This window comes from Streptomyces sp. NPDC017979 (assembly GCF_044328175.1).
Classification (GTDB): domain Bacteria; phylum Actinomycetota; class Actinomycetes; order Streptomycetales; family Streptomycetaceae; genus Streptomyces.
On record NZ_JBIRGU010000007.1, the window covers coordinates 1 to 56,802 of the forward strand.

51 protein-coding genes and 10 pseudogenes are annotated in these 56,802 nt (G+C 68.6%); 24 read left to right on the plus strand and 37 right to left on the minus strand.

Translation table 11 applies throughout. The annotated features are described in order from the left end of the window. Window positions 1-658: 658 nt before the first annotated feature. The 5 genes and pseudogenes from ACH4E8_RS19480 to ACH4E8_RS19500 form a co-directional block, all read right to left on the minus strand. On the minus strand, window positions 659-1,243 hold the full coding sequence (locus tag ACH4E8_RS19480) for a hypothetical protein (RefSeq protein WP_398449772.1): 585 nt from the start codon (window positions 1,241-1,243) through the stop codon (window positions 659-661). Further along, entirely contained in the window at window positions 1,240-2,613 is a 1,374-nt protein-coding gene (locus ACH4E8_RS19485; protein WP_398449774.1) for an acyltransferase, read from the minus strand. Before ACH4E8_RS19485 ends, ACH4E8_RS19480 begins: the two co-directional genes overlap by 4 nt. Before the next feature lie 1,127 nt (window positions 2,614-3,740). Continuing rightward, a complete protein-coding gene (locus ACH4E8_RS19490; protein ID WP_398449776.1) occupies window positions 3,741-4,016 on the minus strand; it encodes a hypothetical protein in 276 nt (91 codons plus the stop codon). 55 nt (window positions 4,017-4,071) lie between these two features. After that, window positions 4,072-4,281, minus strand: a pseudogene (locus tag ACH4E8_RS19495) (phenazine-specific anthranilate synthase component I); the annotation flags it as partial. Window positions 4,282-4,501: 220 nt separating this feature from the next. Beyond that, on the minus strand, window positions 4,502-5,653 hold the full coding sequence (locus ACH4E8_RS19500; RefSeq protein WP_398449778.1) for a ScyD/ScyE family protein: 1,152 nt from the start codon (window positions 5,651-5,653) through the stop codon (window positions 4,502-4,504). An 84-nt stretch (window positions 5,654-5,737) separates the two neighbouring features. Between ACH4E8_RS19500 and ACH4E8_RS19505 the strand changes: the two genes are divergently transcribed. Together ACH4E8_RS19505 and ACH4E8_RS19510 are read left to right on the plus strand one after the other, a co-directional pair. Then, window positions 5,738-5,923 carry a hypothetical protein gene (locus tag ACH4E8_RS19505; RefSeq protein ID WP_398449780.1) on the plus strand — a complete coding sequence of 62 codons (186 nt, stop codon included), beginning with the start codon at window positions 5,738-5,740 and terminating at the stop codon, window positions 5,921-5,923. A 61-nt stretch (window positions 5,924-5,984) separates the two neighbouring features. Then, a complete protein-coding gene (locus ACH4E8_RS19510; protein WP_398449782.1) occupies window positions 5,985-6,617 on the plus strand; it encodes a transposase in 633 nt (210 codons plus the stop codon). A 168-nt stretch (window positions 6,618-6,785) separates the two neighbouring features. Here ACH4E8_RS19510 and ACH4E8_RS19515 read toward each other — a convergent pair whose 3' ends face one another. From ACH4E8_RS19515 to ACH4E8_RS19570, 12 genes and pseudogenes are all read right to left on the minus strand, one after another. Continuing rightward, a complete protein-coding gene (locus ACH4E8_RS19515) occupies window positions 6,786-7,118 on the minus strand; it encodes an AMP-binding protein (protein WP_398449784.1) in 333 nt (110 codons plus the stop codon). A gap of 99 nt (window positions 7,119-7,217) precedes the next feature. Continuing rightward, entirely contained in the window at window positions 7,218-7,592 is a 375-nt protein-coding gene (locus ACH4E8_RS19520; protein WP_398449786.1) for a DoxX family protein, read from the minus strand. A gap of 61 nt (window positions 7,593-7,653) precedes the next feature. Beyond that, window positions 7,654-8,265: an NAD(P)H:quinone oxidoreductase gene (gene wrbA, locus ACH4E8_RS19525; RefSeq protein ID WP_398449788.1), complete on the minus strand. Its 612-nt coding sequence runs from the start codon at window positions 8,263-8,265 to the stop codon at window positions 7,654-7,656. A gap of 38 nt (window positions 8,266-8,303) precedes the next feature. After that, complete coding sequence (locus tag ACH4E8_RS19530; RefSeq protein ID WP_398449790.1) at window positions 8,304-9,206, minus strand: aromatic prenyltransferase; 903 nt, start codon at window positions 9,204-9,206, stop codon at window positions 8,304-8,306. Between the two features lie 51 nt (window positions 9,207-9,257). Beyond that, complete coding sequence (locus ACH4E8_RS19535; protein ID WP_398449792.1) at window positions 9,258-10,733, minus strand: FAD-dependent monooxygenase; 1,476 nt, start codon at window positions 10,731-10,733, stop codon at window positions 9,258-9,260. Between the two features lie 106 nt (window positions 10,734-10,839). Further along, window positions 10,840-12,045, minus strand: coding sequence for an acyltransferase family protein (locus tag ACH4E8_RS19540; RefSeq protein ID WP_398449794.1), 1,206 nt, complete (start codon window positions 12,043-12,045; stop codon window positions 10,840-10,842). 187 nt (window positions 12,046-12,232) lie between these two features. Continuing rightward, window positions 12,233-12,712 carry a hypothetical protein gene (locus ACH4E8_RS19545; protein ID WP_398449796.1) on the minus strand — a complete coding sequence of 160 codons (480 nt, stop codon included), beginning with the start codon at window positions 12,710-12,712 and terminating at the stop codon, window positions 12,233-12,235. 132 nt (window positions 12,713-12,844) lie between these two features. Then, the gene (locus tag ACH4E8_RS19550; RefSeq protein ID WP_398449798.1) at window positions 12,845-13,759 is read right to left on the minus strand and encodes an aromatic prenyltransferase; all 915 of its coding nucleotides are present in this window, start codon (window positions 13,757-13,759) and stop codon (window positions 12,845-12,847) included. A gap of 53 nt (window positions 13,760-13,812) precedes the next feature. Then, a complete protein-coding gene (locus ACH4E8_RS19555) occupies window positions 13,813-14,661 on the minus strand; it encodes a DegT/DnrJ/EryC1/StrS family aminotransferase (protein ID WP_398449800.1) in 849 nt (282 codons plus the stop codon). 17 nt (window positions 14,662-14,678) lie between these two features. Further along, window positions 14,679-14,928 (minus strand): annotated as a pseudogene (locus tag ACH4E8_RS19560) (transposase); the annotation flags it as partial. A 765-nt stretch (window positions 14,929-15,693) separates the two neighbouring features. Beyond that, a pseudogene (locus ACH4E8_RS19565) lies at window positions 15,694-16,360 on the minus strand (lyase family protein); the annotation flags it as partial. Window positions 16,361-16,383: 23 nt separating this feature from the next. Next, window positions 16,384-16,892: pseudogene (locus ACH4E8_RS19570) on the minus strand (FAD/NAD(P)-binding protein); the annotation flags it as partial. Between the two features lie 478 nt (window positions 16,893-17,370). Here ACH4E8_RS19570 and ACH4E8_RS19575 point away from each other — a divergent pair. The 4 genes from ACH4E8_RS19575 (at window position 17,371) to ACH4E8_RS19590 (ending at window position 20,618) form a co-directional block, all read left to right on the plus strand. Further along, the gene (locus tag ACH4E8_RS19575; protein ID WP_398449802.1) at window positions 17,371-17,766 is read left to right on the plus strand and encodes a hypothetical protein; all 396 of its coding nucleotides are present in this window, start codon (window positions 17,371-17,373) and stop codon (window positions 17,764-17,766) included. Window positions 17,767-18,103: 337 nt separating this feature from the next. After that, a complete protein-coding gene (gene mvk, locus ACH4E8_RS19580; protein ID WP_398449804.1) occupies window positions 18,104-19,105 on the plus strand; it encodes a mevalonate kinase in 1,002 nt (333 codons plus the stop codon). Continuing rightward, window positions 19,095-19,508 (plus strand): hypothetical protein, encoded by a 414-nt coding sequence (locus tag ACH4E8_RS19585; RefSeq protein ID WP_398449806.1) that lies wholly within the window; start codon window positions 19,095-19,097, stop codon window positions 19,506-19,508. Before mvk ends, ACH4E8_RS19585 begins: the two co-directional genes overlap by 11 nt. 132 nt (window positions 19,509-19,640) lie before the next feature. Further along, window positions 19,641-20,618, plus strand: a complete 978-nt coding sequence (locus ACH4E8_RS19590) for a 3-oxoacyl-ACP synthase III family protein (protein ID WP_398449808.1) — start codon at window positions 19,641-19,643, stop codon at window positions 20,616-20,618. Window positions 20,619-20,636: 18 nt separating this feature from the next. Here the strand turns inward: ACH4E8_RS19590 and ACH4E8_RS19595 are convergent, their stop codons facing one another. From ACH4E8_RS19595 to ACH4E8_RS19610, 4 genes are all read right to left on the minus strand, one after another. Next, entirely contained in the window at window positions 20,637-20,978 is a 342-nt protein-coding gene (locus ACH4E8_RS19595; RefSeq protein ID WP_398449810.1) for a DUF6059 family protein, read from the minus strand. Between the two features lie 423 nt (window positions 20,979-21,401). Next, window positions 21,402-21,596 (minus strand): ferredoxin, encoded by a 195-nt coding sequence (locus ACH4E8_RS19600; RefSeq protein ID WP_398449812.1) that lies wholly within the window; start codon window positions 21,594-21,596, stop codon window positions 21,402-21,404. A gap of 9 nt (window positions 21,597-21,605) precedes the next feature. Beyond that, window positions 21,606-22,796, minus strand: coding sequence for a cytochrome P450 (locus ACH4E8_RS19605; RefSeq protein ID WP_398449814.1), 1,191 nt, complete (start codon window positions 22,794-22,796; stop codon window positions 21,606-21,608). Window positions 22,797-23,068: 272 nt separating this feature from the next. Beyond that, a complete protein-coding gene (locus ACH4E8_RS19610) occupies window positions 23,069-23,545 on the minus strand; it encodes a carboxymuconolactone decarboxylase family protein (protein WP_398449816.1) in 477 nt (158 codons plus the stop codon). Window positions 23,546-23,829: 284 nt separating this feature from the next. Between ACH4E8_RS19610 and ACH4E8_RS19615 the strand changes: the two genes are divergently transcribed. The 6 genes and pseudogenes from ACH4E8_RS19615 to ACH4E8_RS19640 form a co-directional block, all read left to right on the plus strand. Beyond that, complete coding sequence (locus ACH4E8_RS19615; RefSeq protein ID WP_398449818.1) at window positions 23,830-24,804, plus strand: ParB/RepB/Spo0J family partition protein; 975 nt, start codon at window positions 23,830-23,832, stop codon at window positions 24,802-24,804. 51 nt (window positions 24,805-24,855) lie between these two features. Beyond that, window positions 24,856-26,016: an inositol-3-phosphate synthase gene (locus tag ACH4E8_RS19620; RefSeq protein WP_398449820.1), complete on the plus strand. Its 1,161-nt coding sequence runs from the start codon at window positions 24,856-24,858 to the stop codon at window positions 26,014-26,016. Next, complete coding sequence (locus tag ACH4E8_RS19625) at window positions 26,013-26,909, plus strand: SCO3242 family prenyltransferase (RefSeq protein WP_398449822.1); 897 nt, start codon at window positions 26,013-26,015, stop codon at window positions 26,907-26,909. Before ACH4E8_RS19620 ends, ACH4E8_RS19625 begins: the two co-directional genes overlap by 4 nt. Further along, window positions 26,906-27,793, plus strand: a complete 888-nt coding sequence (locus ACH4E8_RS19630; RefSeq protein WP_398449824.1) for a sugar phosphate isomerase/epimerase family protein — start codon at window positions 26,906-26,908, stop codon at window positions 27,791-27,793. Before ACH4E8_RS19625 ends, ACH4E8_RS19630 begins: the two co-directional genes overlap by 4 nt. Window positions 27,794-28,141: 348 nt before the next feature. Beyond that, a pseudogene (locus ACH4E8_RS19635) lies at window positions 28,142-28,368 on the plus strand (hydrolase TatD); the annotation flags it as partial. A gap of 139 nt (window positions 28,369-28,507) precedes the next feature. Then, window positions 28,508-28,657, plus strand: a pseudogene (locus ACH4E8_RS19640) (alkaline phosphatase family protein); the annotation flags it as partial. A gap of 56 nt (window positions 28,658-28,713) precedes the next feature. Here ACH4E8_RS19640 and ACH4E8_RS19645 read toward each other — a convergent pair. Next, window positions 28,714-29,232: a TnsA-like heteromeric transposase endonuclease subunit gene (locus ACH4E8_RS19645; protein WP_398449826.1), complete on the minus strand. Its 519-nt coding sequence runs from the start codon at window positions 29,230-29,232 to the stop codon at window positions 28,714-28,716. Between the two features lie 383 nt (window positions 29,233-29,615). Between ACH4E8_RS19645 and ACH4E8_RS19650 the strand changes: the two are divergent. Beyond that, window positions 29,616-29,873, plus strand: a pseudogene (locus ACH4E8_RS19650) (alkaline phosphatase family protein); the annotation flags it as partial. Here ACH4E8_RS19650 and ACH4E8_RS19655 read toward each other — a convergent pair. The 7 genes and pseudogenes from ACH4E8_RS19655 to ACH4E8_RS19685 form a co-directional block, all read right to left on the minus strand. Continuing rightward, window positions 29,866-30,372, minus strand: a complete 507-nt coding sequence (locus ACH4E8_RS19655; RefSeq protein WP_398449828.1) for a nuclear transport factor 2 family protein — start codon at window positions 30,370-30,372, stop codon at window positions 29,866-29,868. The pseudogene ACH4E8_RS19650 and the gene ACH4E8_RS19655 overlap by 8 nt on opposite strands. A gap of 67 nt (window positions 30,373-30,439) precedes the next feature. Then, entirely contained in the window at window positions 30,440-31,306 is an 867-nt protein-coding gene (locus tag ACH4E8_RS19660) for an RNA polymerase sigma-70 factor (RefSeq protein ID WP_398450293.1), read from the minus strand. A gap of 28 nt (window positions 31,307-31,334) precedes the next feature. Next, complete coding sequence (locus ACH4E8_RS19665) at window positions 31,335-31,904, minus strand: carboxymuconolactone decarboxylase family protein (protein ID WP_398449830.1); 570 nt, start codon at window positions 31,902-31,904, stop codon at window positions 31,335-31,337. A 101-nt stretch (window positions 31,905-32,005) separates the two neighbouring features. Further along, window positions 32,006-33,187, minus strand: coding sequence for a ScyD/ScyE family protein (locus ACH4E8_RS19670; RefSeq protein WP_398449832.1), 1,182 nt, complete (start codon window positions 33,185-33,187; stop codon window positions 32,006-32,008). A gap of 332 nt (window positions 33,188-33,519) precedes the next feature. Further along, window positions 33,520-34,344: pseudogene (locus ACH4E8_RS19675) on the minus strand (transposase); the annotation flags it as partial. A gap of 365 nt (window positions 34,345-34,709) precedes the next feature. Then, window positions 34,710-35,159, minus strand: a complete 450-nt coding sequence (locus ACH4E8_RS19680; RefSeq protein WP_398449834.1) for an SRPBCC family protein — start codon at window positions 35,157-35,159, stop codon at window positions 34,710-34,712. A 538-nt stretch (window positions 35,160-35,697) separates the two neighbouring features. After that, on the minus strand, window positions 35,698-36,732 hold the full coding sequence (locus ACH4E8_RS19685) for an alpha/beta fold hydrolase (protein ID WP_398449836.1): 1,035 nt from the start codon (window positions 36,730-36,732) through the stop codon (window positions 35,698-35,700). Window positions 36,733-36,902: 170 nt separating this feature from the next. On the opposite strand from ACH4E8_RS19685, the gene ACH4E8_RS19690 reads away from it, so the two are divergent. Both ACH4E8_RS19690 and ACH4E8_RS19695 read left to right on the plus strand, forming a co-directional pair. Beyond that, on the plus strand, window positions 36,903-37,538 hold the full coding sequence (locus ACH4E8_RS19690; protein ID WP_398449838.1) for a helix-turn-helix domain-containing protein: 636 nt from the start codon (window positions 36,903-36,905) through the stop codon (window positions 37,536-37,538). 226 nt (window positions 37,539-37,764) lie between these two features. Beyond that, a complete protein-coding gene (locus ACH4E8_RS19695) occupies window positions 37,765-38,964 on the plus strand; it encodes a carbon-nitrogen hydrolase family protein (RefSeq protein ID WP_398449840.1) in 1,200 nt (399 codons plus the stop codon). A 543-nt stretch (window positions 38,965-39,507) separates the two neighbouring features. Here the strand turns inward: ACH4E8_RS19695 and ACH4E8_RS19700 are convergent. Beyond that, complete coding sequence (locus tag ACH4E8_RS19700) at window positions 39,508-41,622, minus strand: MMPL family transporter (protein WP_398449842.1); 2,115 nt, start codon at window positions 41,620-41,622, stop codon at window positions 39,508-39,510. Between the two features lie 116 nt (window positions 41,623-41,738). After that, window positions 41,739-42,233 (minus strand): MarR family winged helix-turn-helix transcriptional regulator, encoded by a 495-nt coding sequence (locus ACH4E8_RS19705; RefSeq protein WP_398450295.1) that lies wholly within the window; start codon window positions 42,231-42,233, stop codon window positions 41,739-41,741. A gap of 922 nt (window positions 42,234-43,155) precedes the next feature. Between ACH4E8_RS19705 and ACH4E8_RS19710 the strand changes: the two genes are divergently transcribed. Beyond that, window positions 43,156-43,998 (plus strand): S1 RNA-binding domain-containing protein, encoded by an 843-nt coding sequence (locus tag ACH4E8_RS19710; RefSeq protein WP_398449844.1) that lies wholly within the window; start codon window positions 43,156-43,158, stop codon window positions 43,996-43,998. A gap of 122 nt (window positions 43,999-44,120) precedes the next feature. On the opposite strand, the gene ACH4E8_RS19715 is transcribed toward ACH4E8_RS19710, so the two are convergent. Both ACH4E8_RS19715 and ACH4E8_RS19720 read right to left on the minus strand, forming a co-directional pair. Next, the gene (locus ACH4E8_RS19715) at window positions 44,121-44,426 is read right to left on the minus strand and encodes a hypothetical protein (protein WP_398449846.1); all 306 of its coding nucleotides are present in this window, start codon (window positions 44,424-44,426) and stop codon (window positions 44,121-44,123) included. A 654-nt stretch (window positions 44,427-45,080) separates the two neighbouring features. After that, on the minus strand, window positions 45,081-45,407 hold the full coding sequence (locus tag ACH4E8_RS19720) for a hypothetical protein (protein ID WP_398449848.1): 327 nt from the start codon (window positions 45,405-45,407) through the stop codon (window positions 45,081-45,083). A 158-nt stretch (window positions 45,408-45,565) separates the two neighbouring features. Between ACH4E8_RS19720 and ACH4E8_RS19725 the strand changes: the two genes are divergently transcribed. Continuing rightward, window positions 45,566-45,802 carry a hypothetical protein gene (locus ACH4E8_RS19725; RefSeq protein WP_398449849.1) on the plus strand — a complete coding sequence of 79 codons (237 nt, stop codon included), beginning with the start codon at window positions 45,566-45,568 and terminating at the stop codon, window positions 45,800-45,802. Between the two features lie 369 nt (window positions 45,803-46,171). Here ACH4E8_RS19725 and ACH4E8_RS19730 read toward each other — a convergent pair. Beyond that, window positions 46,172-46,357, minus strand: a pseudogene (locus tag ACH4E8_RS19730) (ATP-binding protein); the annotation flags it as partial. A 203-nt stretch (window positions 46,358-46,560) separates the two neighbouring features. On the opposite strand from ACH4E8_RS19730, the gene ACH4E8_RS19735 reads away from it, so the two are divergent. Together ACH4E8_RS19735 and ACH4E8_RS19740 are read left to right on the plus strand one after the other, a co-directional pair. Then, a complete protein-coding gene (locus tag ACH4E8_RS19735) occupies window positions 46,561-47,856 on the plus strand; it encodes a DUF4241 domain-containing protein (RefSeq protein ID WP_398449851.1) in 1,296 nt (431 codons plus the stop codon). A gap of 270 nt (window positions 47,857-48,126) precedes the next feature. Next, on the plus strand, window positions 48,127-48,366 hold the full coding sequence (locus ACH4E8_RS19740) for a hypothetical protein (protein ID WP_398449853.1): 240 nt from the start codon (window positions 48,127-48,129) through the stop codon (window positions 48,364-48,366). Window positions 48,367-48,820: 454 nt separating this feature from the next. Here ACH4E8_RS19740 and ACH4E8_RS19745 read toward each other — a convergent pair whose 3' ends face one another. Continuing rightward, window positions 48,821-49,309 (minus strand): DUF6882 domain-containing protein, encoded by a 489-nt coding sequence (locus ACH4E8_RS19745; protein ID WP_398449855.1) that lies wholly within the window; start codon window positions 49,307-49,309, stop codon window positions 48,821-48,823. Window positions 49,310-49,364: 55 nt separating this feature from the next. Here ACH4E8_RS19745 and ACH4E8_RS19750 point away from each other — a divergent pair. The 5 genes and pseudogenes from ACH4E8_RS19750 to ACH4E8_RS19770 form a co-directional block, all read left to right on the plus strand. Further along, a pseudogene (locus tag ACH4E8_RS19750) lies at window positions 49,365-49,508 on the plus strand (transposase); the annotation flags it as partial. Window positions 49,509-49,574: 66 nt separating this feature from the next. After that, window positions 49,575-50,657, plus strand: coding sequence for a protein kinase family protein (locus ACH4E8_RS19755; RefSeq protein WP_398449857.1), 1,083 nt, complete (start codon window positions 49,575-49,577; stop codon window positions 50,655-50,657). A gap of 264 nt (window positions 50,658-50,921) precedes the next feature. After that, a complete protein-coding gene (locus tag ACH4E8_RS19760) occupies window positions 50,922-51,227 on the plus strand; it encodes a hypothetical protein (RefSeq protein WP_398449859.1) in 306 nt (101 codons plus the stop codon). After that, window positions 51,224-51,697 carry a GNAT family N-acetyltransferase gene (locus ACH4E8_RS19765; RefSeq protein ID WP_398449861.1) on the plus strand — a complete coding sequence of 158 codons (474 nt, stop codon included), beginning with the start codon at window positions 51,224-51,226 and terminating at the stop codon, window positions 51,695-51,697. Before ACH4E8_RS19760 ends, ACH4E8_RS19765 begins: the two co-directional genes overlap by 4 nt. Window positions 51,698-51,879: 182 nt before the next feature. After that, window positions 51,880-52,536 carry a class I SAM-dependent methyltransferase gene (locus ACH4E8_RS19770; protein ID WP_398449863.1) on the plus strand — a complete coding sequence of 219 codons (657 nt, stop codon included), beginning with the start codon at window positions 51,880-51,882 and terminating at the stop codon, window positions 52,534-52,536. A 178-nt stretch (window positions 52,537-52,714) separates the two neighbouring features. On the opposite strand, the gene ACH4E8_RS19775 is transcribed toward ACH4E8_RS19770, so the two are convergent. Together ACH4E8_RS19775 and ACH4E8_RS19780 are read right to left on the minus strand one after the other, a co-directional pair. Continuing rightward, window positions 52,715-53,137, minus strand: coding sequence for a hypothetical protein (locus ACH4E8_RS19775; RefSeq protein ID WP_398449865.1), 423 nt, complete (start codon window positions 53,135-53,137; stop codon window positions 52,715-52,717). A gap of 321 nt (window positions 53,138-53,458) precedes the next feature. After that, window positions 53,459-56,761, minus strand: a complete 3,303-nt coding sequence (locus tag ACH4E8_RS19780) for a right-handed parallel beta-helix repeat-containing protein (protein ID WP_398449867.1) — start codon at window positions 56,759-56,761, stop codon at window positions 53,459-53,461. Window positions 56,762-56,802: the final 41 nt, after the last annotated feature.

Below are 56,802 nucleotides of genomic sequence, written 5' to 3' on the forward strand. Positions count from 1 at the left end.
CGCGCGGTCTCCTCCGGAGACACGACGCGCGTTCCTACGGAACGCCAAATGCTCCGGGCCGTCGGCCCGGTCGAGTCGGGCTCCGCCCGACTCGGTCACCTTCGGTGACTGGGGAGCCTTCGGCTCCCCGAGCCCGGCCTTCGGCCGGTCTTGGCTGGCTACGGGGGTGGCGTGGTCGGCGTTGGTAGTGTTACCGCAGGTCAGACGCGGTATAGTGGCCACGTGCCTCACCTCCTGGCCCAAGCCCATCCGGGGCGCGCCCCTCGGATCCGAGGGCCGCTCCTCCGGCCTCACCGGCAGGTGAGGCATAACACGTAGTTATGCACGACCACCACCCGTGCAACCCAGACTGACGACCCATCAGTGATTTTACCGACACTACGTCGGAAAGAGGTCTACACCACCTGTCCGGCTGAGGCCGGCTCCAGCCCCTATTCATAAGCCGAACGACGACCCCGAACACCCTGAACGGCACCCCTTCCTGGCGCCCCCTCAATTACCCACCCACGGGCCACCCCTGACGCCAACCTCGGACACCCAAACAAGAGGACCAGAAAACCCGAATGCGGAAAGCGAATAGGCCAAACGGAATGGCCCCCATCGCAGGGGGCCATTCCGTTTGAGACTCAGCTTGAGCCCGGGGGATATTATAGAGTGTTCAGGCTCCGATGGTGACGGCTCCTACGTAGGCGTAGGCGCCGTAGTCGGAGTCCAACTCCGCGATGACGTCGTCCCAGATGTCTTCCATGGTTTCGGCGTCGCCTTCGACCCACGCTTTTACCAAGTCGTCCCAGATGTAGCGGCCCTGGATTGACCTATCAGAGAGGTCGCGCCGGTATTCCTGGGCAACGTGGGTTTGGTCCACGGGGTAGATTTCGATGCGTCGCCCCCGTCCCTCGTTATTCAGGATCCGGAGAAGCGCCCCGGATTTGATGACGTTTTCACGGCGCCGGTTCCAGTACGCGGTGTCGACGGCCGCCAACTTGGCGGCGCTGGGGGTGCCTCCCCGCCCCCAGGCGCGCAGGAGTCGAGGGGTGACGCCTTGGCGCTTCAACTCGGCTTTGCCGGCCGGGCTGTCCAGGTAGCGGAGGCGGGCTGAGAGGCCGCGGGTGGTGGTGACTGGGGAGGCGATGCCGCCGGCGCGCACGATGCGGTCCAGCTCGCGGCGCAGCCCTTCTGCCCCGGACATTCCGCGTGCGTTGTGCTTTTGCCATTGGCCCCATTCGTCGGTGGCGCGGGTCACGATGCCCCCAGTGTGTAGGTGTGCTTGGGCTTGACTTGGGAGAGGTCACGACCTTCGGTAAAGACTGACTGCCAGTCACCAGCAATATGCAGTTCGTCGGTTCCCGACATTTCCACGACCGTGAGCCCGGACGTGTGTGCCTTTTCGGCTTTCATCCAGAGGTTCGCGAATGCTTGCGAACGGATGATGTGCATCCAGTCGGGGCGTCGAATTTCCCGGTTCGCGGCGCTCTCTCCGATGGTGGACACGAACTTAGAATACATCGACTTTACGTATTCCAGGGTCACTTCGTCGTTATTGGCGATGGCCTCTTGTCGCACCTCGGTGAGCGCCCGGCGCATCTTTTCGAGAAGTCCTTCTGATGCGCCGGATGTCCAGGACTCGTGAATGACGGGCGCCTCGCACAACCCCTGCTGAGCGCACCGGAGCAGCAGGCGGAGAGTGGGTTCCGTGATCCAGAGCCGGCCGGGTTCCTGGCGCGCGCCGAGGGGCGAGGGCAGGTCGGATGCCGTCCATTCGGGTGGAGTGACGAGGTGGACTCCGGAGCGCTTGCGGTCGTGGACGCCGTCGGTGGAGTGCACCAGCTTGCCGATGGGAAGCCACGTCTTGAGCGCGGCGAGGTAGGCGCCGTTGATGTCGAGGGCGGTCACGTCCAGGGTGATGAGGCCGGTGCGGGCGGCGCGGTGCAGTTCGGTCGCCCGCCACTTGGGGCGCCCCTCCCAGATCTGGTCGGCGCCCTTCTGGCTGGTCTTCTTCAGGATGTCCTGGGTGGGCGGGTGGTCGGTGTGCTCGTAGCGGCCGCCGACCCTGGACGCGTGGAACAGGGCCATGACGTCGGGGACGGCGCTCTTGATGAGCGCGGCTTTGGCGGCGTCGACGTCGCCGTCGTGTTCGGCGATCTGGCGCGCGACGGCGGTATGGATCTGGTCGGTGAGCGGGCCGGCGGGGGCAGGGCGGTGGGGCACCACCGTGCGTCGGGCGGCCGGCGGGGCGGACTCCTCCTCCGGTGGGGCTGCGGGCGGCGGGGTTGCCCGGCGAGGTGGTCGGGCGGGCGCTCCTGCCGGGGGCATCTCCTGGTCCTGGCTGACGGGGATGAGGGTCTGTGCTCCCCGTCTTCCTGCAACGATCCGGTTGGGGGGCAGTTTGGTGACGGCGTGGGTGGGGCCGGCGAGGAGGTCGAGGACGGGCATGCCCCAGTGCGCGGCGAGGGCGTCGCAGTCGTCGAGGGTCCAGCGGGCTACGGCGGCCTGACGTCGGCTCACCTGGATCTGTGACAGGCCGCAGCCCTGTCCGACGTCGGCCTGCCGCTCCCCCGTGTGCTGCATGAGGGCGGCCACGGTGAGTCTGAGGGTTTCCTCTGTGCTCAGCATGGGCCCCACCCTACGCTGGCAATGTCGTTTTTCGCATGAGGATTGCGATTAAGGAATTAGGTACGCGTGTGCGAGCTGCCCTTCATCGCCCGCCTCGCGCCCGCGGCGGGGGCGGGGGCGCTCCCCTTGGCTGGCCGAACGCGCCGTTCAGCGTCCTGAACGCTCGGGCGTTCAGGGGCGGGGAGATGATGCCGGGCATGGACACGCCGGACACGGGGGTGGACATGTCCCGGGACGCCCCGGACGCGCGGGCGGCGCAGGTCGAGGTCGCGGCGCGGGTCCAGGAGCTGGAGAACGCGCTCCGCGAAGAGCGGCACCAGCGGGAGATTGTGCAGGTCAAGGCGGAGTTGTTGCAGGCTCACGTCGAGAGCTTGACGCGGGCGTTGGCGGCGTTGGCGCCGGCGCCGGAAACCCTGTCCATCCCCGGGCCGGTCCGCCGCCGTCCCTGGACACCCGACCCGACCTACGGCCGGGCCCCGCCCTGGACGTCGTCGTCAACGTCCAGGGCTACCACGACGGCGGCGCGGGCGGGATGGTTGGGCGTCGTCGTCGGCGGTGGCGGGGCGACCGGCACTGGCCCGCCCCGGCCCGCGGCCACATGGTCGCGCCTCTGGTCGTACTCCTGGTCGCGGCGAGGCCGTCACGGGATACGGCGAAGCCGCAGGCCGCAGGGTCCACCGGGAGGCGTCGACTACTTCCCCTGGGAGGCCCTTCGGCGAAGCAGGGGCCGTCGTTGAGAGGAGCACGGGCGCTGGTGGTGAGGGCGGCCTGGTCACTGGGCGGCCGCAGCGGCGGCGTGAGCAGCGCTGGCTTTAATCACGAGTCGTGACGTCAGTTGTTCACGAGTTTGGGTTCTGGCTCAACTTCCGTGAAACGGTCACTCTCCGTGCGGTGCGGGGTGTGGGCACGAACGCGTCCACGACGACGTAGGTATGCATGGGCTCCCTCTCGCTCGGCATGGCTCGCGGGCGGGGTTGTCCCTGCCCGCCGTTGCCGGACACCGGTCGGATGTCCGGCACGGCGGGCAGGGTCGGTGCGCACCGCCGCGGGCACCGGTCGGGTGTCGTCGGCGGCAGCGGCCGGGGCGGCGCGTCTGGATAGGCGCCGGTCCGGCGGCTCATGGAGGCTCAGGCAGCGACCGTGGTTCCCGCTGGAGTGAGCAGGCCGGCCAGTCCCGGGGCCAGGATGCGAAGGCCACCTCGAGTGAGTATGGACTCGGGATGGAACTGCCGGGACGCAAAGCCGGGGCCGCGCAGCGCGTGCACCTCGCCGGTGGTCGCGTCGCGGCTGACCCGGATCGGTCCCGCTCCGGGGGCGACGAACTCGTCGTGCTCGCCGTGCAGCGCGAAGGTGTTGTAGAAGCTGACCTGTTCGGAGGCGCCGAACGGGTCGATCTGCGGCACCCCCTTGGTTGGGCACGGTCCTGCGGCGCAGCGGCAGGCCGAGCCGTAGTCCGAGGATCTGATGGCTCAGACGCACGGCGAGGAGCGGGCACCGTTCGTGCAGCAGGGTGTGCACCGCCGTGTGCAGCTGCCCCATCTTGGGGGGGGTGGACAGCCGGGGGTCGCCGGGCCCGGGCGCGTGACGACCAGGTCGTGGCCGTCGAAGGCGTACGGTTCGTCGAACCGTCACCCGCAGCCCGAGGGAATGTAGCTGCCGGTCGAGCATGTGCGTGAAGCTGTCTGTCCGGGGTTGAGGCGGGGATGGCAGTGCGAGGTGTAGTGCTCGCCGACCGTGCCGAGTCCGTCTGCGGGGGTGGCGCGCTCGGTGACGTCGGGTGTGGTCTTGATGTGCAGTCCTCCGGCGACGCTGCCGGCGCTGCGGACGGCCGCAGCGAAGCCAACTTCGGCCAGTTGTGAGCGGTCGCACCCTTCGGGTTGTGGTGGTGTTACCGGCGGGCGGGGAACTTTAGAAGCTCTCCGTTGGTGCTCAGGGTGTGGTTGGTGACGTAGATGTCGCCGCCTCGGCTGACCGCGAGGCCGGCTGGTTCTTTGAGTACGCCGCCGGTGTCGATGGTGGTGGCAGTGCCCGTTCTGGGATCGATGCGGGTCAGCTGGCCGGGCCCTGAGTCGGCCGGTGGGGATCCGCTCCTGCTGCCGTACGACAGGGCGATTAGATTGCCTCGCGGATCCACGTCGAGGTCGGTGACGCTGGTGAGGCCGGTGGCGATGACGGTCGGCGTGCCGCCTGGCACATAGCGCCAGATACGGCTGAGTCCTTGAATCATGCCGCCCATGTCCGCGAGGTAGAAGGCGCCGTCGCGGCCTCGTACGATCCCGGTCGGCACCGCCTGCACCTGGCCGGCCGGGGTCGCTGACCCGACATCCGGAGCGGCGGCGGGCAGCCGGGTGTTGGGGAAGACGAACTCGGTCGTGGTGGTGCCGTCGGGGTGGATCCGGATCAGGTCGTTGGCGGCGGCGTCGGTGACCAGGAAGTCTCTGCCGTCCCTGACGAAGTGGTGCGGGTTGGAGAACACCTCGTTGTTGCCGTTGGCCGAGTCGGGGTCGTGGTGGCCCTCGTGTGCGGTCAGGTCGCCGATGAGCGTGCCGTCGGTGGTGCTGAGGGTGCCGAACGCCTCGCCGCCTGCGCCGAGTGCGGCCCGGATTTCTGGGGTGCCGTTCATGCCGTAGAGCACCCGGTAGCTGCCGTCGCGCGCCGCCTCGGCCTGGATCGCGCCGTTGACCGCAGTGGTGCCGTCGCCGCGAACACCCAGTTGAGAGGGCAAGCCGGTCACGACGCGGCCTCGCACCTTGCCCTTGACTCGGTAGACGGAGCCGCTGAAGCCGAAGCATCGGGTGCCCGGCGTGGTGCAGGGGGTGTCCGGGCCGCTACCGGCCTCTGCTACCAGGAGCGATCCGTCGGGCTGGAGTTGGACGTCGCGCGGGTTGTGCAGCCCGCGCGCCACGACCACGGCGGCCGGCGTGTGGGTGCTCTCCGTGGCCCGGGGTGCGGCTTGGCCTGGGACCGCGGTCGCCGCGAGGCCGCCGACGACTGCGACGACCGCCGCGGCCCGCGCCCAGGATGTGCTTGTACCAGGCATGACTCTCCCTGTTCGGTGCGGTGAAGTGGCTTCTTCTCAGGCGGGGTTGTTCGTAGGGTTGGTCATCAGCCGGATCCTGAGGGCGTGTCCGTCGGTGATGTCGAGCAGCACGACGGCATCGGGTTTCCTGTCGTTGTGGTCGTGGAAGACAGCCTTGGGACAGCCGTTGGCGTGCTGGTGTTCCAGGGTGATGCCGATGCGGTTCGGCGGTGGGGCGAGCGCGCGGGCGACGTTCTCGGCGTCGATGTAGGCGGTCTGCTCGGGGCGTAGGGGCGTGAGCTTGACGCCGAGCGCGGCGAGGTGGAGGCAGGCGGCCTTCTCGTGCAGGTGATTGGGTCGGCGACTGCAGCAACTTCTGGAACGAGAAGCCGAAGCCCTTCACCTGGACCGCCACCGCCGGCGAGGTCCTCGCCAAGGTCCGACGCGTCCAGACCGGCGTGAAGAAACTCGTCAATATCAAGGTGATCCCAGCCCCCTGCCCCGGACTTGGGATTCTGCTTCCTCGGAGGCCGATCTGGGCAAGACTGCCCGCCGCACCGCCTGCGGGATTCCCGACGGTGTCGGTCACGTGGAGGAGTGGCAGCTGGCCCTGGACATGCTCGATGAGACCCGCTCGTGGGGCATTGAGGTACCGCTGGCCGTCGCGCGGGGACGGCGATGCTGCCGTGTTCTGGTACGGGGTGCGGGCCCGCGGCCTGAACTACGTGGTGGGGACTCCACCACGCTGTCGGCTCAGCCCGGCGAGGGGGTGCCGGTGGCCGAGCCGTACTCCGGGACCGGACGCCCGCCGGTGGAGAAGTACCCGGACAGGCCACAGTCGGTGAAACAGCTGGTCATCGCCGCGGGTCGCAAGGCCGCACGAGGAATGCGGTGGCGGGAAGGCTCCCGGCCTGGCACCAGCCGCAGTGGCTTCAAGGATGTACTCCCGCTTCGTGGCCTTGTGGATCCGGCCCGCCGGACGTGAGGTCCAGCAGGCGACCGGCGGACCGGGGCTGCCCCAATGCTGGCTGTTGGCCGAGTGGCCCGCCGGTGAGAGCGAGCCGGTCCGGTTCTGGCTCTCCGGCCTGTCCGACGACACCCCGCTGACCGCCTTGGTCCGCGTGGCCAAACTCCGCTGGGGCTTCGAACACGACTACCGGGAGATGATGAAGCAGGCCCTGGGCCTGGCCCGCTTCGAAGGCCGCACTGGGAACGGCTGGCACCACCACGTCACCCTCGTCTCCGCCGCACATGCCTCATCAAGGAGAGCAGCCGTCACTGCGGTGATGAGGCGCAAGCCCTGTGTGCGGGGCGTGTGCATGACCGGCTTGGGGATGCCTGTGGTGCCGGAGGTGTGCGTGATCACGGCGGCCTCGTCGATGGGCCTGAGTACCGGCTTGACGCGTGGCGCGCCGGCGAGACCGGCGAGTGGCAGGGCGCCCGGGGCTCGTCGCTCGTCGAGCGTGATCGGCGTCGACGGGTTCACCGTCGCGGCCCATCGTCGGCAGCAGGCCGATGTGCAGACCGTGCCGTTGTGTCGATGCGTAGGCCGTGGAGCCCTTCATCGTGCTGTCTGTCTTGCCGGTCAGAAGGAGTAGGGACCGAAACGGCCCCACACCACGAAGCCAGCCACGGCGACCAGGAACACGTTCACCAGGATCAGCTGGGCCTCGTTGCGACGCAGATGGGTGACGGCCGCGCCGATCATCAGGAGCACCAGACCGAGGGCGGCCAGCGGCACCAGGGCCGGTGCGATGTCGAGCGCACCGGGCAGGATCAGCCCTACCCCGGCCAGCACTTCGAGGGCCCCGATGGCCTTGACGGGACCGGAACCGAAGTCGTCGGCCCAGCCGAAGCCGGCAGCGGCCAGCTTCTCCGGGGACTGTGCGAGCTTCATGGCGCCACCGGCCAGGCACGCTGTGCCCAGCACTGCCGCGACGATCCACAGTGCGATGTTCACGAGAGTTCTCCTCGGGGATTTCGGTGTGTGACGCCGGCCTGCCGGCCGGTGCTGTCGCCGCTCAGGCAGCCGCGCGGCCGGCCTTGAGCGCCGCCGCCGTCTCGACGGCGCGCCGGGCCTGGTGCCGGGCGGACTCCAGGGTGTCCTCACCGGGTGTGCCCAGGGCGGCGACGTGGGACGCTCCGTACGGATTGCCCGTCTTGAACTGGACCGGGTCGGTGTAGCCGGGGGGCACGATGATCCCGCCCCAGTGGTAGAACGTGTTGGACAGTGCCAGGATCGTCGACTCCTGTCCGCCGTGGGCTGTGTTCGAGGCGGTGAAGGCCGAGCACACCTTGCCCGCGAGCTGGCCCTGTGCCCACAGCGGGCCGGTCGTCTCCAGGAACGCCCGCAGTTGGCTGGCCGGGTTGCCGAAGCGCGTCGGCGTGCCGAGCAGTACGGCGTCGGCCCAGGCGAGGTCCTCCAGGGCGGCCTCGGCGACGTCGGCGCTGTCCTGTATGTGCTGGGCCCAGGCCGGGTTGGAGTTGATGGCCTCCGGCTGGGCCAGTTCGCGGACCTTGCGCAGCCTCACGTGGGCGCCGGCCTTCTCCGCCCCCTCGGTGGCGGCCTGCGCCAGGGCGTGGACGCTGCCGGTCGCGCTGTAGTAGATGACCGCGACGTTCACGGGTTCCATATTCCGTTTCCCTCTCTCTGACTGCCCGGCGCTGCCCGTCATCCGTTGTCGGAGACCAGCAGGATGTTCTCCACCCGCGACTGCCACTTGTAGTACGACTGGAGCTTGTGGTACTCGCTCGTGGGCGACGATGTGATCGCGTAGACGAACTGGCGGTCATCGGTGCTGTAGGGCGCCTCGTTCACGAAGTGCTCGATCTTGGGTTCGATGCGCACGGGTAGCGTCATCGGATCCGGCGTCATGGCCGCGATGGTGATCCGCTGGACGTTCGGAGAGTCCCAGGTCAGAGTGGCGTAGATGCCGAACGCCTGCTCGCCGAGGCGCAGCAGCCGCTCGCTCGGCGCGGCCATCCCCGCGTCCCGGAGAATCGAACGGATGCCGTCGGCCTGGAAGGTCTGCCTGGGGGCCGCGCCGAAGTACAGGTTCACCGACCTGTTGGGGTAGTCGATCCCCACCAGGCTGACCCGGTCGGCCAGTTGGTGACGGGTGAAGAAGTCGAGGTTTCCGGTCACGCTGGGCGGCAGCGACTTGAGGCGGACCAGATCGGACAGCGACTGGAGGTCATCGGTCGGGAAGAAGGACCAGGTCTTCTTGAAGCCGCCGACGACCCCGAAGTCGATTCCGCTGCTCTCGATGGGAAACTCCCGGTGCAGTTCCCCGAGCAGCCTTCCGACGGGGTGGTCGGTCTTCGTGCTCAGGCCGCTCTCCAGGGCGACCGCGTACGGATCCATTTCCTTGGGCAGCATGGTGAAGCGGCAGTCGAAGTCACCGGCGTTGCGCTCTCCGGTAGCCACCCGGAAGGCCACCACGGCCTGGGCGAGGGTGTCTCCGTAGGCGAGGAGAATCGGCCAGACCGTCTCCCGCGAGCAGGTCACGTCCACCAGCCGGGCGGATTCCTCGATGACGGTGTAGAGACCGGCCAGCTCACGTTTGTCGGACATACATCCCCGCGTTCGTTTGATGAGCGTGGTTGTGACGGGCCGTGAGGGCGATCACGAGGCGTCCGGCGTGCCGAACCAGCGCTCGAGTGCGGTCGTCAGACCGGTCCGGTCGTCACCGGCCCAGGCGATGTATCCGTCGGGGCGGACCAGCAGCGCGGCGAGCTTGTCGAAGGCCGCGTCGGCGGGCAGCGTACCGGTGGCGGTGGTGACCCTGTCCTTCCATCCAGCCGCGACCGACCGCAGCTCGGCCGAGTCGGACAGGTCGAGGAACACGCCGCGCGCCGGGTGCAGCAGTTCGGGCGTCGCGATCTGGCCGCTCGCGGTTTCGAGCGTGCGCGCGGGCAGCCGGCGGCCGACGAGCGCATGGCCCTCCGGATCGATGTCGTAGCGGATGTCGACGTGACTGACCATGCCGGCCAGGTGGCGCTTCACCTCGTCGAGGGCGATCAGCTCGGCATACAGGTCACGCAGTCCTTGCGATTCGTCGCCGCCGAAGATGGACATGGCCTGCGCCCGGGTGTTGGAGAGGAGTCGGGCGCCGACCGGATGGCGCTCGCTGTGATAGGTGTCGAGGAGGCCCTCGGGGGCCCGGCCGCAGGCGGTGGCGGCGAGCTTCCAGCCCAGGTTGACCGCGTCCTGGACACCGGCGCTCATGCCCTGGCCGCCGACCGGTAGGTGGATGTGGGCGGCGTCGCCGGCGAGCAGCACCCGGCCTGAGCGGTACTCGGCCGCCTGGCGGGTGGCGTCGGTGAAGGAGCTGACCCACAGGGGCTTGCCGGCCGAGATGTCCTCGCCGGTTACGCGCAGCCACGCTTCGGCGACCTCCGCGTACTCCGGGGTCTCGTTGTGGTTGTCCACCGGGGCGTCGTACTCGGTCATGATGACGCGGTCGATGTCGCCGCCGGGGAAGACCTGCACCAGGCCGAGTGGAAGCCGCTCGCCGAAGGGGCGCGGGCGCACGCCGGAGCCGGCCACGTCGGCCAAGTGCATGACCTGGGTGCCGGACGTGCCGGGGAAGTCGATGCCAGCGGCCTTGCGCACCGCGCTGTGCGCGCCGTCGGCGCCGACCACGTACGCGGCGCGCAGTTCTTCGCGCGTCCCGTCAGGGGTGACCACGGTGACCGTGACGCCGTCCTCGTCCTGCTTCAGGGCGATCAGTTCGCGGCCGCGGCGGATGTCGGCGCCGAGTTCGCCGGCCCACGCCTCCAAAACCGCCTCCGACTGGGACTGCGGGATGCCGCGGGCGCCGAAGTTCGCGTCTTCCAGGACGCTGTAGTCGAAGGGGATCCCGCCGAAGTGTCCCATCGGCATGGTCTCGACAGTGCCGAAGCGGTGCAGGAGCCCTCGCTGCTCGAACGACTCCAGGGCACGGGTGGTGAAGCCGAGGGCACGCGACTGGCCGGTCGGCTGTTCAAGAGCTTCAGCGACGATGACGCCCGCACCGCCCAGGCGCAGCTCTCCGGCCAGCATCAGGCCGGTGGGGCCGCCCCCGACGACGATGACGTCAGTGTCCAACTTCCCTGCCATGTCAGTCCTTTCCTCGTGCGCTGCGACGCGTGGTCATGTTGTGGTGTTGGGAGGCGGTAGGGGGGTTATGCCGCTTCGGCGGATGAGCTCGGGGCGTACGGACCGCTCAGACGGCTCCGGCAACCGGGGCGGCTTCGGGGCTGTGGGGCGCGGCTGGTGTGGTCCGCTTCCTGCTGCGGCTGAAGCGGCGCATGATCGGTGTCTCGACGAATCGGTACAGCAGCCAGCCGGCCAGCAGGTTCGCCAGGAAGAGCACCACCAGTTGCCCCAGGGCAGGGATCACGCCGTAGGTGTGATCGCCCCACACCTTGGGACGGCCGTAGAACATGACCACGCCCTGGGTGACGTAGAAGGCGAAGGAGACATTGCCCAGATAGACCATGGGTCGGCTGGCGAGCCAGCCGCCCTCGCCCCGCAGGTCACGCGCGGCCGCGGCACAGACGAGCACGGCGAACGGGATGATCGTGCCTGTGTAGAACTTGTACGGGTAGGGCAGGGCGAACGAGAGCCAGTACCCGCCCGCGACGAGGACGATCGAGACCGACATGCCGAGTTTGCGCGGCCACAGGCCCGCGGCGACGATCCGCGCCAGGACCATGCCGAGCATGAACTCGAACAGGCGGGCGGGCGGGAAACCGTAGCTGAACCAGACCTGGTTCATCGACAGGTCGTACATGGGAACCGGGATTCCGCCGGTGACCAACAGCTGGGTAACCGCCGGTACGCCGACGACGCCGGCCACCATCGCGCCGGCCCACAGCCACAGCTTGTTGTCCTTGATCCGGCGTACCAGGACGAGGAGCAGCGGGAGCAGTGCGTAGGCGAACACCTCGACACACAGCGACCAGGCCGGGAGGTTGACGCTGGAGATCACCTCGGGCTTGTTGCTCCAGGTGTGCAGGAGGAAGAGGTTCGGCAGCCAGGCGCGCACCGGTTCCGAGGAGGCGAACAGCCACATCGCGAAGGCGAAGACCACGATGTGGTTGGGGTAGATCTTCAGGAAACGCCGCCGCCAGATCGCCGTGGCCGGCTCCCCCGGTCTCGCCGACCAGGTCAGGACGAAGCCGCTGAGTAGGAAGAAGAACGACACCATGACGAACCCGGGCTCGAAGAAGTCGGCCAGAGTCTTCGCGAGGTCCTGATCGGCGAAGAAGCTGATCGGCGCGTCCGGCCGGTTGGGGCCGGAAAGCATCGAGGCATGGGCGAGGAACACGAAGAGGGCTGCCAGCCACCGCAGGCCGGTGAGCGAAGGCAGCGCGGCCGGGCGCTGCGGTGGATCACTGGAGGTCAGTGCGGCGGTTCGGTCTGTCATGGGATGTGTACTGCCTCTCTCGTGTTCCGACAATGCGGCGAGGCGCCGTAGCTGTCGACGTGCGCCCGTCAAGGATTACGGGACAGCCTTTGCCCTTAGGGTCCACAGAGGAATAACATGCCGACGCGTAATGCGCTGACCTGCGCTTTCAAGCGCCAGAACGCATAATTCGATTCTCTGCGTTCCTTCAGTCGACCAGATAGCGCTGGATAGTGGGGGCGAGAAGCTCGACGATTTCTTCCGACGATGCCGTGGAAATCGGGTCGAGTCGGAGAATGTAGCGCAGGATTACCATGCCCCAGACCTGCGCCTGTGCCGCATTGATATTCAGCGGCGGCACTTTGAGGATCTCGGCTACTTCATGGATGTCGAGGGACTGCGACAATCCGAGCGCCTTCCCCAACTGGCTGAAGATCTGTGAGGATTGGGCGGACATGAAGGCGCGCATCCTCTCCGCACCCGCCTCGTCGGTGATCGCAGCCGTCAGATCCGCCAGGAGTTGCGGCCGGACCGCGGGGTCCTCCCACTGTTTCAGGGAGGCTTTCAGTAGGCCCGCTGCCAGTTCTTCACGCTGCCCGGAGATCGACTTCGCGCCGGCCTGGGCCAATGCGTCCCCGAGAGCATTGAGAGCGGTCGGGCCTTCATCGACCTCGGTGATTTCGGGCATGAGTTCCTCCGTTGATCAACAGGAGATTTCCGTGAGCGACGAAACCGGGACTACAATCGTCACTCATCCCCCTAGAGGCTCGCTGGAGTTCTACTGCGCCCTCGAATTACCCACGGTCGCCGACGGTAGGGATCACACCTCTTGCCCGGTGAGGTTCCGGAGCAATGTCCGCATGAGGGGTGAGACGCGGATATAGGGGCCAAGGTTCAGATAGGGCCCGTCAGCGGTCCACTTACAGGCGGCGATGACGATGGGATCGCCGCCATAGGTGCGCCGGGCACTCCGTACGAACTTCTCGGTCTCTGGCTCGATTCGCACGGGAAGTGCGGAGGGATCCCAGCCACGGACCGGCGCGGGGGCATAGCAGATTCGCTTGACCTGCGCGGAGTCCCAGCTGAGGGTGACATACACGCGGAACGATTTTCGGGCGAAACCGAGGAGTTCACCATCGGGCCGGGGCAGACCCAGCTCGTGCTGCAGCGACAGGACGTTCTCCGCCTCGCCGAACTCTGCGGGGAGCCCGGCGAAGTACAGATTGACCGTCCGGCGCCGGTAGTCGATCCCGATCATCGCGGCCTGGTGCAGATGGTGGCGCGCGAAGAGGCCGGCGTTCTCGGCGACGGCGTGGGGCATGGACGGCAGGGCCGCCAGTTGCTCCACCTTGAGCGGGTCGAACGGGAAGTGCGCGTAGATCTTGCTGAAGCCGGCGGCCACCCCGCCGTCGATGAAGTACTCGCTCACGGGTACTTGCTTTCGGATGTCCGAGAGCAGGGTGGTTGCCGGGTGGTCCGTGGCCTCGACGAAGCCGTGCTCCACGGCGGTGGTGTAGGGGTCGGGACCCTCGGTGGGCACGGTGATGGTGTAGTCGAGCTCGGACGTGGGGTGTTCGCCTGTCGACACGCTCAGCACGATCCCGGCGTCGGCGAGACCGTCCTTGTACGCGGTCAGGACCGGCACGATCTTCTCGCGTGTGCAGGGCACCCCCACCTGCCGGGCCGATTCCTCGATGACCGAGTAGACGTCCTCGACCTCTGTGACTTGGGACACGGGTCCTCCTTATGCCTGTCGGTTCCCGCCTGTGGCGGTGAAGAGCCGTCCGGCTACCGGGCGACGGCCAGGGTGGCGGGCGGTGCTGAGTGGTAGGAAACGTCCCCGAAGCCGGCCTTGAGCAGCCAGTCACGGTGATCGGAGCGCCGCCGGGTACCGCCCTGGTTGGGCTTGAGCAGCATCTCCGAGGCGAACAGCGGCGGGAACGCGGGGCCGCTGCGGTCGTCGACGGCGTCGTCGCAGACCACGAGGGCGCCGCCGGGTTTGATTGCCCGGCGCAGCCGCGTGAAGACCTCGGTGTTCTCCTCGGGGCCCTCCTGGTGGGCGATGTGCGAGTGGAGCGCGCGACGTCGTAGAGCCCCGTACCGAAGTCGGTGGAGTGGAAGTCGCCGTCGATGGCAGGTGAACCTGTCGGCCGGGCCCCGCTCTTCCAGGAGCTCGCGAGCGGTCGTGTTGATCGGCTCCCAGTCGAGCTGGGTCGAGCGGGCCTGTGCGTTGGCCTCCAGCCACAGGGCCGAGTAGATGCCCGGCCGCCGCCCACGTCGAGGATCGACACCTGGCCCGCCTCTGGCAGGCGCAGCACCTGCGCGGCGAGCGTTGCCGCCGGGGCCTCTCCGATGCGGCTCAGCTGGACCTGCGGGATCGCCGCGGCGAGGTCGGACGGCTTGAAGTTGTAGCCGATCTCGGTGAACTGCGGGGATCGGCAGCCCGATGACCTGTGCCTGGTGGAAGATGCTGCCGATCTCGAAGGACGACCGCAGCCGGGCGTCCGCCGCGATCGCCGGGTCGGTGGCGATCAGGGCGCTGCCCTCATCGCTGGAGGCGTCTTTGCGCCTGTGGAAGGACAGGCAGGCCGTCTCGGCCAGCGTGCCCGCCTCGCGGTCCTGGTACGTCGCGCCCACCGAACAGGCCGCGTCCTCGGATCGGAAGTCATTGGCCCGAACGCGTTGGGCTCGGCCCGCAGCATGGCGACATCGGCGGGACAGTCGCCGCCGAGCCCGACCGCGAGCGCCTCATCCAGCAGGTTCTTGCCCGGATCGTGCACCGCGCGGGACTTCCGCCAGGGCGCCAGTGCCGTCGATATCGCCTGATCCAGACCGGACTTGCGGACGTCTCCACCAGCAGCACGGTCCCGGTCTGCGAGACCACTGCGCTACCACTGCCCTCAGCCGGACACGCGGGTACGACCACGCTTCTTCATCTGGGAAGCGTCTCCGACAGGGGCGGGAACAAGGGCCCGGACAATCCTGATTGTCGCTGGTCAGGGGCGTTTTCTGTTGTCCTGGTCATCTGCCGGACGGCTCACTTCGCCAAAGCACGAGGTTGAGAGTCTGCTTTCTGTACGTCCGTGAGTGATCCGCGCACAGGTGCAGAGGCCGACCTGGCCGGTACGTCGGACGGACATGGTGTCGCTGACTTGGTTGCGAGGGTGTCGGCGCACGCGAAAGCCCCCTGCGCTGTGCAGGACGACAGCAGAGGAATACAGACGGAGGGTGGATCGCGAGGGAGATCTGTGCCGCGTCGCGTCCGGCATGGAAGCAGTCTGACCGGATGACGCATCAGGATCGCTTGAAGCGCCTCATCGCCTGTCACTCAGTAACTTTTAGGCAGGGGCGGCGTGTTGAGATAGTGACATGCCCTTCATCGCCCCACCAAGGGCCTCCGGAAGTGACGTGGGCCACATGCCGGGGGGTGTCGCGCTCGCCCGCAGCCCAGGCGTTCCCCACTGGTCCCGCAGGCCCTGCCGGCACCGTCGATCAACGGACTCGGTGGCGCGGGGCAGCCCTGTTCTACGGCGCGGTCGGAGTCTGGTACCCAGTCAGCAGAACGACCGGACGCCCGTTCGTCACGGTCTGCCGGGTCGGTCGCAGACCGCATCGGTGCGGCGTCCGGTCACGGTGGCCAGGCCGGCCGCGATCCCCCGGGCGGAAAACGGGCGAGCGCGCGGTCGGCCAGCGGGCCCGTGAGGCCGGTCCCCGGGTCATCTCCAGGTCGGCGCGCGTCCGGCCGGCGTGGACGACCAGCCCGCGGGCGAGTTCGACGGCCGTGTGCGCGGCCCCGCCGGTGAACCGCAGGCATTCCGCGCAGCGGCTGCCACTCGGCGTGCCGCACCCCGGCCGAGCGTTCGTCCTCGGCGCTCAGGCACTGGTACAGCACGGCGGCGAGAGCCGGGACCTGGAGGGCAGCCGAGCGGGTCAGGGTGGCGAGCCACGGGGTTGCGCTTGTGCGCATCGCCGAGGAGGCGCCCCGTCCGGACACCCGTGGGCTCGGTGGCCTCGGCCACCTCGGTGCGGACGAGCACCAGCACATCCGCGGCGATCTTGCCGAGGGCACCGGCCGCGTGCGCCAGCCCGGCCGCCAGGTCAGCGATCGCAGTGCGCAGGGCGTGCCAGGGCGGCCTGGGCGCGGCGTGCAGGGCAAGGGGGGCGGCCCGCCATCACCGTGTCCCGGTGGGCGGCGGCGAGTTCCCCCAGGGGCGGCGGCCGCCTCCCGCAGGTCGGCGACGATCAGGCGCAGCGTCCGCGTGGCCACGAGCATGGCCCCGGTATCGAAGATGTTCTGGCTGGTCGAGCCATGGTGCACGAACTCCTGTGCCTGGGGGGTGTTCGGGGATCGCCTCGGAACAGGGCCAGGTGGTCGAAGAAGTTGAGCCCGAGGCCACGCACCAGCACGTCCTCGCCGGGGTCGATGGCCGGCAGGTCGGCGTGGGCCGGATTGGCGGGCGGCAGATGGGTCAGCCCGTGCTGGGCCGCGAACTCGGTCAGCTCCTGCTCTGTCTGGGTGAGCCGAGCCGGTATGTGTCCCCTGGGCGAGGACGACCGCGCCGAGGCCGGACAGCGGGGTGCCGTCTTCGAGCACGTCGGTCTGCGCACGGGCGGGCCCCCGGCCGTTCTGTCGTCCGGGGCGCGAGGGTGTTCATCAGCAGATGGCCGGACTGCGTGGGCCGACATTCCCGTCCCGAACCGGGCGGGTCCGGGTCGACGACGTGCGCCGTGACCGCTTCCCGGCGAGGGGGTTTGCGCTCCTGTGCACAGAGCCGTTCCAGGACGGACAGGCCCCGGGGGCCGGCGCCTACCCGACACGCCTCCAGCTGTGGTGCCGGATCGTTCGAGGACGGCTGAACCGCCGCCACCGGGGGCAGTCCTGCGGAGAGCGCGACGCCGAGCGGGCGTTCGCCTCCGTGCGTTGAAGACACAGCGCCTCCTTGTCACCGTAACCGTCGGCGCAGGCGCTCGATCAGGGCTCGGGTTCAACTGGAATTCGGCTCAAGGTAAATCGCCAAGTGATTCCCGAACAGGGCTTGAGAGGGACTCTACCGCTCGTCCGTACGTTCTCATCGGCGAGTCATGAACGGAACAGCAAAATTCTCTGCGGATCTGGAACGAAGGGAATCGATGCAGGTTCACTCGTGCCCCAGATGCCACACCGGGGGTATCCGCAGCTCAGCCGGCCCTCTCCTGTGTGCCGACTGCGTCAGGTATGTCGAGCGTCAGCTGCGTGCGCTGGCGAATCTGCACGGAGAATGTCTGAATCACGTATCGCCGACGTCCCAGCGAACGAACCCGACCAAGGTCTCCGGAAGTCGTCGGAATGACGTCCTCGACATCTCCGTGCTCGACAGTCGGCGCAATATTCTCGCGGTGCTCGAATCGTGGTGCGGGATCGTCCTGGATCAGCTCGGGTGCGCGGCCCCCCAGCGCACCGTGCCACATCTGGCGCGCTTCCTGATCCGGCATGTGGCCTGGCTGACCGGGCAGCCCTCGGCCACCGAGTTCGCGGACGAGGCCGTCGGCCTCGCCGGCGAGCCGCGCCGCATCGTCGACCCCGATCCCGGCATCCTCCAGGCACTCATCCGGCAGTGCGTCATGGAGGGCTGCAACGGGACGATCAGCGCTTCCCCGCAAAACCTGAAAGGCAAGGGCTCGACCGGTGGCAGTGTCAACTGCTCGGTCGGGCATTCCTGGAGGATGCACGAGCTGCTCATTCCGGGGCAGCTCAAGGAGTAGGAGCGAAAGGGCGTCAGAGCATGATCAAGCCACCCCGTCACCGGCTCGTTCCCACGAATGTGGCGGCACTCGCCATGGGCGTGAAGGAAGCGACCATCCGCAAGTGGGTGAGCCGCGGAAAGATCACCCGGTACGGCACACCCGGATGCCGCTCGGAGTTCGACATCGAGGAACTCACACAGATCGCTCTGCAGCGTCAGAACTTTTCTGAATCTCCGGAGAGCGCGCCGGAATGGGCGCGCACTCCTTCATGCCGATCGCGGTCTCGATGCACAAACGACAAGGGGAGCTGAGTGCGTTGACCCTGCCAGCCTCAGCGGAGGGGGCACCGGGAACGATGGGAGCGACGGAAGACCTCGGCACCCGACCGGCCGGCGGCACGGCCGGGATCGGCCGCGCCCACGCGAAGGCCATCGTGCTCGGCGAGCACGCGGTCGTCTACGGCTCCCCGGCGCTCGCCCTTCCGATACCAGAGCTCACGGTCACGGCACGTGCCGGCTGGGGCACGCGCTCCCGCGACGACAGCGACGACGACCTGTCGTTCACGATGCCGGGGTCCGCGTCGCGGGCGGTGGTGGCCCAGGCGTCCCACAGCCTGCGTCGGCTCATCAACGCGTTCGAGGCGCGGACGGGGGCGCACAGCAGGACGCCCCTGACCGTGGGCCTTAACGGCGCGATCCCGCCCGGCCGCGGCCTCGGTTCGAGCGCGGCGAACTCACGTGCCGTGGTGCTGGCCCTCGCCGGGCTGTTCGGCCGTGAACTGACCGAGGACGTGGCTTTCGACCTGGTGCAGACAGCCGAGAACATGACACACGGCCGGGCCAGCGGCGTCGATGCCATGGCGGTGGGCGCCTCGGCCCCGCTGCTGTTTCAACAAGGCCGGGCCCGCACCCCGGCCATCGGCTGCGACGACGTGTTCATCGTCGCGGACAGTGGCACCGCGGGCAGCACCAAGGAGGCGGTCGGGCTGCTGCGCGCGCAATTCGGGCAACGGACCGGTGCGCGGGAGACGTTCGTCCAACGGGCGACCCTGCTCGTCGGCCGGGCCGTCCGGTACCTCGCCGAGGGACGGCCGGCAGAGCTCGGCGCCTGCATGACGGACTATCACGAGCTGATGCACGAAGCCGGTCTGAGCACCGACCGCATCGACGCACTGGTGCGGGCCGCGCTCGCGGCGGGCAGCCACGGTGCCAAGATCACCGGGGGCGGCCTGGGCGGCTGTGTCCTCGCGCTGGCCTCCCCGCGGACGGCCGGCCAGGTCACGGGCCAGTTGCTCGCGGCCGGCGCCGTGCGGGCCTGGGCCGTACCGCTCATGGGGACCGGCAGCCATGAACGGTGACCTCCCGGCCCCCGGCCGGCCGGGCACGCGGGCCCCGGCCGGCGGCGCGGCCGTCGTCGCACACCCGAACATCGCGCTGATCAAGTACTGGGGCAAGCGCGACGAGCAACTGTTCCTGCCCTGGACCGACAGCCTGTCGATGACCCTGGACATCTTCCCCACGACGACCTCGGTCCGGCTCCACGCCACGGCTGACCAGGACGCACTCACCCTCAACGGCGCGCCCGCGCAAGGGGAGGCGCTGCGTCGCATCACCGCGTTCCTCGACCTCCTACGGGAGCGCGCGGAACTGCGGCAGCGGGCCGTCGTGCGCAGCGAGAACACCGTGGTCACCGAGTTGCTGGTGCCGCGCGGCGTGGTCGAGGACGTCAACGCGGAGCCCGGGTCCACGGGCCGGCTCTGAACCCGTTCGTGGCGTGTGGCCCGTGGGCAACCGCCCTCGGCTGCCCGCCTTCGAGGGCCGAGACCGCCCACCGGCGAGCCCGGACACCGCACAGCACAGCCCATTGCCACCACTGAAGGGGAGGGCAGCTGGATGACCGACGTACGTATCATCGGCACGGGTGCGTATGTGCCGGACCGGATCGTCTCCAACGACGAAGTCGGAGCGGCGGCAGGAGTCGATGACGCCTGGATCACCCGCAAGACCGCCATCCGGGAGCGGCGCTGGGCCGCCCCCGGCCAGGCCACCTCCGACCTGGCCACGGCGGCGGCGCAGGCCGCGCTGGAGTCGGCCGGCATCACCGCCGAGCAACTGTCCGTGATCGCCGTGGCCACCTCCACGCCGGACCGTCCCCAGCCGCCCACCGCGGCATACGTACAGCATCGACTCGGTGCGCCCGGCACCGCGGCGTTCGACGTGAACGCCGTTTGCTCGGGGACGGTGTTCGCGCTGTCCGCGGTCGGCGGCGTCCTGGAGCACCGGGGAGGTCACGCGCTGATCATCGGCGCGGACGTGTACTCGCGCATCCTGGACCCGGCCGACCGCAGAACGGTCGTCCTCTTCGGGGACGGCGCGGGCGCGATGGTCCTCGGCACGACGGGCCGCGGCCCACGTGTGCGGCATGTCGCGCTGCACACGTTCGGCGAGCTCTCGGGCCTGATCCAGGTGCCCGCGGGCGGCAGCCGGCTGCCCCTGGACGTCACCGGACTCGACGCCGGGGAGCAGTACTTCTCGATGGACGGGCGCGCGGTGCGCCGCTTCGTCGTCGAGGAACTGCCGCACCTGGTGAAGGGGTTCCTGCACGAGGCCGGCGTCAGCCCCGAGGACATCAGCCACTTCATCCCGCACCAGGCCAACGGCGTCATGCTCGACGAAGTCGTCGAGGACTTGGCCATGCCCCGCGCCACCACGCACCGGACGCTGACGCACTACGGCAACACGGGCGCCGCCTCCATCCCGATCACCCTGGACGCGGCCAACCGTGCGGGCGCCTTCCGCCCGGGCGAACTGCTGCTGCTCGCCGGATTCGGCGGCGGGATGGCGGCGAGCTTCGCGCTGGTCGAGTGGTGAACCGGCCCGCCGCGGCGGTCAGGCGCCGTCGGGAGCGGGCCACAGGTCCTGATCGATGCGGCGTTCTCGCGCGGTGAGCGCGAGGTCGGGGCGCAACCGCTCGGGATGTCCGGGCGGCGGTCCGCAGGGCTGCTCCCGTACGGCGCGAGCGGCTCGTGAGACCGCGATCCGGCAGGGGCGCGAACACCGTGTGGGTAGTACACCGTGGGGCCGGTGTGGGCGGCTCCCCTGGTCACCAGGGAGTGCCGGAGCCAGAGGCGGCAGGCCGCCAGCGCCCTGCGGCCGCTGCGCAACAACCCTCTCGTCTCTTGCCTTCCGCCGGTTCGCTCGCGACTGCCCGCACAGATCGGCTAGAGCCACTCGCGAGGCGGTCGACGACGATCATCCGACGGCTGGGCCGGTGCGGACGCAGAGCCCGGCAGCCCGGCCCCGCGCAGAGTTCCGCCCGGACCGACCTCCCGAACTTCGTAGGCCAAAGCAGTGGAACAATCTATGACCGGCTAACGGCAGTCGCACCGTCACCCCTTCCGGGGCCCGGGTCGACTCGTACGGCCCCGAAGGGCTCGCCGCATCCCGTGGAACAACGTAGGCAAGCGGGACAGTTCTGCAAACGGATCCTGCCCGACAGCATGGTGCGACAGCATCATCCCCACGGCCTTCGTGCCGAGCTCGTGTGCTTCTTGGCCGGATCACATGCGCGAAGGCCGCCTGTGTGTACTGCGGCTACCCATCAGAGTGATCAAGTGCGATGCACCGTTCGGACTCCGAGGTTAAGAGGTCAAGTCAGTCCTCCTCGACCACGACGGCCTGCACGGGGCAGGACCGCACCGCCTCGAGAACCAGAGGCTGTCCCGCCCCGCCCTCGCACCCGGGCAGGACCTCGCTCAGCCCGTCGTCGTCCTGCGTGAAGACGCCGGGCACGGTGAGCACACACATGCCCGCGCCCACGCAACGGTCCTTGTCGACGTGAATCCGCACACTCATCTCCTACCATCCGACCGGGAGCCGAACCATTCCCTGCAACGTGGTGCCGGGTTTGAAGGGGATCTGCGACACGGGCGCCGCGAGCTTCAGACCGGGCAGCCGGTGGAACAGGGTGCGCAGCGCAATCTCGATCTCCGCACGGGCCAGGTTCTGCCCCAGGCACTGATGAATACCGAAGCCGAAAGCGAGGTGGTGGCGGTCCTCGCGGTGCCAGTCCAGTTCGTCGGACGCGCCGTGCTGCGCGGGGTCGCGGTTGATCAGGGACGTCGACATCATGACGCCGTCGCCCGCGCGGATCGTGTGGCTCCCGTATTCAATGTCCCGCGTCGCCACCCGCATGCCGCCCTCGGCCACGGAGAGGAAGCGCAGTAGTTCCTCGACGGCCGCAGGCATCAGGTCCGGGTTCGCTCGCAGTTCGTCGAGGTGCTGAGGGTGCTCGATCAGCGTGAACGCTCCGAGGGAGATCATGTTGGTGGTGGTCTCGTGGCCCGCGACGACCAGCAGCGCCGCGAGCGCCATCAACTCGTCGCGCTGGATGTCCCCCCGGGCGTACGGCTCATGGATCAACTCGTCGAGCAGGGCGTCTCCGGGCTCATGCTGCTTGCGCTCGATCAACGCGCCAAGGTAGGAGTCGAGTTGCTCGCCGGCTCGCTGAGTGTCCTTGACAGTCGGTCCGCCCAGGAGGCGTCGCGACTGCTCCTCGAAGAACTCGTGGTCGTCGTAGGGCACACCGAGCATCAGGCACATCACCTGTGACGACAGGGGCAGCGCGAACGCGCTCACCAACTCGGCCGGCGGCCCCTGGGCAATGATGTCGTCGACCAGCCGGTCAGCGATCTCCTGGATGCGCGGGCGTAGAGCGGAGATGCGTTTGGCCGTGAAAGTGGGGATCACCGTCCGGCGCAGCGCCTTGTGCTCGGGGTCATCCATGCCGAGCAGTGAGAGGCGGCGGCCGCGGACGCGGTTCTTGAAACCTTCCGTCGGCGACGGGAACGCCTCGTTGTCCTGGTCCGCGGACAGGCGCGGGTCGCTGAGGAGGTCGCGGGCCGCGGCGAACCCCGTGACGAGCCACACGGCGCGGCCGTCGTAGAGCTTGACCTGGGTCAGCGGCCGGTCCGCACGCAGCGGGTCGTATCCTGCCGGCGGGTGGTACGGGCACGTACGGTCTTGAGGGAAGGGGACCAGTTCCCGCATCACAGTTTCTTCCGTCATGGATGCCTCGCATCTGTAGCGACAGGTGAACGAACCTGATCAGACGGGCCGCCGCCGGCCCGGGCGCAGTGCAGGCGGCCGACGTCACCATAGGCATGGGAGCCGACCGCCGCGCACGGTGTGCGACCGCGGCGATTCCGCACTTGCACACCGTCGAGGGCACCGGACACCGGGGCCCAGCAGGCAGCTTCACGGCCCGGTGGCCGCGCCGCTCGGGTGCGCGTCCACCGGGCTTCCACGACGGCTCCAGGCGATCAGCCGAAATCGCCGGGCCGGTAGTCGCCGCCGGGAGTGCGGTTGATGACGCCGAAGCGGTTGGAGGAGTTGATGAAGGAGATGAAGCACACCAGGGCCGACAGTTGTTCCTCGTCGTAGTACTTGGTGGCCTCGGTCCATGCCTCGTCCGTGATGCCGCCGGCTCCGTCGGAGATCCGGGTGCCCTGCTCCGTCAGCTCCAGTGCGGCACGCTCGGCGTCCGTGAAGACATTGGACTCGCGCCAGGCTGCGACCAGGTTCACCCGTGTCGCGGACTCCCCCGCGTGTGCGAGGTCCTTGGAATGGGCGTCCGTGCAGTAGCCACAGCCGTTGATCTGGCTCGCCCGCAGCATCACCAGGTCCTGGGTCGACTTCGGCAGCGTCGACTCCTTGATGAGGACGCGGCTCGCCGAGGCGAAGTACTTCAGTGCCTTGGCGACGACGGGGCTGCCGAAGAGGTTCAGACGGGGTTCCATGGCGATCTCCTGCGGTGGTGTTTGGTGCGTACGTCCTGAAGACACCGCACGGCGCGGGACTGTGACATGGATGCGCACGGCAGGCGGCCGCCGGCCTTGTCCTTGAGAGGGGCTCCAGCCGGATTTGAGACCGGCTAGCGGCGCGTTGACACCGTGTGGTGGGACCGCCTCCAATGTCGCTCGGAAGCGGATCCGCCGTTGCAGACGCCGTCAGGAGGCGCCCGTTGTCTTTGGCTGAGCAGGTAACGTACCGGGCCGGTGGTCCCGGCAGGATCGCGTCACCGGTGCAGTGGATCGCATCGCACCCGATCACCCCCGTCCGCGTCGATTCGCTCGTGTTGGACGGCTCCCCTCGGCTGTCCAGCCCGGACCAGGCTCACGTGCGCATGCTCGCCGAGACCAAGAGTGTTCTACCGCCGATCACCGTGCACCGCCCGACGCTGCGCGTCATCGACGGTGTCCACCGGGTTCACGCGGCCCGGGTCAACGGACGCAGCGAGGTCCCGGCGAGGCTGCTCGACTGCGACCGGGCCACCGCCTTCGTGCTGGCCGTGAAGGCGAACGTCGCTCACGGCCTGCCGTTGTCGCGCGCCGATCGCACCGCCGCGGCCACCCGCATCATCGAGGCTTTCCCGCAGTGGTCCGACCGCGCGGTGGCGGCGGCCGTGGGGATCTCCGACAAGACGGTCGCCCGCCTGCGGACCCGGTCGCCCGCCGGGCGCGTGGTCCAGACCGGCACCCGGCTCGGCCAGGACGGCCGGTTACGGCCCCTCGACAGCGGCCTTCGTCGGCGCCGCGCCGCCGCTCTCCTGCGCGAGGCACCGGACGCGGGCCTGCGGGAGGTGGCCCGCGCCACCGGGCTCTCCCCAGCCACGGTGCGGGACGTACGGCGTCGGATCGACCGTGGCGAGGACCCCGTGCCCGGCCGCTACCGCGAGGTCCGGCCCACCCTCCGCCCTCCCGTCGGCCCGGACCGCCGGCGCCCTGCGGCCGCGCCCGCCGACGGCGAGCGCGGGGCCGTCGTGGTGGACCGGCACAGGCTGCTGGCGAAGCTGAACGAGGACCCTTCGCTGCGGCTCAGCGAGACCGGGCGACGCGCTCTGCGCTGGCTGCACCACTACTCCGTCACCAGCCAGGACACCGAGACGCTCACCCACGGACTGCCCTGCCACTGGGCCCCCGAGGTCGCCGATCTGGCCCGCAGCTGCGCGGCCGCGTGGAGCGAGCTGGCCGGACTGCTTCAGGAGCGCGCCCAGTAGCGCCCCGCTCATCGCCCGCTCATCAGGACCGACGTACCCCAGGAGGCTTCCGTGTCCGAGCATGCCGAGACACCCGGGATCCCCGCCAGAGCCGAGAGCGGCAGCGGCACCGGCGTCTGGTTCATCGGAGCCCGCGGCTGTGTCGCCACCACCGCAGTCGCCGGGTGCGCCGCGCTCGCCGCGGGTCTGTACGGGCCGACGGGCCTGGTCACCGAGTCGCCGGCGTTCGCCGCCGCTTCGCTGCCCGCCTTGTCCGGTCTCGTCTTCGGCGGCCATGACACGGTCGACTGGCCGCTGCCCAAGCGCGCCGAGGCCCTCGCAGAGCAGGGCGTCCTGCCGCACGGGCTGGTGCGGGCCGTCCACGGTGAACTCGCCGCAGCCGAAGAGGAGATACGCACCGGCGGACCGATGGCCGGCGACCCACGCGGCGACGAGGAGCTGATCACGGCGTTCGCCGCCGATATTGAGGACTTCACCCGGCGAGGCGGCCTCGCCCGTACCGTCGTCGTGAACGCCGCCTCCACCGAACCCGCCCCCGGCGCGGACCGGCTGCCCGCCAGCTCGCTGTACGCGGCGGCCGCCCTGCGCGCAGGGTGCGCCTACGTGAACTTCACGCCGTCCACCGGGATACACCATCCGGCCCTCGCCGAAGCGGCTGCGGCAGCCGGGGTGCCGTACGCGGGCCGGGGCGGCAAGACCGGGCAGACCTTGCTGCGCGCGGTCCTGGCGCCCATGTTCCGCCAGCGTGCCCTGAACGTACGGGCCTGGTCCGGCACCAATCTGCTCGGGGGCGGCGACGGCGCGGCGCTCGCCGGTTCCACGGCGGCCGCGGCGAAGAACGCGGCGAAGAACACGGGGAAGAACCGGGTCCTCGAGGACAACCTCGGCGCCCTGCCCGAGGGCGAGGTGCACATCGACGACGTACCCGTGCTCGGCGAATGGAAGACGGCCTGGGACCACGTCGCCTTCGAGGGCTTCCTCGGCTCCCGGATGATCCTTCAGACCATCTGGCAGGGCTGCGACTCGGCTCTGGCCGCGCCTGTGGTACTGGACCTGGCCAGACTCGCCGCGCGCGCCCACGAGGCGGGCATCACCGGGCCCCTCCCCGCACTCGGCTTCTACTTCAATGACCCGGACGGCACCTCGGCCGCCCTCGCCGAGCAGTACGACGAGCTCCTCGCGTTCGCCGCGACGCTGAGGGAGCCCCGGTGAGCACCCCCCGCGACTGGGCCGAACTCGCGCGCGTCTCGGCCCTGTTCAGCGTCCCGGGCGACGTACCCGCCGAGGCCGCCGCGAGCGGCGCGCGCCCTGGGGCCCGTACCGCCCTGGCCACCGGTGCCTCGCTGTGCCGGTACGAGGCGGGCACGGCGCTCAACGACTGGGCCGACCGGGATGAGGACGACGTCGAGCGCCCGCACCGGCCCTTGCCCTCGGGCCGGATCGCTCCTGCCCGGGCGCTGACGGCGGCGGCCGGTCTGACCGTCGCCCGGGTGGGCCTGGCGCTGGCCGCAGGCCGCCCCGCCGCGCTAGCCGCGACCGCTCTCGCCGGCACCGTGTGGGCCTACGACCTACATCTGAGGCAGACGCCCGCAGGCCCGGCCGCAATGGCCGCCGCGCGTGGTCTCGACCTGCTACTCGGGCCCGTGGCGGGCGCCGGCCCACGGGCCGACGTGGGGAGTCCGGCTCGTGCTGCGCGCCGTGCCTTGGCGCCCGCCGCCGTGCTCGGCGCGCACACCTCTGTGCTCACCGTGGTCTCCCGCAACGAGACCCGGGGCGGTTCGACGGGCGCACCGCTGGCCGGGCTCGGCACGACGGCCCCGCTCGGCACCCTGACCGGCTGCGGGCGACGCCCGGTCCAAGGGCCGCAGGTGTACGCCAGGGCCGCCCTCACCGGCGCCTATGTGGCAACAGCCACGGTCCCGTATCTTCACCCGGCACTCACCCCGTCGTCGCTGCCCCAGAAGGCCGTCAACGGCGGGATCTGCGCGATGATCCCGCTCCAAGCGGCCCTCGCGGCCCGCTCCGGTGCGCTCGCCTGTGCCGCGCTGCTCACCGGACTCGTCCCAGTGGCCCGTCGGCTGGCCCGGAAGGTGAGCCTCACATGAACGTCCGCCTCGGCTATGGCACCAACGGCCTGACCGATCTACGCCTGGAGGACGCCCTCAGTGTCCTCGCCGAGCTCGGTTACGACGGGGTGGGCCTGACCCTCGACCACATGCACCTCGACCCGTTCGGCCCCGATCTCACCGGCCGGGTCGCCCGAATCGCCGCGCTGCTGGACAGACTCGGCCTGTCCGTCACGGTCGAGACCGGTGCCCGTTATGTACTCGACCCGCGCCGCAAGCACGCCCCGAGCCTGCTCGAACCGGAGCCCGAGGCCCGGGCGGCACGGATCGAGCTGCTGGTCACCGCGGTACGGGTGGCCGCTGATCTCGGCGCGCACGCGGTGCACTGTCTCAGCGGCGTACCCTCCGTCGTCACCGCCGAGAGGGCCGCCTGGGACATGCTCAGTGACTCCCTGGGGCCCGTCCTGGACGCCGCGGAGCGGGCCGGTGTGCCGCTCGCACTCGAACCGGAGCCGGGTCATCTCGTCGAGTCCCTCGCCGACTTCCACCGGCTGCGAGCCCGGTTGGACGACCACCCGCAGCTCGGCCTCACCCTCGATATCGGTCACTGCCAGTGCCTGGAGCCGCTGCCGCCGGAGCAGTGCGTGAGCGCCGCGGGTCCCTGGCTGCGGCATGTGCAGATCGAGGACATGCGGCGCGGTGTGCACGAGCATCTGCCCTTGGGGGATGGTGAGATCGACTTCCCACCGGTGCTGGCCGCGCTCGATGCCACCGGCTACCAGGGCCTCACCGTGGTCGAACTGCCCCGTCACTCACACGCCGGGCCCGACCTGGCGCGCTCCTCCATGAAGTTCCTGCGCGCGCGGCTCGCAGCGCGCCCGACCGCCACGCTGGCGGCCCCGTCCTCTGAGAGGTCCTACTGACCTTTCCGTTGAGTTGTCGGGGGCGACAGGACGAGATCCCTGCGGTACGTCGGGGCTACGGGATATACGCAGGGCGGGGGTCTCACTTCGCAGAGCCAGGCCCTGCGGGAGCAGTTGTGGGAGCGGGAGCAGTTGCGGGAGCGGGAGCAGTTGCGGGAGCGGGGGGAGCGGTTGTGGGAGCGGGGGGAGCGGTTGTGGGAGCGGGGGGAGCGGTTGTGGGAGCGGGGGGAGCGGTTGTGGGAGCGGGGGGAGCGGTTGTGGGCCGCTGATGGATTTGCCCGGGGGGAGAAGAACACGGTGATCGCGAAGAAGCTGCGGGTCAGCGTCCGATCGGTGGAGCGGTGGCGTCGGAAATCGACGCTGCCCACGGACCGGGTGCTGCTCGACCCGCTCGACGAGACCACTGTCGAGGAGGCCAGGAAAGCGGGGCGTGGCTCGGGTTCTGCGGCTACCCGTCACCAAGGATGGACGAGCGCCGCATGGTCGCCGTCCTGCGGACGTAGGGGCTCGGCCAGGTGCTGGTCAACTCGGCCGCCGATTGGGGCAGAAGTGATCCGTTCAAGACCCGCAGGGTGAGACGCTCGCGGCGCTGGTCCGCGGGGCGACGGCCCGTGGCCGTCACTTCGAGGTCACGACGTACACCTGGCAGGCCAGGCCCTGTCGGCCGGGGTGCGCCCGCCGGTGACGCCCGGCTCGCAGTCGGTACCGCCGCCGCACTCGCGCTCGTCCGCTGGGTTGGTGGCCCTCGCCGAGCCGGATTCCTAGTTCACGTACCACCACTGGTTCGACGACGCGCGCGCCCTCGAGTTCGCAAGGCTCGTCGAAATCCATCGCAAACCCGGGTACGACCCCATCGAGCTGTTTGGCTTTGTTCACGACTTCGAGCAGCACTTGTTTACGGCTGTCCCGTCTCAGCCAAGTTAGTCGGCCGGAAGCCGATGACCTGGGCGGACTAGGTTGGATGAGACGAAGGTGGCGGTTCGCGCTGCAGTATCTGGTCCTGAACGTAGCGCCTGATGACGCCGTAGAAGATTGAGGTATCCCGCTCGTCCATGAGCCTTGCCCAGATCGCTGTAGGGCCGGACCACCGCCGAGCCGTCGGTGCGGCGCACGAAGTAGTCCGGGGCGTGTCGGCGCTCCCGTTCGCCGTCGTGCCAGTGCAGCCAGAAGTGCTGCCAGGCGATCCCCAGGGCTTCGGAATCGAAGTCGATCAGCAGGAGCCGGTCGCGCTCCAGCCACGGTTCGAAGCCGACGTGCTGCCCGGTCGTGGCCGCCCAGTACCAGCCCGCGAAGTGACGCTCACCCCGCGACCAACGAAACGGCCGCACTGGCGCGGCGTCCTCGAAGCGGGCTGTCACGCAGTCCAGCAGCGGGCGCCGCCGACGCTTACGTACGGCGTCGACGTACGACAGCTCGACGTACGGTCCCGCAAGATCCACCCCAGCCGGTACAACCTCCCAGCACCCCCAGCGCGCTCAGCCGCACGACTAGGTTTGCTGAGACGGAAGGCAGAACGACTGGATTCGTTGAGTAAACGCCTTGATTGGATGAGAGCGGTCAACGGCTCCGGGAGGCACCTGGCGACCCCGGGAGCCGATGTTCACGAGAACGGGAGGCACCTGCCTGCGGTCGGCAACGGCGCGACGGTCACTGCGGCCTCCGCCCGTAGCAAGCGCTTTTGCACGGACTGCCGTGGCGCGGTCGCCGGCGACTTGCTGGCCACCACCACGGTGCTGTCCGTTCTCGTGAACATCGGCTCCCGGGGTCGCCAGGTGCCTCCCGGAGCCGTAAGCAAGTGCTGCTCAACGACGTGAACAGAGCCAAGCTGTTCCTGGGCCCGCTCGATCCAGGTGTGAAGGTGGAGGCGGCGGGTGCGGTGGCTTGCAGGAAGCTGGGCCTGCGCTACCGGATGGCTGTGGTCCCGCTGGACCCGGTTCCGGTGCGCGGCAGCCACGGCAGGCTGCCGGAGCGGCCCGAGGACGGTCCCGTGCTCCTGTGCTCGCGCCCCGGCGAGGTGAGCGGGACGCTCCCCGCCACGGAGGTGACGTCGCTGCTGCTGCGGCTCGCGGGGCTCACTTGAGGTTGTCGAGAGCGCTACGGAGCGTGTCGATGCGCCAGACCCCCTCCGCCTCACGGCGGAGGTGAAAGCGGTAGGCCCCGGAGACGGCCAGTGAGGAGGTGGCGTCCTGGATGCGTAGCTGGATCATGTAAGCATGCGCGGTCGCCTCGTCACCGGACAGGTCGATCACATGGTTGGTGAACAGGTGGCGCCGTTGGTCGCCCTGCTGGGGCCAGAGCGCTGCCTCGGCCGCTGCAATGGTCTCCGCGCCCCGGTGCAGCGGGGTCTCGATCTCTCCCATGACCGTGGCATGCCAGGTGGCGTCGGCGGTGAAGCACTCGGCGAGGGCGGCCTGGTCGCGCTCGTCGTAGGCCCAGCCGTAGCGGGCGATGCGCTCGGTGATCAGCAGGCGGTCCAGGGTGGGACCGCCGTGCTCACCACTTGAGGTGCGCGGCGGAGTGAGAGCGAGGATCCCGGCAGCGGTGCCCCAGCCGGGGGCGGGGCGGGCAATGGTGTCCATGACACTCCCTGTCTGGATATGGGCCGGTCCGGGCGGTTGACACCGCCCGGACCGCTGATGATGCCTGTTACCTAGCCAGTCGGGCCGGCTCGTCAAGGCGCGTCAGCTTGTGAGGGTTGCGCACCACATAGATCCGCGTGATGAGACCGTCCTCGACCTCGATGCTCACCGCGGCCGGCTCGCCGTCGAACTCGATACGGCCCGCGGGGGCGCCGTTGAGCCACACGGGCGTCGTCTCGAGCGCCTCGACCAGCCGCTCCGCCCTGGCGAGCACCGGCGCCACCTCGGCGGCACCGCGAATGGGCGCCAGAGCGGCCGTCACGACCCCACCCCCGTCGGCGATCATGACCACGTCAGGAGCCATGACTTCCAGCAGGTCCTGCAGCTTCCCGGTGCGCAGCGCGGTCAGGAACCGTTCGACCACGACCTGCTGTTCCGAGCGGCTCACCTGCATCCGCGGCCGGCGGGCCGCCACGTGCTCACGGGCGCGCCGTGCGATCTGCCGTACCGCGGGCGCCGACTTGCCGACGGCTTCCGCGATCTCCCCGTACGGCATGTCGAAGACCTCGCGGAGCACGAAGACGGCGCGTTCGGTGGGCGCGAGGGTTTCGAGCACGGTCAGCATCGCGATCGAGACACTCTCCGCGAGTTCGACGTCCTCGGCCACATCGGGGCTGGTCAGCAGCGGCTCCGGAAGCCACTCCCCCACGTAGTCCTCGCGGCTGCGCGACAGCGAGCGCAGCCGGTTGAGGGACTGGCGGGTGACGGCCCGCACCAGGTACGCCCGAGGCTCGCGCACCTGGGAGTGGTCGACGTCGGCCCAGCGCAGCCAGGTCTCCTGCAGCACGTCCTCCGCATCGGCCGCAGAGCCGAGCATCTCGTAGGCGACCGTGAACAGCAGGCTGCGGTGGGCAACGAACGGGTCGTCGGTCATGGGGTCATGAGTCACACTGATCATCGTGTCAGACTGCGTTGGCCGTCCGGGGCCGCTCGGCCAGCGGGATCTGGCAGGCTTCGGAGTAGCCCTGCGAGGTGATCCCGTGCGCGGTGTTGACCCGGGTGGAGAGGTTGGCGAAGCCGACGAACACGGTGAGCTCGACCAGACCCGCCGCACCGAGTTGCTTGAGCAGGCTCGCCGACAGCTCGTCCGTGACGGTCGGCGGGGTGTTCGTCATGGCCTCGGAGTACTCCATCACCTCGCGCTCCAGCGGGGTGAACACCTCGGAGTCACGCCAGTTGGGCACCTGGCTGGCCTTGGTCAGGTCAAGGTTCTGGTTCAGCGCGGCGAAGTAGTTGATGTCCAAGCACCAGCTGCAGCCCACCTGGGCCGCCACCGCCATGTGCGCGAACGTCTTAAGGCCCTCGTCCACCGCGTCCCACGCGGCGGCCTTCGCCGAAAACTCCAGGTTGGAGGTAGCGACGGCGGGGTTGTTGAAGACCACCTCGACAGGCTCGGGCACAGAGCCAAGCTGCTTGATGAGAGCCTCCTTCATCTCGGCGGGAAGCTCGGCCTTGGGGATACGCGGTGTCATGGTGTTCTCCTTGTTTCAGCGGCCTTACGGCCTGTTTGACATGAAGACACCGCCTGGCGCACGAGTGTGACAACCACCTGTGCGCCGACGGACGAACCCGGTCAGACAGCCGGGAACTTCAGCAGCACGCCATCCGTGTTGCTCTGCGTGTTGCTGGTGACGTAGATGTCTCCCTGCGCGGTGACAGCCACGCCCGAGGGTTCCTTCAGCGAGGTGGTGGTCGGGATCGGGGTGGTGGCACCCGTGCCTGCGTTGATCCGGGTCAGCGTGCCCGGGCCCGGGTTGACCGGCTCACCGGAGCCGTAGGACAGGGCGATCAGATCCCCGCCGGGAGCCACCGCGAGGTCGATGACATCCGTCAAGCCGGAGGCGAAGACCGTCGGCGTGCTACCGGGGACATAGCGCCAGATACGGCTGAGGCCCTGGTGCATGCCACTCATATCGGCAATGTAGAACGCGCCGTCCTGACCGCGCACGATGCCGGTCGGCACTGCCTGCAGAGGCGTATTGTCAGTCGGCCGCACGTTGGTGGGGAAGGCGAAAACGGTCTCGGTACTGCCATCGGGACGGACCCGGACCAAGTCGTTGGCACCCGCGTCGGTGACCAGGAAGTCCTGACCGTCCTTGGCAAAGCCCCACGGGTTGGAGAACACCTCGGTCACACCCGGGTTCCCGGCATCGGGATTGTGCACCAGCTCATGCACCGCCAAGTCACCCAGCACCGCACCCCCGCTGGTACTCAAAGTCCCGAGCGGGCCGCTGCCCGCACCAAGCCCCGCACGATCCGACGGCAGACCACTCAGACCGTAGCTGATGCGGTACGAACCGTTACCCACAGCCTCAGCCTGAACTGCCCCACCGATACGGGTAAGCACACTCGTGCCGTAATTCTGATTGATCTGCTGAGACGGAAGACCGGTAAGCACCCGCCCCTGAGAGGAACCCGCAACCCGATACAGAGACCCACTGAAACCAAGGCACCGGTTACGCCCCACTCCCGCCGGCGGCGGACACGGAGTGGCCGGACCCCTACCAGACTCCGCAACCAGGAGCGATCCATCAGCCTGAACCTGAACATCACGCGGGTTACGCAGACCACTCACCACAACCTCAGCACGCGCCCTGACAAACCTCTCACCAGACACCTCACCAGACACCACGCCAGACGCCTTAGCAGACGCCACGCCAGACGCAGCCTGACCCGGTATCGCAGTCGCCATAACGGCACTCACAACCGCCACCACCAAAAAAGTCCCCGCCCAAGAACTTCTCACACCAGACATAACTCTCCCCAATACACTCCGACCCCACCGTCAGGGGCAACGACAAACGGCACGATAGACGCGAGAGTTACCAGTATCACCGGTGTCCAACATCACAGATTCCGCACTTGCACACCAACACACAAAGAAACAACGACACCACAACCAGCCCACACGCAGGCAACAAATCCACCCAACCCAACAAACCAACAGACCACCCCGAAAACTCCACAAAGCCACACTCCAACAACACTCCACCCCCACCCCACCACAAACCCACCAACCCACCACCCCAAACACAGAGAAGAAAAAACCACAGCCACACACCACCTCAAACACACCGCAATAACCCATCAAACCACCACCACCCACACCACGTGCTGCTCAGCCGGGGGGTTCGGGAGAGCTTCGAGTCGTGCCAGGCCGTCGGTGATCACGTCGGTCCAGGGCCAGTGGCGCGCGAACCGCAGGTGCCGGCGGCGGGCGGTCCTGACGATCTGTGGGCGGCGGCGGAGAGAAGGCGGAATCGGAGACGGCGGGGCTGCCACCTGCGGATTTCGCCGGTGAGAGCGAGCATCGGCATCCAGGCCAGCAGGTCCAGGGCGAGCTGGACGATCTCCAGCCAGATCCGGTTCTGCGCGGTGTCGTGCAAGGGCAGGTTGCGCAGGCCGGTGGCCCGCGCGGCCCGGATGCGGTCCTCGGCCCGCGCCCGCCGGCGGTGTCGCAGCTCCAGTGCCGCGATCGGCATGACGGTGGTGTTGGTGGCGAAGCAGGTCAGCCGCAGCCCGTCGGCGTCGGTGATCCGCAACTGGGCGCCGGTATGGGGCCGTTCCTTGCGGACGATCAGCCGCAACCCTCTCGGCCAGCCCTTCAGACAGCCGCCGGACAGTTCGGCGACCCAGGCGCCATCCCGGATCGCGCCGCCGGGCTCGATCGCTGCCGTCCAGGCCGTGGCGGGAACCTTGAGGACGGCCTGGTGGATCTGCTCGGTGATGGTCATGCCGACCGAGTACGACAGCCACCGGCCGGGCGAGCCAAGCCACGAACTCGTGGGTGCCGCCGCCGGAGTCGGTACGGATCAGCGTCCGACGTCCGCGCCGGTACTTCTTCGGCAGTTGCGCCAAGGCGAGCCCAGCCGTGGTGATGTGGTCGACAGCGGTGTTGCTGTTCGCGTTGCCTGATTCTTGCTGGTCAGAGGCACTTTTCGCTTACCTGACCACCCGTCGGACAGCCCGCTCCATGAAAGCGCGAGGCTCGCCTGCTCGCCACCACTAATCGCCAACGCGGAAGCCGGCACCACCAACACCACAACCAAACCAACCCCTACCCCCAGCCACGCCCTCCACCCACTCTCCGTTTCAATACACAACTCACACACCGAAACCAACCACACAACACATTGCAACAAAATGAACCCTACCCCCCAACCCAACAGACACACAGCCGAAAGCCGGCGGCCGACGGGTACTGAAACCAACCCCGTATCACAACAAGCAACAGACACCCACGAACAACCAGCCGTGACACCACTTAATCCGGACCCTCACAAAGCCAGCTCGCCCTCCTCGGCATAGCGAGCCAGACCTTCCGCCATGCCCTGCATGAACTTCTGGAGGTAGCGCGGCATGATCCAGCGCATGAGCCAGTTCGTCTCGTACTGGCCGTGCCAGTGGATGATCGTGCCTTGGCTCGCTGTCGGTGTCAGCTCGATGCGCGCGCGATAGTTGTGCATCGATGAGATGAACACGTCCTCGTAGGCCAGAAGGCGTTCCTCGACCTTCTCCGTCAACCGCTCCCCGGTCACAGTGCGCCCCGTCCGGAAGGCCCGAACGGCGCCAACGCCGTCGTCGCCACCGGGGTCGAGATCGACGGAACGTTCGGTGTCAAGACTGTCCACCTTCGACCACAACGGCCAGCTCGCGGCGTCGACCAACAGTTTCCAGACGACGTCCGGCGAGGCGGAGGTAGTCACGGTGACATCGTATGTGTGCATGGTAGACGGGCTCCTATGAGTGGTTAAGGATCGGCGTTGTGGGCGACGTGGATGCGTCTGAGGGGAGGCTACGCCGAGCAGGTTCCCGGATCGCCCAGATCCTTTCTTTCGGATCGGGCTGGATCAGTGGAGGGCCCCCACTCCCTCCAGGAGTAGGGGGGTTCTGGTGCCGTGTATCTCAAGGCGGAGGGGGGAGTCGACGCGGTGGGGTTACCTCCCGTGCCCGCAGGGCACAGGGGCCGTCGGCGACTGACGACAATGCGGAGTGGGGGCACCTCCCGGGCCGAAGACCCAGGGGGAGCAGTGCCAAGGGCACGCGAGCCCAGCAAGATCCGGTAGGCAGGGCTTGGGGCGTGTCCGGAGAGTCCCACGTGCCGGCACGGCAGGACGGGATTTCGCCGCGCGACGGCATGTGCGATGGCAACTGCGGCCCGGTGGCGGGCCGGTCGAGACCAATGCACCCGCAGGACCACGGCGGCTACGTCCACAGGCCCAGGGACGTGCACTGGACTCTCCGGACACGGCATAGGGCAGATGGTCACCCATCGAGGAAACGCAGCAACTCGGCGGTGACGAAACGGGGGTTCTCCTCTACGAGCCAGTGCCCGGCCTTCGGTACGTCCGTCGCCCGCACGACATTGGTCAGGCGCGGGGCCACGGTGCCCCGGATCGCGTCGAGTTGCCCTTGAGCGGTCATGAGCAGGGCCGGAACACGCACCGGTGGGGCTGCCACCGTGTCGCGGACGTCCCTGTCCAGGGCGCGATAGAGCTCAAAGCCACCCGTCAGTGCTTGAGGTCGGCTGTACGTTCGCGCGTACTCGTTGACTTCGGTGGTGGAGAACGGAGATCGAGTGGCAGTGCCGCCGAACGCCGCGCCGCCGAAAGAGACCTGCGGATAGAACAAGGCCAGGTACTCACGGACGTCGTCCCCCACGACAGCCTCGGGGACCCGCCGCTGGGAGTGGAAGGAGATGTGCCAGCTCAGTGTCCGGTAGGTAGGTGCGTCGATCGCGGGCCCCGGCAACGGCAGGTCAAGGTAGCCGAGACGGGCGGTATCGTCGGGGAACTGACTGGCGTATTGGAAAGCCACCGCGGCGCCGAAATCATGCCCGACGACACGGGCGTCACGTACTCCGAGCCGATCCGCGATCAGTTTGTGCACGTACCGTGCGAGCGTGGCCTTGTCATAGCCAGTCGGTGAGCCAGTACTGTCACCCAGCCCGGGCAAATCAACGGCGTACACGGTGTGCCGTTGAGCTAGTTCCGGCATGATCGGCCACCAGCCGTACCAGGTCTGCGGCCAGCCATGTATCAACACCACCGGGGTGCCGCTGCCGCCGGTCACGTAATGCATACGAACACCGTCAACGTCGGCGAACTCGTGCCGGAAAGTGCCCTCGAACCGGGGATCGTTCTCGGTGACGGCCGCATGGGCGGGGACGTCGTCATCCGGCGCCGGTGCGGAACAGGCTGCGGTGGCGATCGTGAGCAACAGGGCGAGCACGACGATCGCCACCGTGTGGGCGGATCGGCGGGAGCGACGCGGCAGTTGCTGCTGCGGTGCTGTGATCATGTGTTCCCATTCCGGAGAAGGTGGATCAGTGGCCGGCCATGCCGCCGGCGGGTTCGCGGAAGGTGCCGACGTGGCATGGGTGTCGGCCGGTTTCCCAGTAGGCGGGCAGGAGCCCCACAGGTGCTGGGGCCGAGCCGTCCGGCCGTGCGTTCAGTCTTGCCAAGGACGCCATGACCTGGCACGAAATCTTGCGGATACGGCAAGATGGTCCGATGGAACACGTAACGAACGACGACGTACTCGACGCAGTAGGGCCCCGCCTACGCGCCCTACGCCGCGACCGAGGCATCACCCTCGCCGAACTCGCAGCAACGACCGGCGTATCGGAGAGCACCCTGTCCCGGCTGGAAAGCGGACTACGCCGCCCGAGCCTTGAACTCCTACTCCCCCTGGCCCGTATCTACGACGTTCCGCTGGACGATCTCGTCGGAGCCCCCCGCACAGGCGACCCCCGAATCCATCTCAAGCCCATCAAACGATTCGGAATGACGTTCGTACCGCTATCCCGACGACCGGGCGGAGTGCACGCATTCAAAATGATCATTCCCGCCTCACCGAAACCACTCGAACCAACCCCACAAACCCACGAAGGCTTCGAATGGCTCTACGTCCTCACCGGGCGCCTGCGACTCGTGATCGGCGAGCGTGATCTGACGCTGCCGTCCGGCGAAGCAGCCGAATTCGACACATCACAACCTCACTGGCTCGGCAGCGCCGATGGCGGTGCGGTAGAACTCCTCATCCTGTTCAGCCAGCAAGGAGTGCGTACGCATGTGCGCACCGAAACTCCCCCACCAAAACGGTGACCGACCACCCACAAAAAGTGCAGCCACAGCCGAACGCACCTTGCACGTCAGATCAGGCCACCAGCACGATATAACCCCACTCCAAGTACTTCCCCAACAGACCCTAGTCACCGGTGGCGTCGGCACCGAGCAAACCTCGGCCCGACAGACCACAGCGGCAATCACCCAACCCGCTCCGAACCCCTAGACCAGTTAAACCAGCACGTGCCCCCACCCAACCGCCCCAGTGATTCCCCGCGACCGCCGTCGGACCGCCTTCGAACCCTTCAAAGGCTGCGCGCGATCAGCTCCGTTCCGGCCGCAGCCGCGCGGCCGAAGCGCCCGCGGACAGTACGGTGAGACCGGTCATGTCCAGGCGCCGAGCACCTGGACGTCGCTGCGTTCATCTGCCATTCGCCGACGAGTTCGCCCATCGGACCCGCCGATTGGCGCCGCTGCCAAGGAGGAAGCCTTGCCCTCTCTCGCTCCCGCCACGAGGGAACGCACGGTCGCGGCGGTCCATGCCGCACCGGTCTTCATGGACACCGAAGCGACGGTCGACAAAGCCATCGCGCTCATCGAACAGGCTGGTCGGGACGGCGTGGAGCTGCTGGTGTTCCCGGAGACCTTCGTGCCCGGCTACCCGTACTGGATCGAGGCGTACGCCCCGCTGGACCAACAGGCCGCGAACGCCGCCTACGCCGGGGCGTCCATCGAGGTGCCGGGGCCCGAGATCTCCCGGATCCGGTCGGCCTGCCGTCAGGCCGGCACCGCCGTGGTCCTCGGCGTCAGCGAACGCCTCGAAGGCACCCGCACCTGCTTCAACAGCCAAGTCTTCATCGACCCCGACGGGGCCCTGCTCGGAGTGCACCGCAAGCTCCAGCCCACCTACGCCGAACGCATCGTATGGGCCCAAGGCGGCGGAGCCACACTACGAGTACTCAACAGCACACTCGGCCCGATCGGCGGACTGATCTGCTGGGAACACACCATGAACCTGGCCCGGCAAGCCCTCATCACCCAGGGACAGCAGATCCACGCAGCAGCCTGGCCAGGGCTCTCCACCATGGCAGGCTTCGAAGCCGTCGCCGACACCCAAATCGACGCCATGATGAAAACGCACGCACTCACCGCCCAAGCCTTCGTAATCTCGGCGAGCAACCCAGTCGACCAGACATGTCTGGAGTGGATGGAATCCGCCCTCGGCCCACAGCAACACATCACCGCGGGCGGCGGCTGGTCAGCAGTGATCCACCCCTTCACCCAACACCTCGCAGGACCACACACCGGCCCGGAAGAAAAACTCGTCACCGCCACCATCAACCTCGACGACCTCAACACCGTCAAAGTCTGGGTCGACTCACGCGGCCACTACGCCCGACCCGAAATCCTCGACCTACACGTCAACCACCAACCCCTCTGGCACGACGAAGACCACCACACATGACCCAACACCCCACACCACCCACCAGAAGCACAGCCCTGACACCAGACTCACCACCACCGAATGCTGTCAGCACCGGGACCCAGCCCGCCCCGGGGGAGGTAGCCGAGGTCGAGGTGCCCGGGCCCGGAGAGGCGCTGGCCTGGTCAACCAACTGGTTGCGGAACAGGCGCCGGGCTGAGGATTCGCCGTACCGGGCGATGTGGTCGAACACCACCTGGGGTCGTGGGCGGCGCGGGCCCGCCGGTCGATCACCTGCTCGTGGGTCAGCTCCTCCAGAACGAGGGACTACTCCTGGTCGACATCGCCGAAGGCCAGGACGCTGACGAGGGCAGAACGCTGCGGTGCGGTCACGATCCGGCGGGCGGTCGGACGCTCCATGAGGCCGCCAGCGCGCGAGGACTTCGTGCTGGAGCCGGGGGCCGCACGACTCGCACGGCCCGGCTGCCCCGTAGTCCTTCTGGGGGCGGGCGATTCCCTCAGCCCGTCGGGGGCCGGGCCGTGGCCGGTGCGATGCCGGCGCCCCGTCGGGTACTGGGCAGGCCCCTACGGCTTGGGGCGGCGGAAGCGGGCCGGGCCACCGGGCCACCAAGCGCGCTCGCCCAGGCTTCGCACCAGGGCGGGGACCAGCAGGGAGCGGACCACGAGGGTGTCCAGGAGAACGCCGAACGCCACGATGAAGGCGATCTGGATCAGGAACGCCAGCGGGATCACCCCCAGTGCCGCGAACGTCGCTGCCAGGACCACCCCGGCGGAGGTGATCACCCCACCGGTCGCCACCAGTCCGCGGCGCAGTCCCTCCCGCGTGCCGAGGCGGATCGACTCCTCACGGACCCGGGACATCAGGAAGATGTTGTAGTCCACCCCGAGCGCCACTAGGAAGACGAATCCGTACAGCGGGACCGAGGCGTCCGTGCCGGTGAAGCCCAGGAGGTGGGTGAAGACCAGGGACGCGACCCCGAGGGTGGCGAAGAAGTTCAACGCGACCGTCGCCACCAGGAGCAGCGGCATCAGCAGGGAGCGCAGCAGCGCCGTGAGGATGACCAGGATGATCGCCAGGACGACCGGTACGATCAAGGCCCGATCGGCCGCCGCCGTCCGCTGGGTGTCGATCCGCTGGGCGGTGACCCCGCCCACCAGCGCGTCGGCGCCGGGTACCGCGTGGACGGCCTCCCGTAGCGCGGTCACAGTCTGTTCGGCCGCTTCGCTGTCGGCGGGGTCGGCCAGAGTGACGTCGAGCCGTACCCGGCCCTCGGCGATCAGAGGCGAACCGTCGGGGGCACCACTGGCGGTCGTCGGGAGGGCGGAGGCGACGCCTGGCACCCGTCGGGCGGCGGCGACGACCGGTTCCAGGGCATCGGCGCGCGCGACCACCACGGCAGGGCTACCTGAGCCGCCCGGGAAGTGCTCGCCGAGTACGGCCTGCGCAGTCACGGAAGGCGCGTCGCCGACGAAGGTCTCGTCCAACGGCACCCCGCGCGAGGTCAGGTTCGGGGCGAACGCCGCGCAGGCGAGCAGCGCCGCCAGGGTCACGGCCCAGACGCGGCGGGGTGCCCGGTCCACCAGGTCGGCGACCCGGCGCCAGATCCGGTGCGACCCTGTCGCCGCTTCCAGGTCGTTGCGGTGGGGCCGCGCGGGCCAGTAGGCGGCGCGGCCGAGGAGGACGAGCGCGGCGGGGAGGAAGGTGAGTGCCGCCGCGACCGCGCAGACGATACCGATGGCCCCGACGGGCCCCAGCGCCCGGTTGTTGGTGAGATCGCTCAGCAGGAGCGCGAGCAGTCCCAGCGCCACGGTGGCCGCGCTGGCCAGCACCGGGCCGGCCGAGCGGCGCAGGGCGGCCCGCATCGCCACCGTTCGATCGTCCCTCCGCTCCAATTCCTCGCGGTACCTGGCTGTCAGGAGCAGCGCGTAGTCCGTGGCCGCTCCGATCACCAGGATCGACAGGATTCCCTGCACCTGACCGTCGACCCGCACGGTCCCCCGTTCGGCTAGCGCGTACACCACCGCGCAGGCGAGGGCGAGCGCGAACACGGCGGCCACGATGATCAGCAGCGGCAGCAGGACGCTGCGGTAGACCAGGAGCAGGATGACGAGCACCGTCGCTAGGGCCACGCCCAGCAGCAGACCGTCGATCCCGGAGAACGCGTTCTTGAGGTCCGCCTGGGCAGCCGCCGGGCCCGCGAGGTGGACGGTTGTTCCCGGCACGGTCCGGGCCGCTGCCTCGACGTCGTTCAGCGCGTCCGCCAGGCCGTCGTCGAGATCGGTCCGCAGCGGCACCACCGCCTGCAGGGCGCGGCCGTCGGCCGAGGCGAGGGCCGGGGACGGGGACCCGGCGAGCAGGGGTGAGCCGTCGATGCCTTCCAGGGCGTCTGCGCTGTCGGCGCGTGCCGTCTTCGGCAGTGGGCCGTCGTCGTGCGCGGTCCACACGATGACGAGCGGCACGGCGTCGCTCTGCCGGAAGTCGTCCTGCACATCGATGACCTGGGTGGACTCGGCGCTACGGGGGAGGAACGCCGCCTGGTCGTTGGTGGCGACCTCGCCGAGCTTTCCCGCGTACGGCCCGAGCATCCCGCCGACGCCCAACCAGGCGGTGAGGAGGAGGAGCGGGATCAGCAGGCGGGCGGCGCGGGAGGGTGGGGCGGGGCGGGCAGTGTGGGGCATGGAGGACACATCCGCTGTCTCGGCGGGGCGACTGACAGACCAATTATCTTGATGGATTGAGATATTCAGATCGTAGGCAGTGCCCATGTCTTCGACTGCACCCACCCCGTCCTCCGTCACACCACTGGGCGCGGGGGCTCCTCCAGGCGGGCCAGTTCCTCGCTGAATGCGGCCAGGAACCGCAGCACCACGTCGAGTTCCTCGTCCTCGAACCGGCCTCGCGCGCGCTCCCCCGCCACCGCGAGAGGGCGGAAGAAGGCCCGCGCGGCCAGCCGTGCCTCATCCACGTACTCGACACGGACCACCCGCCGGTCCACCTCGTCCCGGGTACGGCGAATGTGACCGGCGCGCTCCAGCCGGTCCAGACAGGCGGTCACCGCTCCGGACGTCAGCCCCAGTCGCGTCCGCAGCATCCCCGGGGTGACCGGCTCCTCAGCGTCCAAAACCGCGGCGAGCGCGCTCACATCCGTCGTATGCAGTCCATGAGCCGTCGCGAAGGCGTCTGTCAGCCGGTTGATCTCGCCGTTCATCCGCCGCAGGGAGACGGCCAGCGCCATCAGCCGCTCCAACGCCACCGCTCCACCGCCATTCTCGCCGTCCACGCCCGGCAGCGTACCGGCCCGCCGCTGGGCGGGGCGGACAGCGACCACGCGAGCCCCGTGGCAGCGTGGGACTCCGCATCCGTGGCCCCTCGGTGATCTGCTGACGCAGCTCCTCCTCGTGGGCCGGCGCGGCCGCCATCGTCGCTTCGGCGCCGGCAGGATCCCCGTCCACGGCCGCCCCTCGGTGAAGGCCGCACGCTCGGCGACGGCCCGCATCGACAGGTGGCCGGCGTACTCGTCGTCAACGGCGCGGGCCAGCAGCCCCTCCACCGCGATGGCCCACTCGCGTGTCCGCGCCACGCGCGCAACACCTCGGGCCCAGCGCGCCGCCAGACGCAGCGTCGTCCCCCGCCGCCGTCCCCCGCCGTCCCGCGCCCGGCGACGCCGGCCAGGACGGCGCGCACCAAGGCGGCGCCGACGACGTTGCCGTGGTGCAGCGCGAGGCCCAGCACGTCCAGGGCCGGGTGACGGGCCGTGGCAATCCCCTGCCCCCGGCCCACCGCAGGATCCCGACCGGTCGGCGCGACTATGCGATCCTCGGTCGCCGCGGAGGGCGACCACCAGCGCCGTAGGGTCAGAGCATGCCAACCGAAGATAGTCCGGGCCCAGCTGCCCTCCAGTTCAGCTGGGAATTCAAGCGGATCCGGCTGGGCGACGTGCCGTATCGGCCGACGCGTCGTGCCGGCCCCGGCCCGTTCCGGGAACGTGACGTGCTGCGGGAACTGCTCTCAGAGCTGGGGGCTTCCCCGATTCGTGAACGCGATCGATCTCAGCTGCCGCACGACGAAGGCGGTCGAATTCGGCGATGCTGGCGTCTGGGAAGAGCTTCCAGCGGGACGGCGTTGAAGCTCCCGTTTGGTGTGTTCATGGGCTGAGCACGAGGATCACCAGCTTCAGGGGCAAGGCCCGTAGTACCCCCTGACCTAGAGTCATGGTTGTGACCGAACCTCTGCCGAGCGAAACCCTGAAGGAATTCCTGAGCACCGTACGAACCGGTCAAGTCCGTACCGGACGCGTCATGAGTGTCGAGGACCGGGAGGTGCTCGTCGAACTGGACGGGTTCTCCGGCCCCGGGCAAGCAGTGGGGTGTATCCCGCGTGACGATCTGACCCGCAAAGCGATCAAGCATCCGTCCGAGGCTGTGAGCATCGGGCAGCGGCTCACCTTCGAAGTGCTAGCCATCGACTGGCAGCAGGAGTGCGTCTGGGCCTCGGCTTCATCGTGTGAGGACCCGGCGCTGCGAGCATTTCTTCTTGGCCTTCGGCGCGGCGCAACACATCAAGGCCAGGTGCAGAGCGTCCACAACTTCGGTGTGTTCGTGAACCTTGACGGCGAACCGGTCAATCAGTGCACCGGGTTCATCAGGATCCCCGAACTGAGCTGGGAGTGGCTCGACCATCCCGCAGACGTCGTCACTGCGGGCCAGCGGGTCAAGGGCGAGATCATCGACGTAGACACCCGGCGTGGACAGGTTCAGCTGTCGCTGAAGGCTCTCCAGGAGAACCCACTCGTTCCCTTCACGGACCAGGTAGGCACCATCACAACCGGGCTGGTCACCAAGCTGGTTCCGTTCGGAGCCTTCGTCCGCATCGCCGACGGCGTCGAGGGCCTCGTCCACAACACCGAGTTCCGTCACGAGCCCGTCGAGCACCCAAGCCAGATCGTGCGCGAGGGCGACGAAATCACGGTACGGGTAGTCGAAGTCGATCTCCCACGCCACCGTGTCACCCTGTCCGCCAGAGATCTACCTCAGGACGGGAGACGATCTTCCTGAGCGCACCAGGCCGTCGCCACTCGTGAACACCCCTGAAGGCGCAGCGGGATTCCCGCGTGGCAGGGTCGTTCGTGGTCAGCTTCGCGCGGTCGACGCGCACCACGACGACGTGCACCCAGTCCTTAGAGATGGAGTTCCATCTCCCAAGCTTCGAACGGCGGCTCGACCCGGTAACTCGGGTCGCAGCGCGCCCGAATCCACTGGGCGACCCTGTACTGCGCATCTCCGTCATTCAGCACCATGCCGTTCTCGTCGACCTGCAGCACATTGCCGTAGATCGCAAAGACCTGCTCCAACGATGAGCCTGAGTGAAAGACAGTCGACTGGTAGTCGAACCCGTCGAGCAGGTCAAGGTCGATGGTGCCGTTCGCCAAGTAGAAGGCGAACAGCCGATACGAAGCACGCACGTCGACAGACAGATGTCCCACCAACACATCATGCGCAGCTCCTGCACCCTCTTGGCAAGATCTTTCAACGACGGCCCCCAGCACCGGTCGATCTCGCGTGAGCCCAATGAGGGGGCGTGCCAGAGGCCGCCGCACGTGGCTAGCTGACGTCGGTGGAAGGGTTCGCTGGGCGCACCGGCTCGCGGAGCTCCCGACCGACCACACACCCGGCGCCTGTCCGAGTAACTGCGCGAACGCGCGCACCCTGCCAGCCCATCCGTGGGAAGGCCGGCCCCGAGACACCGGCCCGGGCGCCTCACCGCTGCGCATGCCCGCAGTCTCCGCGCAGCATCCTGCTGCCGCCGCGCAATCGAGGAGCACCCGCCAGGCCGCGCCGCCATTCCGCATCCCCCGGCCATTCGCCCGCGCCGTCGCTCGGTTTGATGTTCAACGCTGCCTGATAGCCAGCACCGGCGAGTTTCGGCATCTCGGAGCCTGTCACCGCCGTTCAGAGGTGAGGACCACGTCATGGACCAGAAGGCAAAGTTGTACGTCGTTCATGGATTCCGCCCATAGCCCTTCGGCATCGAGCAGGGAGGCCGCGACCATCCGATCCTCGGCGACGAGCTCGGGGTCGTCGTTGAAGCCTGGCCACGGGCGGCAGGAGCAATTGTCAAAACCTGTGGGCGGGCAGAGTCACGACGAGGGGTTTGCGCCCTGGATGACCTTCCAGCCGTGAGCCTTGTTTCCTGAGACGAGGAGAGGCGTTCCCGCTCCATGGAGGGTCACGAGGGCGGTGTGGGAGGGATCGAGTTCGTCGACCGGACGCCCGTAGAAGAGGATCTCCGCCAGCTCCAGGTCGATCGAGACCGCAGTGCCGCGGATGCGGTGGAAGCGCGCCCCGAGGCGGACCGGTCCTCGGATGCACCGCACGACAACGGTTGCCCTGTCCTCCTCGGTGCCCCGGATGTCGTCGATCTGGAGTTCCGCGTCGATCCGCGAGTGCTCGGGAGTCATCGTCACACCGCCATGATCTCAGGGCGTTCGACGAGCTGGCCGCGTTCGAAACGGGCTCCCGCGCGGACGAGCGGGACGAGGTGGGCGCCGTTGACCGACTTCCTCGCGGACCACCTCGCGCGTACGACCGCTGCTACACCGCGAGCCACCTGCTCCAATACCACGTGCTTGACGAGGTGCGCGGTGACGCGGAACGCGGAGCTTTCCTGCACGACTGGATCGCGGGCCGACGACCTGACCACATCCCGCCCGAGATCACGGCCATCATCGACCGGCACCTACGCCCTATCCTCGTCGTGGTCTCCCTCTTCCACCGCATGATCACCGAGAGCAAGCAGCCTCCGTTCCCCACCACGGAGATCGAGCGGCAGTTAGGCGCCGGCGCCACAACCCCGAGCTGATCAACGCACTCTCAGCGCGAGCACCAACTTCCGACTGCAACTCCAGACCCTGCGGTTCGTCGTCCGGCTGTGGCAGCCGCAGCGTCCACTGAGGAGATGGGAAGAAGGGAGATCCCCGCTCGCACGGACTGAACGCAGCGCCCGCGGATGACCGGCTGATCAAAGCGCCCGGCGCGGTTTCCCGGCACGGTTGCCGGTGACGACCAGAGGTCGCGGCTGGTCTTCTCGAAGTCCGGCCCCATGGCAGATGCCGCCGAGCTCGACCCCGTAGCCCATCCGACCATGTCGACGGAGCGCCTGCCGCTGCCAGCCGGCCATCATGCGCGATCGAGGGGCCCCACCACGCCTCCCAGCAACTGTGCGTGCACCGAGCCCGAAGCCTTGGCGGAAGCGGCGGTCGTCACGGACCGCGAGTTCTTCGGACAGCACCAGGTCGAGGAAGTCGAGGCAGCCCGTCTTGGCCTCGTCAGCCCGCCGGGAGTACTCGTTGACGACTTCGGCCAGGTGCGGCAGGCCGAGCTTGGCGGCCGCGGTGCGGATGCAATTGCCGGTCAGCTTGCTGAAGGCACTTCCTTGTCTTCGGTACGGGTGGTGAAGAAGAGGCGGGTGCCGGTCAGTTCGTGATGGACCGACAGCGGCCGGCGGCTTACCTCGATGCGGGTGACCGCGGCCAGGTTCAGAAAGGGCCGTTGTCACGAGCAGCGGCTACCTTGCAGCTCAGCAGAGAACCAAGGCAGGTTGCAGGAGGAGGAGCGGCAATGGTCGTCGAGGTGGGTTACGCGCAGGCGTGGGACCTGGAGGCTTGTGCGCCCTGGCGGCCGACATCCGCCGAGGAGGCCCGGAAGCGGGATGCCGCCGGGCTTCCATACGTGGTGGTGTACCGGGAGCCGGGCCGGGAGGCTCCGCTGGAAGTCCGGCTCGTCTCCTGGCAGGACCACTACGTCGGATTGTGGGTCTACGACGCCCAGGGCCGCCGCACCTACAACCTGGACATGCGGCTGCTGGACGACCCGTCACGGCTGCTGCGCCGGTACTCCGTCGGCTGGTACTACACGGGCCCAGAGATGGCGGAATTCGACAAGGCGTGCCCACGCATCACCGTGGACCTCTTCCCGGACGGGCGGGGCCGACGGACGGAGGAACGGCGGGGGCAGGATGGGGACTCCTACACCACCTCGCCCGGACTCCGGGACGACGAGCGCTGGATGGACCGCCCCGCCTTCGGGGAGTGGCCGCTGCTCTCGGCCCAGGTGCACGGGGTCCTTGAGGCGCCGGCCTTCGAAGCGGCTGAGGTGGCCGAGCCAGGTGACGCAGCCGCCCCCGCGACCTGCTGGCGTTCGCCGCGCCCCGCGCAGCCCGGGCCGATCAACGAGTTGTTCCGGCCCGGAGCGCGCGTGACCGACGGGTACCACCCCGAGATGACCGTCGTGGAACCACACCGGGTCGGCACCCTGCGCGTACCCAGCGGGCTGCTCGCCGTCTCCGGCCCGGACGTCGACCACGGCGACGGGCCGCACATCACGGTCCCCATCCTGCCTGGGAAGCACGTACTCGACGAGGCGCGGGTCCGCTTCAGCTACCACTGCGAGTGGCGGGACGCCGAGGTCACGACCACGGAACCCACGGCCGTCCGCCTGCTCGTCAGCGACACTCCCGCAGCGACCTGGGAGATGGCCCTAGGGCCGGACGACGATCCCCGGCTGTTCACCGAGCAGCAGATAGCCGGCTTCGACACCGACGGCGCCACCGGCTGCTTCGCCGACGCCGCGGCCTGGGAGCCGCTCGTCGCGCTCTTCGAGCGGGGGCTGATCAGGAGGGAGTCGGACCTGGTCGGGTACGAGGACATCGACGACGGTTCCATGTTCATGCAGCGCACGTGGGACGAGGCTTCCGGCGGCGAGCTCATGTCCTTCGCGACGTCTGGGGACGGTACCCACCCGGTGTGGGTCGGCCGTTCCGAGGTCGGTGAGGTAGTCGGCATCGTGGTGCTGGTGGAGGGGATGCCCGAACTGCTTCCAGAGCGGGACGGTACCCCCACCGATGCGGATGTGTAGGCAGGTTCCTGGATGCAGGCTGAGTCGCCACCCTGGTTGCAGCTGGTGACGATCTCGGCAGCACGGCTCACAACGCCCGGAGTCCGGAGTCCGGAGTCCGGAGTCCGGAGTCCGGAGTCCGGAATGCAAGTGCCCATCAGGTCAGCGGCGGGGGCCTTCCGAACTCGTGAACATTGACTTGGTCGACTTCGGGGTGCCTCCCGAATTGGGCGACAAACAGCTCCCGATCTCGTGGAAAAGCTAGACGAACGCGGTCGCTACTGTTCGGACGTGACCCTGACTGACATCAACAACGGATTTCGTGATGATGGGCAGCGGCGTCGCGTCAAGAAGATCACTCATGATCGCCTCACGAACGACCGCGACCCGCAGGAATGTCGCTTCCTCATGCGGTTCCGGTGGCATCTGGTCATATCGTACCGAGAGGAATCTATGGGCGAGCTCGGCCTGAACTTCGACAAGCCGAATCACTGGGGGGTGTCAGTCACCAACAATGTAGAGCCAGCCTGACTTTTGGATGGCTAGGCAGGAAGAGTCCCGCACCTGTTGAATTACTGGGGTCACTTCGTCCTCGGGGAGGGCTTCCAGTTCCGCCACGAGACGGTGCAGTTGGTACGAGTTAAACATAGTGTCCCCGTACTGCATGACGCCGCGCCGAAGACTACTGTCTGGCGCTCGGTGGCACATCTTGCGGAAGGAATCGTCGGGGTCATCAGTGAAGAAGCCGAGGGGCTGCCCTCCGAGGCCCTTGACATGAATTCCCAGTCCCATTCATTCTCTCCATAGCGCCGGTCGTCCTCCGAAGTGACCGAGGATCCCAACACCTCGGCCCCGGATCGTACAGAGGGAAGTCGCCGATGACAGTCGTCCTGCGCGGCGACCTAGGATCGCAACGAGTTCCAGCCGTAGGACGACAACACCACCTGATAGCCAGCACCGGCAAGTTTCGGCATTTCGGAGCCTGTCACAGTCGTTCAGCGGTGAGGACCAAGTCATGAACCAGAAAGTGGAGTTGCACGTCGTCCATGGATTCCGCCCATAGCCCTTCGGCATCGAGCACAGAGGCCGCGACCATCCGAGCCTCGGCGACGAGCTCAGGGTCGTATTTGAAGCCTGGCCGTGACAGGACGGGGTAGTCGTTCTCCTCGCCGAACTGCCGGACGAACGTGATGTCCCCCAGGACTGCCGCCGGCAATGACTCGTTCGCCCAGGACCACAGCCAGGACTGCTGGGAGAAACTGACGCTGCCGATCATCGTGAGTCGGCCGGTGAGGAAGACCTTCCCGTCTCGCGACCACGTGATCTGTGCATCGTCCATAGACCATTGGTACTGCACGTCACCCGACAGTCCAAAGCGTTCGACCATGAGGGCCTGCCGAGCGCGGGCGCGCTCGCGGGCCGCGAGCACGACCTCGTCCCAACCTGAGTGATCGTGCTTCAGCTGATCGTCCACTCCGCCTCCCCACGTAGAACTGGCAGCAGGATCATCCCACCCGTGCTGACGACTCCTGGCCGCCGGGGCCGGACCTGGCCGGCCGCCGCGGACCTGGACCCGCCGGCAGTTGACCGATGGCATACCGTGGCAGACTCGGACCGGGGCGCCCTGGCGTGATCTGCCTGAGCGGTATGGGCCGTGGGATCGGGCCTATGACCCTACGTAAGGTCGGTTCCACACACGGGATTGCCGAAGCCCTGGTTCGGGCAGCGAGGAGTGGTCGATGCCTGACCAGGATGTGCTGCGCGCCCAGCGTCTGGCTGGTTACGGGACCGTGAGTACCCGGCTCTCGTTGCTGAGTGACCACCGACTCGGAGAGGTCGTGGCGGCCGCTACCCCGCTCGGGTCGGGCATCGGTGGCAGGTCGGCAGAGATGGACGTCAATGGAACGCGCGTCTTCGTCAAGCGGATCCCTTTGACGGACGTCGAAGTGCGCCCGGAGAATGTGCGGTCGACTGCGAACGTCTTCGAGCTGCCGGTGTTCTACCAGTACGGGGTGGGCTCTGCCGGGTTCGGTGCCTGGCGGGAACTTGCCGTGCACACCATGACCACGAACTGGGTTCTCGGCGGTGAACATCCAGGATTCCCCCTGATGTACCACTGGCGGGTTCTGCCCGACTCACCTCCCGAAGGATTCACCGACGAGTTCGGGGGCCTGGAGGGGGCCGTTGCGCACTGGGAGGGGTCACCCGCCGTTCGTGACCGGCTGGAAGCCATCGGCCGCGCCTCGTGCAGCCTGGTGGTCTTCCTGGAGCACGTGCCACACACACTCGCCGGCTGGCTGGCCGACCACCGCAACAGCAGCGTGCCGGACCGTCTGGACGGCTCGCGCTTTCGCTGGGTGGAGGAAGCTTTGATGGAGGGAGTTGCCTTCATGAGCTCTCGCGGACTCGTCCACTTCGATGCGCACTTCGACAACGTCCTGACTGACGGCCGCCAACTCTACTTCGCTGACTTCGGACTCGCCCTGAGCTCCCACTTCGACCTCACGGCCAACGAGTCCACCTTCCTCGCGGACCACCTCGCGTACGACCGCTGCTACACCGCGAGCCATCTGCTCCAGTACCACGTGCTCGACGGGCTGCGCGGCGCCACCGAGCGCGCAGTCTTCCTCCACGATTGGATCGCGGGCCGACGACCTGACAGCATCCCGCCCGAGATCACCGCCATCATCGACCGGCACGCACGCCCCACCGTCGTCGTGGACTCCTTCTTCCGTCGCCTGTTCACCGAGAGCAAGCAGGCGCCGTTCCCGGCAGCAGAAATCGAACTGCAATCGAGCGCTGGCATCACAGCCCCCAGCTGATCCTCACCCCCACCGCTATCGCCCGCGAGACAGTCCTGCCTTGCCCGCTCCCAGGAACTGCTCAATCTCCGCCCGACCACGGCTCTGCGCATCGTCAACCACCGTCAGCCCGTTGAGGACACCCATCGTAGAACCGCCACGCACCCCCTGAGAGCGGTTCCACAGCCGCCCTGGCCCGTCCGTGTCTTGCTCGCCGGCGACCGTCGGGTGCGTCACTGCCGCCGCGGTGCCCGATCGGCTCGTCGGTACATGAAAGGGCCATGGGTGTCCCAACAACATCCGCAGAACACCGAGCGCATCCTGACCGAGGGCGCGTGCCTGATGACGCGCGACGACGATCCCGGCAACCTCGTGGGCGACGCCCTCGGCGCCGACGGCAGGCTCCTTGAGGAGGGCCGGGACCTGGCTGACGACCGAGCCAGGGTCATCGACGGTACGGGCAACACCGTGCTGCCCGGATTCATCGACACCCGGGCGCCACAGTGGACATCGGAAAATCGCTACCCGGGCACCGGTGTGACTGGCTACGCTCACCCGCCTCTGACCAGCACAGATATGAGGAACGCATGACGCAGCAGTTCACCGACCACCAGGGCCGGGCCGTGGTGGTTGAGGAGATCACGGAAGACAACTGGCGTGATGTCGCCGACGTGGCGCCCGCCGACGGGCAGCGCCAGTTCGTGGCCGCGCTCGCGGCGCGCTATCTCCTGCTCTCCCAGCGCGGCGAGGTGTGGACGTCCCTCGGCGTCCGCGCCGGTGATGACATCGTGGGCCACGTCATGTGGGCGTACGACGACGATCACGACGCCCACTGGATCGGCGGCATGGTGGTGGGCGCGGCCGAACAGGGCAAGGGCGTGGGCCGCGCCACCCTGGGCGCCGTGATCGAGCACCTGTCGGCGCTGTCGGGGTGCCGGCAGATCTGTCTCTCTTACCACCCAGGCAACACTTCCGCCGGCAGCCTCTACACCTCGTTCGGCTTCCAGCCGACCGGGGACCTTGAGGACGACGAGATCGTGATGGCGCTTCTGGTCAGCTAGGACCTGTCCAGCCGGCCATATGACTACTCGCCCCCACGGGGCCGTTCCTACCGTTCAGCACCGGCGTTGCGACAGGTGATCGACGGGATTCTGCACCGAGTGCGGACCTGCGTGCCGTCGCGGTGAGAATTGACACCGCTCTGAGGTTCGGGAGTGTCAGTGGCTGCTGAGAGCATCAGTTCATGACTGACCAGACTGCCTCGATCATTGCGTACTGGGATGCCGTTGCATCCGTCTTCGATGACGAGCCGGATCATGGTCTGCGGGTTGACCACACACGTGCTGCCTGGGCTCGACTCCTGCGTTCATGCATGCCGACCGATCCCGTCGATGTGCTCGACATCGGTTGCGGCACCGGGTCGATGTCCGCGCTGTTGGCTGAGGCAGGACACCGGGTAACAGGGGTTGATCTTGCGCCGCGCATGGTCGAGCAGGCATGCGCGAAGTTCAGTGGCGCTGGTCTCGAAGGCCGTTTCCTGGTCGGCGACGCGATGATGCCCCCGACCGGGGAACAGCGCTTCGGTGCCGTGCTGTCGCGACATCTGCTGTGGACGCTGCCTGATCCGGAGGCCGCACTGCGTGAGTGGGTGTCCCGCCTGAGTCCGGGCGGCCGACTGGTGCTGGTCGAAGGTCGGTGGAGGGAGGCGGGCCAGAGCGGTGTGCCGTATGTGACCGGCACCGAATCGCTGCCGTGGAACGGAGGAATCACTGCCAGTGAACTGGCAGCAGCAGTGCGGACCCTAGTCTCTGGCCTGCGTGTTGAGCCGCTCAGCGATAGCCCGGATCTTTGGGGTGGCCCAGTGACCGACGAGCGCTATGTCCTGGTCGCCGACGTGTGACCTGCTGAGAACGGTCAGCCCGCGGCGGCTCCGTGTTCGCTGGCGCGGGCTCGGGTGGATTCCGGGCTGGCAGTGGAGAACTCCCAGGCCGTAGTGGGAGCCGAACGGGATCCAGCGCTCGGCCTCGACGCTATGCCGGGAGAAGCCCGGCACCCGGGTGACGGCTGCCATGAGGTTGTCATAGCAGACCTTCCCGGTCGGTACTCCACCCAGCGCGTTTGAGAGCGTGGACGTGGCCCTCGAAGAACGCCTGCTGCCCTACCGAGTCCAAGATCCGGTGGACGGCCTTGCCCGAGTAGGACAGCCGGAACGCGAACAGGCAGCAGGTCACCAACTCGCCGGCCAGCCGCACCGTCACGTTGCCGAAGTCGACCTCCGCCTCCGCTCCGGGCTTGTGGGTCTGTGGGACGAAGGCTTCCAGCACGCCGCGTCCGGCTTGGAGCCGGATCGCCTCACGCCGGTCAGCGACGTAGCCACGGACCGTCTGGTACGAGATCTCGTGCGCGCCGTGCTCGTCGAGAAGCCGCTTGGAGATCCGCTGCACCGTGTGCCGCTGCTTGCGCGGCGCAGCCAGGTCGGCCCGCAGCGTGGCTCCGGCCAAGCCGACGTCAACGCCTTCTGCACGGTCAGGAGACCGACGCCGTACTTCCGCTGAAGAGCACGGCCCGCCACGGACACTGCGGCCAGCATCGTCGCGAGCGGCCGCGCGGGCGATGTCGACCTGGTTGTGGTTGCCGGCGACGTTCTCGGGGAGAACGGTGCGCTCAAGGGAAGCGGTGTCGTCTTCGACGAGGCCACGGCCTCTTGCGACCGACTCTTTGACGCCGCCGGCCTGCCGCATCCGACCCGGCCGCCACGTCCGTGGACGACGGCCGAACTCGGGTCCGGTTGTGCCAGCGGGGTGACGCGACCGCCAGCTGTGTCAGCCGCTGAAGCCCGGCTCCCCCGCTGGCAGGTCGTCCGGCAGGAGCGTGCGCAGGTCGTCCACGGTGGGGCGGGCGACGGCGGTGAGGCGGCGGGCCTGGTGGGTGACCATCGTCTCCAGGAGTTGGCGGGCCAGGCGGGCGTTGCCGAACGTGCGGCCCCGCGGTGCTGCGTCGATGCGGGCGCGCAGCGCCTCCAGGGTGGGGGCGGGGCAGGTGTAGCCGGTCTCCTCGGCGTGCCGTTCCATGATGGTGAGCAGTTCGTCGGTGGTGTAGTCCTCGAACTCCACGGACCGGGAGAAGCGTGAGGCCAGGCCCGGGTTGGAGGAGAGGAAGCCGCGCATCTCCTCGGTGTAGCCGGCGACGATCACCACCACTTCGTCGCGGTGGTCCTCCATCAGCTTCAGCAGGGTGTCCACGGCTTCGCGCCCGAAGTCGGAGCCCGCGCCGTCGGGGGTGAGGGTGTACGCCTCGTCGATGAACAGGACTCCGCCCAGGGCGCTTTGGAACACCTCCTTGGTGAGTTGTGCGGTGTGGCCGACGTAGCGGCCGACCAGGTCGGCGCGGGCCACCTCGACCAGTTGGCCGCGGGGCAGGACGCCGAGCGAGGCCAGCAAGCTCGCGTAGAGCCGGGCCACGGTGGTCTTGCCGGTGCCGGGTGCGCCGGAGAAGACCAGGTGCTGGCTGATGCGGGGCACGGGCAGACCGGCGGCCTCGCGCTGTTTGGCCGTGGTGAGGAGGCTGACCAGGTCGGTGACCTCGCGTTTGACGGCGCGCAGCCCCACCATGTCGTCGAGCTTGGCCAGCATCGTCTCGCGGTCCTCCGCCTCCGTCCGGGGGGCCGACGTGGACTCGCTGACGTCCTCCGGCAGCAGCAGCGTCAGGTCCCGCTCGGCCGGCTCGTCCATCGTGGCCAGCCGGAACGCCTGGCGGTCGACCATCTCCTCGAACACCCGGCGCGCGGCCCGGCCGTTGCCGAATGCGGCGCCGCGTTCCATCGTCTCGTAGTGGGCGGCGAGCGCCCGGGAGGTGCCGGGGCCGAGTTCGTACTGGTGGGAGCGGCACATGCTCTCGGTGATCGTCACCAGCTCGTCGATGGAGTAGTTGTCGAATTCGATGGTGCGGGTGAATCGGGAGGCGAGACCGGGGTTGGAGGAGAGGAAGTCGTCCATCTCCGAGGAGTAGCCGGCGGCGATGACCGCCACGTCCTCGCGGTGGTCCTCCATCAGCTTCAGCAGGGTGTCCACCGCCTCCCGGCCGAAATCGTTCGACGAGCCGCCCGAGGTGAGGGTGTACGCCTCGTCGATGAACAGGACGCCGCCGATCGCCTTCTTGAACGCCTCCGTGGTCTTGATCGCCGTGCCGCCGATCACCTGGGCCACCAGGTCGGCGCGGGAGACCTCCACGAGGTGGCCCTGTGGCAGCACTCCGAGTTGGGCCAGGATCGATCCGTAGAGCCGTGCCACGGTGGTCTTGCCGGTGCCGGGCGGGCCCGCGAAGACCAGGTGGCGGCTCATCGACGGCACCGGCATGCCCAACCGCTTGCGGCGCTCGGCGAGTTGGTTGAGGTTGACCAGGGTGCGCACCTGGTGCTTGACGCCGTCCAGGCCGATCAGCGCCTCCAACTCCTGCAGCGGGTCCTGCGGGCCGTCGCCCTGCTGGCCCGGACTGCCGGGGGCGCCGCCGGTGGCCGCGTCCACGCCCCAGGCGTCCGGGGCTCCGTTGTCCGTGCTGGTCAACTCCAGCACTTCGAGCCGGTCACCGGCCCGGGTCTGGGTCAGGCCGGCGCCCCGGTTGTCGCGCACCGTGCAGCCGTGGACCGTCACCGGCTCGGCGGTGTCCACCCGGACTCCGTCGCCGACGCTGCCGGACACCTCGCAGGTGCGCAGTTCGGCGCGGGCGCCGGCGACCAGCAGCACGCCGTGTGCCGCGGCCCCGGAGATCCGCATGCGGGTCAGCGCCGCCTCGCCGCCGTCCTCCACCAGCACTCCGGAGGAGCCGCAGCCCTCCACGTCGGTGTCGCGGACGGTGGCCAGGCCCTCCCGGCCCACCGAGACCGCGGCGTCGCCGCTGGCGCGCAGCGCGCAGTCGTCGAACTGGACCTGTGCGCCGTCGGCGACCCGCACGCCGGCTTGGGCGGCGCGTTCCACGACGCAGAACTCCAGCCGGCCGCGGCCGTCGTCGCCCACCTCCACGCCGTGCCGTCCCGCCCCGGTGATCAGGGTCCGGCGCAGCAGCGGCTTGGCCCGGGAGCGTATCGAGATGCCGCTGCCGCGCGGGTCGAGGACCTCCAGTTGGTCGAACTCGGCGGTGGAGTCCTCGGTGAGCTGTACGGCCGCTTCCGCGTCGGTGCAGTCCCGTACGGTCGTCCGCAGGAACGTCGGCGAGCCGGCGTCGGTGACCCGGATCGCCGGCCCGGCTGCCGCGTCGAAGGTGCAGTCTTCGAAGGTGCCCCGGGACCGCTCGGTGACCACCAGTCCCTGTCCTTTGGTACGGGTGGTGGTGCACCGGCGCAGCAGCGGGTCGGCGCCCGCCGACAGGGCGATGCCGGGGCCCGAGGTGCCGAAGACCGTGACGTCCTCCAGGACCGGTCGGGCGGCGCTGGTCAGGTGGACGCCGACGGCGCTGTCCCGCACGGTGGTGTGCAGCACGCGGGTGGTGCTGCTGCCCTCCAGCGCCAGGGCCGGTTTGTCGGTGCCGCTGATCTCGCAGGACTCCACGGTGCCCTGGGCGTCGCCGTTGGCGAGCACCCCGTTGCCGCGGGCGTCGCGGATCCGGCAGTTGCGTACGGTGGAGCCGGCCTGCTCGCTGAGCACCACGGCGGAGGAGCCGAGGTTCTCCAAGACGCAGTCGTCGATGACGCTGGGCTTGGTGGAGGTGTCGACGATGCCGGCGCCCTCCCGGTTGGTGACCCGGCAGCCGCGCATCGCGAGCGACCCGGTCTCCCGGGCGAGCAACGCGGTCCAGCCCGAGCCGATGACGGTGCAGCGGTCCAGTGCGACCTGGCCCCGCGGCGAGTCCACCACGGCGACGTCCTCGCTACCGCCCCGCAACACCAGATCGGTGAAGAGCACCGCGTCGGCGACGAGCGTGAGGGCGGTACCGCGACGCGGGCAGATCTCCACCGACCCCGGGTCGCCCTCGCCGACGACCGTGACGCGGGTGCGTACGGTGAGGTTCTCGGCGTAGCGGCCGGGTCCGACCCGGATGACCGCCCCCGTCCGCGCCGCGGCCAGCGCCTCGCCAATGGTCCGGAACTCGTCCGACTGCTCCTGACCCACCGTCAGTACTTGCCGTGACACGCTTGCCCCTCCAATGTCCTGCACGGGCCTTCGCCCCGTCC

Bases quoted from the DNA above. Each gene is read 5' to 3' on its own strand.
- ACH4E8_RS19485 (WP_398449774.1), bottom strand. From the start codon at position 2,613: ATGCTGAGCACAGAGGAAACCCTCAGACTCACCGTGGCCGCCCTCATG.
- ACH4E8_RS19500 (WP_398449778.1), bottom strand. From the start codon at position 5,653: ATGCCTGGTACAAGCACATCCTGGGCGCGGGCCGCGGCGGTCGTCGCA.
- wrbA (WP_398449788.1), bottom strand. From the start codon at position 8,265: ATGGAACCCGTGAACGTCGCGGTCATCTACTACAGCGCGACCGGCAGC.
- ACH4E8_RS19530 (WP_398449790.1), bottom strand. From the start codon at position 9,206: ATGTCCGACAAACGTGAGCTGGCCGGTCTCTACACCGTCATCGAGGAA.
- ACH4E8_RS19535 (WP_398449792.1), bottom strand. From the start codon at position 10,733: ATGGCAGGGAAGTTGGACACTGACGTCATCGTCGTCGGGGGCGGCCCC.
- ACH4E8_RS19540 (WP_398449794.1), bottom strand. From the start codon at position 12,045: ATGACAGACCGAACCGCCGCACTGACCTCCAGTGATCCACCGCAGCGC.
- ACH4E8_RS19545 (WP_398449796.1), bottom strand. From the start codon at position 12,712: ATGCCCGAAATCACCGAGGTCGATGAAGGCCCGACCGCTCTCAATGCT.
- mvk (WP_398449804.1), top strand. From the start codon at position 18,104: ATGGGAGCGACGGAAGACCTCGGCACCCGACCGGCCGGCGGCACGGCC.
- ACH4E8_RS19585 (WP_398449806.1), top strand. From the start codon at position 19,095: ATGAACGGTGACCTCCCGGCCCCCGGCCGGCCGGGCACGCGGGCCCCG.
- ACH4E8_RS19590 (WP_398449808.1), top strand. From the start codon at position 19,641: ATGACCGACGTACGTATCATCGGCACGGGTGCGTATGTGCCGGACCGG.
- ACH4E8_RS19605 (WP_398449814.1), bottom strand. From the start codon at position 22,796: ATGCGGGAACTGGTCCCCTTCCCTCAAGACCGTACGTGCCCGTACCAC.
- ACH4E8_RS19610 (WP_398449816.1), bottom strand. From the start codon at position 23,545: ATGGAACCCCGTCTGAACCTCTTCGGCAGCCCCGTCGTCGCCAAGGCA.
- ACH4E8_RS19630 (WP_398449824.1), top strand. From the start codon at position 26,906: ATGAACGTCCGCCTCGGCTATGGCACCAACGGCCTGACCGATCTACGC.
- ACH4E8_RS19655 (WP_398449828.1), bottom strand. From the start codon at position 30,372: ATGGACACCATTGCCCGCCCCGCCCCCGGCTGGGGCACCGCTGCCGGG.
- ACH4E8_RS19660 (WP_398450293.1), bottom strand. From the start codon at position 31,306: ATGACCGACGACCCGTTCGTTGCCCACCGCAGCCTGCTGTTCACGGTC.
- ACH4E8_RS19665 (WP_398449830.1), bottom strand. From the start codon at position 31,904: ATGACACCGCGTATCCCCAAGGCCGAGCTTCCCGCCGAGATGAAGGAG.
- ACH4E8_RS19670 (WP_398449832.1), bottom strand. From the start codon at position 33,187: ATGTCTGGTGTGAGAAGTTCTTGGGCGGGGACTTTTTTGGTGGTGGCG.
- ACH4E8_RS19680 (WP_398449834.1), bottom strand. From the start codon at position 35,159: ATGCACACATACGATGTCACCGTGACTACCTCCGCCTCGCCGGACGTC.
- ACH4E8_RS19685 (WP_398449836.1), bottom strand. From the start codon at position 36,732: ATGATCACAGCACCGCAGCAGCAACTGCCGCGTCGCTCCCGCCGATCC.
- ACH4E8_RS19690 (WP_398449838.1), top strand. From the start codon at position 36,903: ATGACCTGGCACGAAATCTTGCGGATACGGCAAGATGGTCCGATGGAA.
- ACH4E8_RS19700 (WP_398449842.1), bottom strand. From the start codon at position 41,622: ATGCCCCACACTGCCCGCCCCGCCCCACCCTCCCGCGCCGCCCGCCTG.
- ACH4E8_RS19710 (WP_398449844.1), top strand. From the start codon at position 43,156: ATGGTTGTGACCGAACCTCTGCCGAGCGAAACCCTGAAGGAATTCCTG.
- ACH4E8_RS19735 (WP_398449851.1), top strand. From the start codon at position 46,561: ATGGTCGTCGAGGTGGGTTACGCGCAGGCGTGGGACCTGGAGGCTTGT.
- ACH4E8_RS19755 (WP_398449857.1), top strand. From the start codon at position 49,575: ATGCCTGACCAGGATGTGCTGCGCGCCCAGCGTCTGGCTGGTTACGGG.
- ACH4E8_RS19765 (WP_398449861.1), top strand. From the start codon at position 51,224: ATGACGCAGCAGTTCACCGACCACCAGGGCCGGGCCGTGGTGGTTGAG.
- ACH4E8_RS19770 (WP_398449863.1), top strand. From the start codon at position 51,880: ATGACTGACCAGACTGCCTCGATCATTGCGTACTGGGATGCCGTTGCA.